General features: G+C 70.7%; 43 protein-coding genes, 1 pseudogene and 2 riboswitches (1 of these 46 only partly in view). Of the genes and pseudogenes, 29 read left to right on the top strand and 15 right to left on the bottom strand.

Features of this window, described 5'->3' with window-relative positions; translation table 11 throughout:
- Positions 1-504 carry the 3' portion of a MerR family transcriptional regulator gene (locus tag OHB44_RS14495; protein ID WP_330440992.1) on the top strand. It extends 411 nt beyond the left edge of the window, so 504 of the gene's 915 nt are visible here — the last part of the coding sequence; its start codon lies beyond the left edge, outside the window; the stop codon is at positions 502-504.
- Positions 505-964: 460 nt separating this feature from the next.
- Here the strand turns inward: OHB44_RS14495 and OHB44_RS14490 are convergent, their stop codons facing one another.
- Together OHB44_RS14490 and OHB44_RS14485 are read right to left on the bottom strand one after the other, a co-directional pair.
- Positions 965-1960 carry a ribonucleotide-diphosphate reductase subunit beta gene (locus OHB44_RS14490; RefSeq protein WP_330441231.1) on the bottom strand — a complete coding sequence of 332 codons (996 nt, stop codon included), beginning with the start codon at positions 1958-1960 and terminating at the stop codon, positions 965-967.
- Between the two features lie 56 nt (positions 1961-2016).
- Positions 2017-4335 carry a ribonucleoside-diphosphate reductase subunit alpha gene (locus OHB44_RS14485; protein WP_330441230.1) on the bottom strand — a complete coding sequence of 773 codons (2319 nt, stop codon included), beginning with the start codon at positions 4333-4335 and terminating at the stop codon, positions 2017-2019.
- 192 nt (positions 4336-4527) lie between these two features.
- Positions 4528-4745: riboswitch (cobalamin riboswitch) on the bottom strand.
- A gap of 432 nt (positions 4746-5177) precedes the next feature.
- Here OHB44_RS14485 and OHB44_RS14480 point away from each other — a divergent pair.
- Positions 5178-6575: an enolase C-terminal domain-like protein gene (locus OHB44_RS14480; protein WP_266302825.1), complete on the top strand. Its 1398-nt coding sequence runs from the start codon at positions 5178-5180 to the stop codon at positions 6573-6575.
- 7 nt (positions 6576-6582) lie between these two features.
- Positions 6583-7305 carry a FadR/GntR family transcriptional regulator gene (locus OHB44_RS14475; protein ID WP_238684936.1) on the top strand — a complete coding sequence of 241 codons (723 nt, stop codon included), beginning with the start codon at positions 6583-6585 and terminating at the stop codon, positions 7303-7305.
- 10 nt (positions 7306-7315) lie between these two features.
- On the opposite strand, the gene OHB44_RS14470 is transcribed toward OHB44_RS14475, so the two are convergent.
- The 5 genes from OHB44_RS14470 to OHB44_RS14450 all read right to left on the bottom strand — a co-directional run bounded on the left by OHB44_RS14470 (position 7316) and on the right by OHB44_RS14450 (position 12452).
- Positions 7316-8335: an aldo/keto reductase gene (locus OHB44_RS14470; RefSeq protein WP_238684937.1), complete on the bottom strand. Its 1020-nt coding sequence runs from the start codon at positions 8333-8335 to the stop codon at positions 7316-7318.
- The gene (locus OHB44_RS14465; RefSeq protein WP_238684938.1) at positions 8332-9150 is read right to left on the bottom strand and encodes an ATP-binding cassette domain-containing protein; all 819 of its coding nucleotides are present in this window, start codon (positions 9148-9150) and stop codon (positions 8332-8334) included. The genes OHB44_RS14470 and OHB44_RS14465 overlap by 4 nt, the downstream gene beginning before the upstream one ends.
- Positions 9150-10202: an ABC transporter substrate-binding protein gene (locus OHB44_RS14460; RefSeq protein ID WP_091406812.1), complete on the bottom strand. Its 1053-nt coding sequence runs from the start codon at positions 10200-10202 to the stop codon at positions 9150-9152. Before OHB44_RS14460 ends, OHB44_RS14465 begins: the two co-directional genes overlap by 1 nt.
- A gap of 40 nt (positions 10203-10242) precedes the next feature.
- The gene (locus OHB44_RS14455; RefSeq protein ID WP_238684939.1) at positions 10243-11250 is read right to left on the bottom strand and encodes an ABC transporter permease; all 1008 of its coding nucleotides are present in this window, start codon (positions 11248-11250) and stop codon (positions 10243-10245) included.
- 323 nt (positions 11251-11573) lie between these two features.
- Complete coding sequence (locus OHB44_RS14450; protein WP_330440991.1) at positions 11574-12452, bottom strand: amidohydrolase family protein; 879 nt, start codon at positions 12450-12452, stop codon at positions 11574-11576.
- 274 nt (positions 12453-12726) lie between these two features.
- A riboswitch (cobalamin riboswitch) is annotated at positions 12727-12872 on the top strand.
- A 35-nt stretch (positions 12873-12907) separates the two neighbouring features.
- Between OHB44_RS14450 and OHB44_RS14445 the strand changes: the two genes are divergently transcribed.
- From OHB44_RS14445 to OHB44_RS14430, 4 genes and pseudogenes are all read left to right on the top strand, one after another.
- On the top strand, positions 12908-13111 hold the full coding sequence (locus OHB44_RS14445) for a CbtB domain-containing protein (protein ID WP_238677442.1): 204 nt from the start codon (positions 12908-12910) through the stop codon (positions 13109-13111).
- Positions 13102-13872, top strand: coding sequence for a CbtA family protein (locus OHB44_RS14440; protein ID WP_330440990.1), 771 nt, complete (start codon positions 13102-13104; stop codon positions 13870-13872). The genes OHB44_RS14445 and OHB44_RS14440 overlap by 10 nt, the downstream gene beginning before the upstream one ends.
- Positions 13869-14465, top strand: coding sequence for a histidine phosphatase family protein (locus OHB44_RS14435; RefSeq protein ID WP_330440989.1), 597 nt, complete (start codon positions 13869-13871; stop codon positions 14463-14465). Before OHB44_RS14440 ends, OHB44_RS14435 begins: the two co-directional genes overlap by 4 nt.
- Before the next feature lie 47 nt (positions 14466-14512).
- Positions 14513-14689, top strand: a pseudogene (locus tag OHB44_RS14430) (TetR family transcriptional regulator); the annotation flags it as partial.
- A 41-nt stretch (positions 14690-14730) separates the two neighbouring features.
- On the opposite strand, the gene OHB44_RS14425 reads toward OHB44_RS14430, so the two are convergent.
- The 3 genes from OHB44_RS14425 to OHB44_RS14415 form a co-directional block, all read right to left on the bottom strand.
- The gene (locus OHB44_RS14425; protein WP_330440988.1) at positions 14731-15390 is read right to left on the bottom strand and encodes a phosphotransferase; all 660 of its coding nucleotides are present in this window, start codon (positions 15388-15390) and stop codon (positions 14731-14733) included.
- Between the two features lie 95 nt (positions 15391-15485).
- Entirely contained in the window at positions 15486-21101 is a 5616-nt protein-coding gene (locus OHB44_RS14420; RefSeq protein ID WP_330440987.1) for a GH92 family glycosyl hydrolase, read from the bottom strand.
- A 266-nt stretch (positions 21102-21367) separates the two neighbouring features.
- Positions 21368-22447 carry a glycoside hydrolase family 19 protein gene (locus tag OHB44_RS14415; RefSeq protein ID WP_238684946.1) on the bottom strand — a complete coding sequence of 360 codons (1080 nt, stop codon included), beginning with the start codon at positions 22445-22447 and terminating at the stop codon, positions 21368-21370.
- 451 nt (positions 22448-22898) lie between these two features.
- Here OHB44_RS14415 and OHB44_RS14410 point away from each other — a divergent pair, with 451 nt between their 5' ends.
- The 3 genes from OHB44_RS14410 (at position 22899) to OHB44_RS14400 (ending at position 25427) form a co-directional block, all read left to right on the top strand.
- On the top strand, positions 22899-23921 hold the full coding sequence (locus OHB44_RS14410; RefSeq protein ID WP_238684947.1) for a polysaccharide deacetylase family protein: 1023 nt from the start codon (positions 22899-22901) through the stop codon (positions 23919-23921).
- Between the two features lie 90 nt (positions 23922-24011).
- Positions 24012-24950 carry an acetamidase/formamidase family protein gene (locus OHB44_RS14405; RefSeq protein ID WP_330440986.1) on the top strand — a complete coding sequence of 313 codons (939 nt, stop codon included), beginning with the start codon at positions 24012-24014 and terminating at the stop codon, positions 24948-24950.
- A gap of 141 nt (positions 24951-25091) precedes the next feature.
- Complete coding sequence (locus OHB44_RS14400) at positions 25092-25427, top strand: hypothetical protein (RefSeq protein ID WP_266302833.1); 336 nt, start codon at positions 25092-25094, stop codon at positions 25425-25427.
- Positions 25428-25442: 15 nt separating this feature from the next.
- Here the strand turns inward: OHB44_RS14400 and OHB44_RS14395 are convergent, their stop codons facing one another.
- Positions 25443-26576: a tyrosine/phenylalanine carboxypeptidase domain-containing protein gene (locus tag OHB44_RS14395; protein WP_330440985.1), complete on the bottom strand. Its 1134-nt coding sequence runs from the start codon at positions 26574-26576 to the stop codon at positions 25443-25445.
- 209 nt (positions 26577-26785) lie between these two features.
- Between OHB44_RS14395 and OHB44_RS14390 the strand changes: the two genes are divergently transcribed.
- The 6 genes from OHB44_RS14390 (at position 26786) to OHB44_RS14365 (ending at position 35480) form a co-directional block, all read left to right on the top strand.
- The gene (locus tag OHB44_RS14390) at positions 26786-28405 is read left to right on the top strand and encodes a hypothetical protein (protein WP_330440984.1); all 1620 of its coding nucleotides are present in this window, start codon (positions 26786-26788) and stop codon (positions 28403-28405) included.
- Positions 28406-28583: 178 nt separating this feature from the next.
- Positions 28584-30002: a WGR domain-containing protein gene (locus OHB44_RS14385; protein WP_266302836.1), complete on the top strand. Its 1419-nt coding sequence runs from the start codon at positions 28584-28586 to the stop codon at positions 30000-30002.
- Positions 30003-30070: 68 nt separating this feature from the next.
- Positions 30071-31174: an endonuclease domain-containing protein gene (locus tag OHB44_RS14380; RefSeq protein ID WP_330440983.1), complete on the top strand. Its 1104-nt coding sequence runs from the start codon at positions 30071-30073 to the stop codon at positions 31172-31174.
- Positions 31171-31905, top strand: coding sequence for a hypothetical protein (locus OHB44_RS14375; protein WP_330440982.1), 735 nt, complete (start codon positions 31171-31173; stop codon positions 31903-31905). Before OHB44_RS14380 ends, OHB44_RS14375 begins: the two co-directional genes overlap by 4 nt.
- Complete coding sequence (locus OHB44_RS14370) at positions 31902-35138, top strand: ATP-binding protein (protein WP_330440981.1); 3237 nt, start codon at positions 31902-31904, stop codon at positions 35136-35138. The genes OHB44_RS14375 and OHB44_RS14370 overlap by 4 nt, the downstream gene beginning before the upstream one ends.
- A gap of 9 nt (positions 35139-35147) precedes the next feature.
- Complete coding sequence (locus tag OHB44_RS14365) at positions 35148-35480, top strand: putative quinol monooxygenase (protein WP_238684956.1); 333 nt, start codon at positions 35148-35150, stop codon at positions 35478-35480.
- Positions 35481-35536: 56 nt separating this feature from the next.
- Here the strand turns inward: OHB44_RS14365 and pdxY are convergent, their stop codons facing one another.
- From pdxY to OHB44_RS14350, 3 genes are all read right to left on the bottom strand, one after another.
- Positions 35537-36388, bottom strand: coding sequence for a pyridoxal kinase PdxY (pdxY, locus tag OHB44_RS14360; RefSeq protein ID WP_330440980.1), 852 nt, complete (start codon positions 36386-36388; stop codon positions 35537-35539).
- Positions 36389-36562: 174 nt separating this feature from the next.
- Positions 36563-37357 (bottom strand): S1 family peptidase, encoded by a 795-nt coding sequence (locus tag OHB44_RS14355; RefSeq protein ID WP_238678438.1) that lies wholly within the window; start codon positions 37355-37357, stop codon positions 36563-36565.
- Positions 37358-37513: 156 nt separating this feature from the next.
- Positions 37514-38530, bottom strand: a complete 1017-nt coding sequence (locus tag OHB44_RS14350; protein ID WP_238684959.1) for a LacI family DNA-binding transcriptional regulator — start codon at positions 38528-38530, stop codon at positions 37514-37516.
- Between the two features lie 255 nt (positions 38531-38785).
- Here OHB44_RS14350 and OHB44_RS14345 point away from each other — a divergent pair, with 255 nt between their 5' ends.
- The 13 genes from OHB44_RS14345 to OHB44_RS14285 all read left to right on the top strand — a co-directional run bounded on the left by OHB44_RS14345 (position 38786) and on the right by OHB44_RS14285 (position 54384).
- The gene (locus OHB44_RS14345) at positions 38786-41140 is read left to right on the top strand and encodes an AbfB domain-containing protein (protein ID WP_330440979.1); all 2355 of its coding nucleotides are present in this window, start codon (positions 38786-38788) and stop codon (positions 41138-41140) included.
- A gap of 482 nt (positions 41141-41622) precedes the next feature.
- Complete coding sequence (locus tag OHB44_RS14340; RefSeq protein ID WP_330440978.1) at positions 41623-42915, top strand: cytochrome P450; 1293 nt, start codon at positions 41623-41625, stop codon at positions 42913-42915.
- A gap of 262 nt (positions 42916-43177) precedes the next feature.
- Positions 43178-43660: a helix-turn-helix transcriptional regulator gene (locus tag OHB44_RS14335; protein WP_238684962.1), complete on the top strand. Its 483-nt coding sequence runs from the start codon at positions 43178-43180 to the stop codon at positions 43658-43660.
- Between the two features lie 253 nt (positions 43661-43913).
- Positions 43914-46313, top strand: coding sequence for a sensor histidine kinase (locus OHB44_RS14330; protein ID WP_330440977.1), 2400 nt, complete (start codon positions 43914-43916; stop codon positions 46311-46313).
- A 16-nt stretch (positions 46314-46329) separates the two neighbouring features.
- A complete protein-coding gene (locus OHB44_RS14325) occupies positions 46330-46734 on the top strand; it encodes a roadblock/LC7 domain-containing protein (RefSeq protein WP_030490280.1) in 405 nt (134 codons plus the stop codon).
- Between the two features lie 53 nt (positions 46735-46787).
- Positions 46788-47981 carry an ABC transporter substrate-binding protein gene (locus OHB44_RS14320; protein ID WP_238684964.1) on the top strand — a complete coding sequence of 398 codons (1194 nt, stop codon included), beginning with the start codon at positions 46788-46790 and terminating at the stop codon, positions 47979-47981.
- A complete protein-coding gene (locus OHB44_RS14315; protein WP_238684965.1) occupies positions 47978-48874 on the top strand; it encodes a branched-chain amino acid ABC transporter permease in 897 nt (298 codons plus the stop codon). Before OHB44_RS14320 ends, OHB44_RS14315 begins: the two co-directional genes overlap by 4 nt.
- A complete protein-coding gene (locus OHB44_RS14310) occupies positions 48871-49890 on the top strand; it encodes a branched-chain amino acid ABC transporter permease (RefSeq protein ID WP_238684966.1) in 1020 nt (339 codons plus the stop codon). Before OHB44_RS14315 ends, OHB44_RS14310 begins: the two co-directional genes overlap by 4 nt.
- On the top strand, positions 49887-50630 hold the full coding sequence (locus tag OHB44_RS14305) for an ABC transporter ATP-binding protein (protein ID WP_266302846.1): 744 nt from the start codon (positions 49887-49889) through the stop codon (positions 50628-50630). Before OHB44_RS14310 ends, OHB44_RS14305 begins: the two co-directional genes overlap by 4 nt.
- Complete coding sequence (locus tag OHB44_RS14300) at positions 50630-51400, top strand: ABC transporter ATP-binding protein (RefSeq protein ID WP_238684968.1); 771 nt, start codon at positions 50630-50632, stop codon at positions 51398-51400. The genes OHB44_RS14305 and OHB44_RS14300 overlap by 1 nt, the downstream gene beginning before the upstream one ends.
- A 51-nt stretch (positions 51401-51451) precedes the next feature.
- Positions 51452-52255 (top strand): methyltransferase domain-containing protein, encoded by an 804-nt coding sequence (locus tag OHB44_RS14295; RefSeq protein WP_266302847.1) that lies wholly within the window; start codon positions 51452-51454, stop codon positions 52253-52255.
- 324 nt (positions 52256-52579) lie between these two features.
- Positions 52580-53560, top strand: coding sequence for an ATP-binding cassette domain-containing protein (locus tag OHB44_RS14290; RefSeq protein WP_330440976.1), 981 nt, complete (start codon positions 52580-52582; stop codon positions 53558-53560).
- Positions 53557-54384 (top strand): ABC transporter permease, encoded by an 828-nt coding sequence (locus OHB44_RS14285; RefSeq protein WP_124822795.1) that lies wholly within the window; start codon positions 53557-53559, stop codon positions 54382-54384. The genes OHB44_RS14290 and OHB44_RS14285 overlap by 4 nt, the downstream gene beginning before the upstream one ends.
- Position 54385: 1 nt before the next feature.
- On the opposite strand, the gene OHB44_RS14280 is transcribed toward OHB44_RS14285, so the two are convergent.
- Entirely contained in the window at positions 54386-57565 is a 3180-nt protein-coding gene (locus OHB44_RS14280) for a BTAD domain-containing putative transcriptional regulator (protein WP_330440975.1), read from the bottom strand.
- Between the last annotated feature and the right edge of the window lie 106 nt (positions 57566-57671).

Here is a 57671-nt window from a genome sequence, read left to right as displayed (position 1 = left end):
CCACCGCTGTCCTTCTACGGCACCGACGGCCGCCCGGTCGATCTCGGCGCGCTCGGGGCCGGGCGCAGCGTCATCTTCGTCTACCCACTGACCGGACGACCGGGTGTGGACCTGCCCAACGGCCTGCTGGAGATCCACGGTGCCCGCGGCAGCACCGAGCAGGCCGCCTGGTTCCGCGACCACCACGCGGAACTCCGCGCGGCCGGCGCCGCCCGGGTGTACGGCCTGTCCGCGCAGTCGACCGGGTACCAGCGGGAACTCGCCCACCGGCTGCGTCTGCCCTACCCGCTGATCCCCGACCCGAGACTGACCCTGGCCGAGGCGCTGCGGCTGCCGACCCGCGCCGCCGGCGACATGACGCTCTACGAGCGGCTGACCTTAATCGTCGCCGGCGGTGCTGTCGAACACGTCTTCCACCCGATCCCGGACCCGGCGTCGCACCCCCTGCACGTGATGCGGTGGCTCACCAAGCGACGCCAGGCCCCCGGATCGGTCGCCGCCTAGAAGTCGTCGTCGAACGCGCCGCACCACTCACCGTCCACAGTTACTTCTGCAACATGATCGATGCGGCGGATCGCCAACGAGATTTCTCAAAGACCGCGAGCTGGTCGAGGGCCATCCAGGCAAAGGTGTCTACGTCGCAGAAGCCCAGAGCTGAGCGCGCCGCTTCCTTGATCGATTGATGAGAAGTAGCCCAGCACCGTCGCGTTTAGACGGACTGGCTGTTCGCCAACCCCGCGCTACCTCGTCGATCATGGAGTTGTGGTGGGCGACAAAGTGCCCGCACAACACCAATCAGGCACCATAACTCCATGATCGACGAGACCGGACCGCCCCTTCCCCCGCGATCTTGCACTTCCTGTCGCGACATAACAGGGCATTGCGCGCATACCGGCGACCGAAACTGCAAGATCGGCGCGGACGGGGCGGTCCTGACGGGCAACGCGTGGGCCGAGGTCGCCGCCTAGAAGTCGTCGTCGAAGGCGACGGTGCCGGTCACCCCGACCTGGTACGCCGACACCCGCCGCTCGAAGAAGTTGGACAGCTCCTGCACGTCCTGCAACTCCATGAAGCCGAACGGGTTGCTCGAACCGTAGTGCGGCGTGATGCCGAGCTGGGCGAGGCGGCGGTCGGCGACGTGCTGGAGGTACTCCCGCATGTCGGCCAACGTCAGACCGGGCACACCGTGGCCCACCAGGTCCTCGGCGAACTGCACCTCACACTCGACCGCCTCGGTGAGCATCCGGCGAACCTGGTCGGCGAGGTCGTCGTCGAACAGGTCCGGCTCCTCGGCGCGGACGGTGTCGACGACGTCGAACGCGAACGCCATGTGCATGGACTCGTCGCGGAACACCCAGTTGGTGCCCGAGGCGAGGCCGTGCAGCAGGCCGCGGGAGCGCAGGAAGTAGACGTACGCGAACGCGCCGTAGAAGAACAGACCCTCGATGCAGGCGGCGAAGCAGATGAGGTTGAGCAGGAACGTGCGCCGGTCCTCGCGGGACCGCAGCTCCCGCAGGTCGGTCAGGGAGTCGATCCACCGGAAGCAGAACTCGGCCTTACGACGGATCGAGGGGATGTTCTCGATGGCCGCGAAGGCCTCGAAGCGTTCGGTCTCGTCGGGCACGTACGTGTCGAGCAGGTTGAGATAGAACTGGACGTGCACGGCCTCCTCGAACAGCTGGCGGGACAGGTAGAGGCGACCCTCCGGGCTGTTGACGTGCTGGTAGAGGTTGAGCACCAGGTTGTTGGCGACGATCGTGTCACCGGTGGCGAAGAACGCCACCAGGCGGCTGACCAGGTGCCGTTCGGCCGGCGACAGCTTGTCCAGGTCGGCGAGGTCGGCGTGCAGGTCGACCTCCTCGACCGTCCAGGTGTTGCGGATCGCGTCGCGGAACCGGTCGAAGAAGTGCGGGTAGCGCATCGGGCGGAGAGTCAGGTCCATCCCGGGGTCGAGCAGCATGTGCGTGGTCCTCGTGTCGGTGGTGCTGGCATCGGTGGTGGCGGCGTCGGCGGGAGTCACTGGCAGGCCTCGCACGACTCGGGGTTCTCCAGCGAGCAGGCCAGCGCCTCCGCGTCGACGACGACGGGTGCGACGGCGCTGACGGTGGCCTGCTGGATCCGCGTCGCGGGGCGCGAGCGCAGGTAGTAGGTGGTCTTCAGCCCGGCCTTCCACGCGTACAGGTACATCGAGGAGAGCTTGCCGATGGTCGGCGCGGCCAGGAACAGGTTCAACGACTGGGACTGGTCGATGAACGGGGCGCGGGCGGCAGCCAGGTCGATCAGCGCCCGCTGCGGCAGCTCCCACGCGGTGCGGAACAACTCCCGTACGCCGGCCGGCAGCTCGGCGATGTCCTGCACCGACCCCTCCGCCCGCTTGATCGCCGAACGAATCCGCTCGGTCCACAGACCGCGGGCCTTCAGCTCGCGTACCAGAGCGGTGTTGACCTGGAGGAACTCCCCCGACAGGGTCTCGCGCTTGAACAGGTTGGACACCTGCGGCTCGATGCACTCGTAGCACCCGGCGATCGAGGCGATGGTCGCGGTCGGTGCGACCGCCACGAGCAGCGAGTTGCGCAGCCCGTACGCCTCGACCCGCTCGCGCAGCGCGTCCCACCGCGCGGTCTGCGTACCCTCGACACCCCACAGGTCGGGCTGGAGCTGGCCTCGCGCGGCCCGGGTCTGCGGGTACGCCGGGTGCGCGCCGAAGTCGCGCGCCAGGTCGGCGGAGGTCTCCAGCGCGGTCAGGTACAGCTCCTCGCTGATCCGGGTGGACAGCTCGCGGGCGGCCGGCGAGTCGAACGGCAGCCGCAGCGCGAAGAACACGTCCTGTAGGCCCATCAGCCCGAGCCCGACCGGCCGCCAGCGGGGGTTGCTCGCCGCCGCCTGCGCGGTCGGGTAGTAGTTGATGTCGATGACCCGGTCGAGGAAGGTCACCGCGGTCCGCACCGTGGCGCGCAGCCGCTCCCAGTCGATGCCGCCGTCGGTGAGGTGTGCGGCGAGGTTCACCGAGCCGAGGTTGCACACGGCGGTCTCGGCGTCACTGGACACCTCGACGATCTCGGTGCAGAGGTTCGACAGGTGCACCACGTTGCCCGGCTCGGCGGTCTGGTTGCAGAGCCGGTTGGCGGCGTCCTTGAAGGTCATCCAGCCGTTGCCGGTCTGGGCGAGGGTCCGCATCATCTTCCCGTACAGCTCCCGTGCCGGAACCTGCCGCACGTAGCGGCCGTGCGCCTCGGCCTCCCGGTACGCGGCGTCGAACCGCTCCCCCCACAGGTCGGGCAGATCGGGCACCTCGTTCGGGTCGAACAGCGACCACAGCTCGTCGGCCTCGACCCGGCGCATGAACTCGTCCGGAACCCAGTTGGCCAGGTTGAGGTTGTGGGTACGCCGGGCGTCCTCGCCGGTGTTGTCCCGCAGTTGCAGGAACTCCTCGATGTCCGGGTGCCACGGCTCCAGGTAGACGCAGGCCGCGCCCTTGCGCCGGCCACCCTGGTTCACCGCGGCGACGCTCGCGTCCAGCGTGCGCAGCCACGGCACGATCCCGTTGGACTGCCCGTTCGTGCCCCGGATCAACGCGCCGCGGGAGCGGACCCGGGAGTACGCGATGCCGATGCCACCGGCGAACTTGGACAGGTTGGCAACCTGGGCGTACCGCTGGTAGATGGAGTCCAGCTCGTCGAGCGGGGAGTCGACCAGGTAGCAGGAGGACATCTGGGTGTGCCGCGTCCCGGAGTTGAACAAGGTCGGTGAGCTGGGCAGGTAGGCCAGGCTGGACATCAGCCGGTAGAAGCCGACCGCCTCGTCCGCCGTCCGGGCCAGGCCGCAGGCCACCCGCAGCAGCCAGTACTGCGGGGTCTCCAGCACCAGCCGGCTGGTGGGGTGGCGCAGCAGGTAGCGGTCGGACACGGTACGCAGGCCGAAGTACTCGAACCGGCGGTCGCCGTCCGGGTCGATGGCGTGGTCGAGCGTCGCGGCGTGTGCGTCGACGAACGCGGCGGTGTCGTCACCGATCAGGCCCTCGGCGTGGCCGGCCCGGATCGCCGCGCTGAACGAGGTGATGCCCTGTCGACGCACCTCCTTGTCGACGTAGCCGGCCAGCAGCCGCGCGGCGAGACGCGAGTACTGCGGCTCCTCACCGATCATCTCGGCAGCGGTCTGGATGGACAGCCGGTCCAGTTCGGCAGTGGTCGCGCCGTCGTAGAGGCCGCTGATGGTGCGGGTGGCCACCCGCATCGGGTCGACGTCGGTCAGATCGTCGGCCCACCGCTCGACCGCCCGGACGATCTTGTTCACGTCCACGGGTTCGGTGCCGCCGTCGCGCTTGCGGACCTGCATCGGCGTCCGCCGCAGGATCGCGTCGCCGCTGGCCGGGACTACCTCGGTGACTGTCACCACTCGCTCCTCGGAGTTCGAGACCTGGTGGTCCGGACGCGAGGAGACAGACACCGGCGGACGCCACGCCGGCACGGCGTGGGTCAGGTGGCGTCGGCCGTCCCACGCGGCCTCGGACCGCCGCGCACCCGGGTGCGGGTACGCGGCGCGCTGGCAGGTCTTCGGACTCGCGGGCACGACCGGACTCCGCCGGTCTCCTACTGGCCGTCGCTTCCCAGGCCGATTGGTGGCCCAGTGCTGATGACGGCGGTCGTTCCCACTCACCGCTGCGGGACAGTCCCGGATTTCCACCGGGTTCCCTGTTGCCTCGACCGCCCCGGATGAGCGGCCGAACCAGCTGCGCTCGACACCATATATAGGGACACAGCCGTTGTCACACCCCACATGTCGGTCTCGGGCGTGTCGGCGACTCACTCGGTGACCACCGTCACCACCCCGGCCGACCACCCCACGCCGACCGAGGCCGGGCACCAGAGACCGGACTCTCCACGCGCGTGTCGACAGTCGACAAAGATTTGATGTATCGAGGCCACGGCACCGTAGAGTGCTCCCATGCGTCGACGTCAATGCCTTGGCGCGAGGGGGAACATCCAATCTCCACAACCCGCCACCCCCGCCACCTTCGCCCGTCTACCGGCACGATGGGCGATAAGGCGGAACGACCCTGCGGCGCAAACATCATACGTCTGTGGGCCTACGGTGATCGACATCGTTGACGGGCTGGAGAAGCCCTCCGTATACTCCCAGTGATCATCTGATCTTTAGCCGAGCCGGGCGAGGAGCGCATGCCGCAGATCACCGCCGTCACCGTCGAAGACGTCCGCTTCCCCACCTCCCTGACCGCTGACGGGTCAGACGCCATGAACAAGGACGGCGACTACTCGGCGGCCTACGTCGTCCTGCACACCGACGGCGTCGACGGCGCGGGCGCGCCACTCGCGGGGCACGGCCTGACCTTCACCATCGGCCGAGGCAACGACATCGTCGCGGCGGCGGCGGTCCACCAGGCACAGCTCCTGGTGGGCCTGGACGTGGCGACGATGGCAGCGGACATGGGCGCTGTCTACCGCCTCCTCACCTCCGACTCGCAACTGCGCTGGCTCGGCCCGGAGAAGGGTGTCGTCCATCTGTCCCTGGCCGCCGTGTTGAACGCGTCGTGGGACCTGGTCGCCCGACTCGCCGACAAGCCGCTGTGGCGGCTGCTCGTCGACATGTCCCCCGAGCAACTCGTCGACATCGCGGACCTGCGCTACCTGTCCGACGCGCTGACCCGCGACGAGGCACTGGCCATCCTGCGGGCCAAGGAGGGCACGAAGGCCGCCCGCCTCGCCGAGCTCGACCGGACCGGCTACCCCGCCTACACCACCTCCGCGGGTTGGCTCGGCTACGGCGACGACAAGCTGCGCCGGCTGTGCCAGGAGGCGGTGGACACCGGCTACGGCTACGTCAAGCTCAAGGTGGGCGCCAACCTCGACGACGACATCCGCCGATGCGCTATCGCACGCGAGATCCTCGGGCCGGATCGCAACCTGATGATCGACGCCAACCAGGTGTGGGACGTCGGTCAGGCCATCGACTGGGTCACCGCCCTCGCGCAGTTCACGCCACTGTGGATCGAGGAGCCGACCAGCCCCGACGACATCCTGGGCCACGCCGCCGTCCGCCGCGCCGTCGCTCCGATCGGCGTCGCCACCGGCGAACACTGCCACAACCGGGTGATGTTCAAGCAGCTGTTCCAGGCCGAGGCCATCGACTTCTGCCAGCTCGACACCGGCCGGTTGGCCAGCATCAACGAGATCGTCGCCGTGCTGCTGCTCGCCGCGAAGTTCGACGTCCCGGTGTGCCCACACGCCGGCGGTGTCGGCCTGTGCGAGATGGTCCAACACGTGTCGGTGCTCGACTACGTCGCGGTCTCGGGAGACCTCACCAACCGGGTCACCGAGTTCGTCGACCACCTGCACGAGCACTTCACCGATCCCTGCATCATCCGGGACACCGGCTCCGGCAGCGGATACGTCCTGCCCAGCCAGCCCGGCTACTCCACCCGGATGCGTCAGGAGTCGGTAGCGCTCTACCGCTTTCCCGACGGCCACTACTGGGCGGCGACAGACCCGACTACCGTGTCATCTCCGGAGGCGGCGTACGTGACTGCGGGTGGGAAGGCCACCCCCGCCGGCCGCTAGGGGGATCATGTCTCGCACTGACGAAGTGGTCAACGGCATCAAGCGGATGATCCTCGAAGGGCAGTTCAGGCCCGGGGACCGGTTGCCCATCGAGAAGGACCTCGCCGAGCAGCTCGGTGTCTCGCGTGGGTCTCTGCGCGAGGGGATGTCGGCCCTGTCGATTCTGGGCATCGTCAACATCCGCCAGGGCGACGGCACCTACGTCACCAACCTCGACGCGCCACAACTGCTGGCGCCGATGGGTTTCGTGGTGGACTTCCAGGGCCAGGGCGACCCCCGGCACATCCACACCGTTCGCCGGCTGCTGGAGTGCGAGGCCGCCTGCCTGGCGGCGACCAGGATCACCGACGAGGCCCTGGCCCAGGCGGGTGACCTGCTCGACGAGGCGGCCCGGTTGATCGGCCAGTCACCGCCGGACCACGAGCGGATCATGGAGATCGACATCGCCTTCCACCGGATCATCTCGGTGCACGCCGAGAATCCGGTGCTCGTCGGCCTGATCGAAGCGTTCGCCGGGCGCACCATCCGTGGCCGGCTCTGGCGGAGTCTGCACGAGGAGGGCGCGGACCTGCGCACCCATCACGAACACGTGGCGATCCTGAAGGCCCTCGTGGCGCGCGACCCGGAGCGGGCGCGCACCCGGATGGCCAACCACCTGATCGGCGTGGAGGAGTCGTTGCAGGGGTTACCCGACGACGCCGACGCGAGCATCGTGACGGCCCGGTCGTGACGGCCGCCCCTCACGGCTGCACGTCGAGCAGCCCTTCGTCGTACAACGCCGTCCAGAGCTGATCTGGGACGTCGACACCGGCTCGACGCAGGGTCTCGGTCACCTGTGCCTCGTCCCGCATGCCGACCACTGTCGAGACGACGGCCGGGTGACGACGGACGAACGCCAACGCCGCCTGAGGCAGCGTGACGCCGTACATCTGACAGACCCGCGCTATCCGGCGGGCCTGGTCGATCACCTCTGCCGGCGCCTGCTGGTAGTCGTAGACGGCGTCGGGCGGCGGCATGTCCCGGGCCAGCAGCCCGGAGTTGTAGACCCCGGCGACCACCACACCGACGTCGTGGGTCTGCGCGACGGGCAGCAGGTCGGTCAACGCGCCCTGCTCCAACAGGGTGTACCGGCCGGCGCACATCACCACGTCCACGTCGGTCTCCGCCACGAAACGGGCCAGCATCGCGGACTGGTTCATCCCCGCCCCGACGGCACCGATGACGCCCTGCTCCCGCAGCTCCACCAACGCCGGGATCGCCTCGCGGGCGGCCTGCTCCCAGTGCTCGTCCGGGTCGTGCAGGTACACCACGTCGATCCGGTCCAGGCCGGTGCGCCGAAGGCTCGCCTCCAGGGAACGGCGTACGCCGTCGCGGCTGAAGTCCCAGACCCGGCGATGGTCGGCGGGGACGTCGAACCCCTCCGGATCCCGCCGGTGTGCCGTCTCCGGGGACGGCACGAGCAGCCGGCCGACCTTCGTCGACACCACGTACTCGCCGCGCGGGCGTAAGCGCAGGGCCGCGCCCAGGCGTCGTTCGGACAGGCCCAGCCCGTAGTGCGGCGCCGTGTCGAAGTATCGGATGCCGCCCGCCCACGCGGTGTCCACGGCGGCGGCGAACTGCTCGTCCGACGTCGCCCGGTAGAGATTGCCGCCCTGCGAGGCGCCGAAGCCCAGTGGGCTCAGCCGCAACGGCGACCCGACGGCGTTCGAGGTCGCCCGACGGCCGGGATCCTGCGCGCCCCGCTGGACGGCAGCCGTCACCGCTCGTCCCGATCCACGCTGGTGCTGCCGGTCATCGCCGCGACCAGATCGTCGGTGGTGACCTCGTCGGCGCGGAGTTGGGCAGCGCGTCGACCGAGGCGCAGGACCTCGACCCGGTCGGCGATCTCGAGCACCTGAGGCATGTTGTGGCTCACCAGCACCACCGACATGCCGGCGTCGCGGGCACGCCGGACGACGTCGAGCACCCGCCCGGTCTGGACCACACCCAGGGCCGCTGTGGGCTCGTCGAGGATGACCACGTTTGTCGCCCAGATGATGGCCCGGGCCACCGCCACGCACTGCCGCTGCCCACCGGAGAGCATCGCGATCGGGGTGGTGACCCGGGGGATCCGTACGCCGAGTTCGTCGAGGGCGGCGGCGGCGCCGTGGCGCATGGCGCGTTTGTCCAACAGTCCGAGCCGGCCGAGTGGTCCGGAGCGGAGGATCTCCCGGCCGAGATACAGGTTGGCGGCCACGCTGAGGTCGTCGGCGACGGCGAGGTCCTGGTAGACGGTCTCCACCCCGGCCCGTCGGGCATCGACCGGGGTGGAGAACTGGACCGGACGGCCGCCGACCCGGATCTCGCCCTCGTCCGGCGGATGCACACCGGACAGGGTCTTGATCAGGGTGCTCTTGCCGGCGCCGTTGTCACCGATCAACGCGACGACCTCACCGCGGCGGACCGTGAAGTCGGCGCCCCGCAACGCCTCGACGTGCCCGAACCGCTTGACGATGCCGCGTGCCTCGAGGACCGGCGGTTCCGTCTCGGTGGGTTGCTGGTCGCTGTCGGCGGTGGCCGTTGGAGTGCCACCCATCACTGCACCGGCGGGTTGGCGCAGCTGGGCTCGAGCACCGCCTTGATCTCCGCCGAGTCGATGTTCTCCTTGGTGACGAACGTGACGCCGGTGTCGGCCGATGCCAGCGGCGCCTTGTCCCGGAGGTGCTTGACCATCTTGTCGACGCCGAAGTAGCCCATCTTGAACGGGTTCTGCACGACGAGCGCCGAGATCTGGCCGTTGCGCACTCCGGCGATCTCGTCCGGGGCGGCGTCCCAGCCGATGATGACCACCTTGCCGGACTTGCCGGCGGCCTGGATGGCCTGCGCGGCACCGAGCACGCTCGGCTCGTTGGCGGCGAAGACGCCGGCGAGCTTGGGGTTGGCGGTGAGGATGTTCTCGGTGACGCGTCGGGCTTCGTTGACGTCACTGCGGCTCGGCTGCTGGCCGACCAGCTTCAGGTTGGGGTACTGGGCGAGACCGGCCTTGAAGCCGTCGACCCGCTCGGTGTTGGTCTGGGATCCGGGCTGGAACTCGACGAGCGCCACCTCGTGGTTGCCGGGGCCGAGTTCGGTGGCGAGCAGCTTCGCCGCCTCGGTCGCCGATGCGCGGTTGTCGGTGGCGAAGAGGGGCACGTTCGACGGCTGCGGGCTGGTGCCGGAGTCGATCATGGCGACCGGGATGTTGGCGCTGAGCGCCTTGTCGGTCGCCGGTGCCAGCGCGCTGGAGTCGGTCGCCGCGTAGACGATGCCGTCGACCTTCTTGGTGACGAAGTTCTGGATCAGGTTGACCTGGCCCTCGACGTCGGTCTCGGTGGTCACCCCGTCCCACTGGACGGTGACGTCCCCGGCGCGCTGCGCGGCGCACTCGGCGCCGGCCTTGACCGTGTTCCAGTAGTCGGCTCCGACCGCCTTGGGTACGACGGCGAGCTTCAACGGGCCGCTCGCGTCCTTGGTCGCGCCGTCGCCGCCGTCCCGGACCTCGACCCCGCCGCAGGCGCTGAGCAGGGCGGTCGCCGCAGCCGCGGCCAGGATCGCCTGCGCGCGCAGGAGTCGTCCTCGCGTCCGCCGGCTGGTGGTGGTGTGTGCCATGGTGTGTGTCCTTCCTCGTTCGGACTCTCGGAATGGCATGTCAACCCCGTGATTCCAGCCGCCGGCGGCGGTACTGGTCGAAGTAGACGGCGGCCCAGATGATCACGCCGACGATCACCTGCTGGTAGTGGATGCTGATGTCGAGCAGGACGGCGCCGTTGCGGACCAGGGCGATGAGGAACGCGCCGATGATGGTTCCGACGATCCGGCCCTGCCCACCGAACAGGCTGGCTCCGCCGATGACGGCGGCGGCGATGACGTCGAGTTCCAGCGAGATCCCGTAGTTGGGCTGGCCGGAGTTGACCCGGGACGCGGCGATCATGCCGCCCAGCCCGACCAGCACGCCGGCCAGCACGTACACCCCGGTGAGGTGCCGCCCGACCCGGATGCCGGAGCGGCGGGCTGCCTCCAGATTGGAGCCCATCGCGTAGGTGTACTGACCGAAGCGGGTCTGGGAGAGCAGAAAGGCGACCCCGACGGCAACCAGGACGGTGATCACCACGGCGAACGGGATGCCGAGGATCTGCCCGTTGCCGAGCAGTTGGAAGGATCGGGGCAGGCCGTAGACGCCGACGGCTCCGGTGATGATGAAGACGAGGCCGCGGCCCACGGACATCGTCCCCAACGTCGCGATGAACGGCGGAATCCGGGCCACCGTGACGAGCAGCCCGTTCAACAGCCCGGCCAACGCGCCGACGCCGATGGCGACAGCCGTGGCCGCCCAGAGCGAGAAGCCGAGGTCGCGCACGACCATCGCGCCCAACACGCCGGCGAGCGCGGCGACCGATCCCACCGACAGGTCGATGCCCTTCGTGATGATGACCATCGTCTGGGCCGTGGCGATGATGGCGATCACCGCCGTCTGGGCCCCGATGTTGAAGAGGTTGTCGGCTGTCAGGAAGTAGGGACTCGCGAAGGACAGGGCGATGAACAGGACGACCAGCGCGGTCGCGGCGGTAAACTCGGAGACGGCGTGGGAGATCCGTTCCCGGAACCAGTCGCTGAGTTCGCCGCGCTGCGTGCCGGCGGTTGCCTCGGCGCTACTCATCGTCGGACCTGACCTCCCCAAGCGTGGCGCCGGCGTCCGACGGGGACCCGCCGACGAGCCGAACGCCTGTGAGCGACCGACCCCGCTCGGACGGCGGTGCGGCTAGGCGCCCGCACACCCCTTGGAGATAGGTCGGATGTTTCCCACGATCAGGCGTTACCTTGCCACGCATTCACGTATGTTGCCAAGGTCTTGCGAGCATGTTTTGCCATCGTTACCTGCGCCATCGAAGCCATACGTCAGACCAAATCGACATCGACTGCCGCCGCTAGCATGTTATCGATAACATGCTATGTCCCCAGGTCGAAAAGGGCGCTGCCGTCTCAGGACGGGGCCAGCCGGTAGACCCGGCCGGCGGTCTGACGCCAGACCGCGGCCCGCTCATCGTCGGAAAGCGGATCCAGCAGATCACCCAGAACGGCGACCCAGCGGGTGTACGAGGTGGCGAGCAGGCACACCGGCCAGTCCGAGCCGAACATCAGCCGATCCGGCCCGAACACGTCGAGGGCGTACTCGACCGCGGGCCGCAGGTCGGACGCCGTCCAGGACCCGCCGTCCACCTCGGTCACCAGGCCGGAGAGCTTCGCCGTGGTGTTGGCCTCGGCCGCGAGCGCCCGCAGGTCGCGCTGCCAGTCACCGAGATCGGCACGCCCGAGCGGGGGCTTGCCGAGGTGGTCCAGGACGAACCGCACCTGGGGCATGTCGCGGACGAGCCGGACGGCCGCCGGCAGCTGACTGTGGCGAACCAGGAGGTCGAAGGCGAGGCCGGCGGCACCGACCGCGGCGATGCCCTGCCGCACGTCGGGACGGTCGAGATAGGTCGGGTCGGGTTCGGACTGGACCAGGTGCCGGATCCCGACCAGTCGTTCGCCGCCGCGCGCCCTGCGGAGTCGGGCAAGGCGGCGGTCGACATCGGCGGCGCTCAGGTCGACCCAGCCGACGACCCCGGCGATGAGCGGGTCGTCGGCCGCGATGCCGAGCAACTCGGGCGTCTCCGACCGGACGGCGACGGACTGAACGACAACGGTCTGGGTGACCCCTGCGGCCCGGGTCGCCGGGGCGAGCTCGAGCGGCGTGAAGTCGTCGTCGATCGCGGCCATGGTGCGCGGATCGATCCAGGGCTGTGGGTGCCGCGCCCGGACCCAGAGGTGATGATGCGCGTCGACGATGCCCGGTCGTCGCGCGACGTCACCGGTCGTCACGGGACCCGCCCTGGCGCGTTCTCGTCCACCCCACACCCCGCCCAGCCGCTGATCGAGCCCTCCGGGTCAACCCGGAGCCACAGAGTCGATCTGGCAGGTTGACCATGTTAGCGGTAACAGTCTGTTGTTGAGTCCCGGAACGCGCGTCACGACCGGCTTCCGGCAGTGTCGCCTTTTGGTCTGACGAATCCACTGGCACCTGCGGCCGATCCGCCTCGTCGGCGTACCGGTATGTGGACGCGTTCGGGGCGCGGGGCCCGGGTTGACCGCCTGAGGCGGCACCGATACCGTCGACCCACTATCTGCGGCGACGCGAGGGAAGCCGGTGTGAATCCGGCGCGGTCGCGCCACTGTGAGCGGTTCCCCAACCACACCTGGGGGCCGCGAGCCAGGACGCTCGGTCGTCCGCAGCCTTGCGATGGGGACGCGTCATCCCTGGGGAGGTTCGTGTATTCATGTCTAGCTCCGCTTCCAGCCAGCCGGTGGTGCACCCCGCTGGCAGTGCCCGTCTGCTGTGGACAGCTCTGGCGACCGTTGCCGCACTCACCCTGCTGGCGTATCTCGTCGCCTTCGACCAGGGCGCGGTGTCGCGCAGCGGGATGTACCTGCACGAGTTGATGCACGACGGCCGGCACCTGCTGGGCGTCCCGTGCCACTGAACACCACCGCCGCTCCCCCGTTCCTCGCCGTCCTCGTCCGCGGGCTGCTGGCTGGCCTGATCGCCGGCCTGCTGGCCGGTGCGTTCGCGTACGTCGCCGGCGAACCGCACGTCGAGGCGGCCATCGCCATCGAGGAGGCGGCGGCGCACGCCGAGCCCGCCGCTGGTGCGCACGATCACGAGGACGCCCTGGTCGGCCGGACGGGTCAGCGCGGCGGGCTGTTCCTGGCCACCGGCCTGTTCGGGGCCGCGATGGGTGGCCTGCTGGCCACGGCGTACGTCCTGCTGTCCCGTCGGCGGCGCGGCGACGACGACGGACGGTCGGGTCTGCTGCTGGCCGGCGCGGCGCTGCTCGGCGCGGTGATCGTGCCGTTCCTCAAGTACCCGGCGAACCCACCGGCGGTCGGCGACCCGGCCACCATCAACCAACGGACCGTCACCTATCTGTTGATGGTGGTGCTAGGGCTGGTGGCCGTGTGGGCCGGGTCGCTGGGCTACCGGTCGGTCGGCGCCCAGGCGCCGACGTGGTTGCGCGCGGCCGCGGCCGTGGGCGGGTTCCTCTTGGTCACGGCAGTGTCGTACGTGGTGATGCCGTCCTTCCAGGAGGTTCCGGCGGACTTCCCGGCGACCCTGCTGTGGAGTTTCCGACTGGCCTCGCTCGGCACCCAGGTCGTGCTCTGGACCGGCATCGGCCTGCTGTTCGCGGCCCTGATGCACCACGAGCGGCGTCGCCGGGCCGGCATCGCACTGCCGAGCACGTGACCGGCACCAGCCTCCGGCTGGTCGCCCACGGTCACACCGTCGCGCTGCGCCGCGCCCGCTTCGGCGGCGTCGACGACGGCCTGGACGAGGGTGGCCTGCGTGCCGCCCTCGCCCAGGCTCAGGCGGGCGCTGACCGGCGTGGGCTCCTCGGCGTGAACGCCACCTGCCTGTCCAGTCCCGCGGTGGCCGCCCGACAGACCGCCGACGCCTTCGGCCTGCTGCCGACGATCGAGACGGCGTTGGCCGACTGTGACTACGGGATCTGGTCCGGACGGACGCTTGAGGAGATCGCTGAATCGCAGCCACAGGCGCTGCACGACTGGCTGTCCGCTCCGGACTCCGCGCCGCACGGCGGTGAGTCCGTCACGGCCGTGCGGGATCGGGTCGGAAGCTGGTTGGACGAGCAGCACCGAGCCGGCGGACGCGTCATAGCGGTCACCCACCCACTGGTGATCCGGGTCGCTGTGGTGCACGCCCTCGGTCTTCCGGTGGCGACGTACCGGCAGGTGGACGTGGAGCCCCTGGCCGTCGTCCGGCTCACCAGTCAGGGCACGCGCTGGCAGCTCCGACTGGGCGCGCCGCGAGCAGGTTGAGGTCGAACCGAACGCCGCGTCGGTGGGCAGCCCTTGCAGAACGCGTCGTGACAGCAGCAGAACCGCCTGTCCTCGCGACCAGCCACACCGCCGGCGAACCGGCCCAGCGTCGCCGTCGGGACGCGGCCGAGACCCGGCAGTTGCTGCTCGACGCCGCTCGCCAGCGCTTCGCCCGGGACGGCTACGCGGCCACCACCGTCCGGGACATCGCCGACGGCGCGGGCGTCAACGTGGCGCTGAGCCCGGCCGGGGGCTCGGCTCTGCCTCAGCCGACGCGGGTGTGGACCAGGGCGGCGGCGCGACCCAGGGCGGCCTTCTCGTCGGCGGACAGCGCGGGGTCGACCCGACGCAGACCCACGGCGTGCCGTAGTTGGCTGGCCCGGGGCGGCTCGGCGCGTCGCTGAAAGGCATCGAGGCCCTCCCGAGCTGGATCGGCGAGCTGCGGGTCCGTGCTGATCGCCACCTCGGCGAGGATGAGAGCGGTCATGGCCACGTCCAGGTCGGCCGGCCCTTCGGTCGCGTTGCGCCAATCGATGACCACCGGCCCGCGTGAGGTCACCATGATGTTCTGTGGATGCAGGTCGAGGTGCAGGACGCGGTCCGCCGGGTCGGCGCTGAACCGGACCGGCATGCTGTGAAGGCGGTCGTGCAGGCCCACGAGCAGGTCGGCGGCCGCGCCGATGCCGGTGCGCCCGGCGAGCGTCGACGCCAGGAGAGTTTCGCCGTCGAGGCGTTCGAGCACCAGGTCGGGTCCCTGGGCGTCGTACACCATGGGCACCGGGTAGCCGGCGGCCGCGACGTACGCCATCAACGCCGCCTCGGGCGCGCTGTCCCCGCCCTGGCGGTAGCGGCGCAGCACCCGAGACGCGTCGAGCGCGTAGACGTCGGCGTCGCGCCCCGAGGCGAGCAGCGCGTGATCGGCCATGGCAGACGACGCTAACAGTGGATTGCACGACGAGCGCGTGGGGCGGGCCGTGATCACGGCCCGCCCCACGCGGCTGTACTGTCCCCGGCTCGGTGCTAGCCGGTGACGGTGAACGGTCGGGACACCTTCGTCGCCGACGTGGCGCCGTTCAGCGTGACGCTGGTCGCGCCCGCCTTCGCCGCACCCGGAACGCTGACCGTCGCGCCAGAGATGACGCCGTCACCGTTCGCGCGCACGGTGCTGACCGCCAGTCCGGTCCCGAAGGCGATCGTGACCACCTCATTCGGCGCGAACCCGGAACCGTCGACCATGATCGACGTGCCGCGCGGGCCCGAGGTGGTCAACAGCGCCACCCGCGGCTGGTAGGTTCGCGCCTCTGGCTCCCCGGTCACCTGGACGGTGGCCGTGGCCGGCGTACGCGAGGACGTGCCCGTCGCGGTGACGGCGTACCGGCCGGGTTGCGCGTCACCGGAGGTCGGCACCGAGGCGCGGACCGTTCCCGTCGCGGAGGCCGCGACCTTCATGATCCGACCCGGGTCGGTGCCGACGCTGACGGTCACCTGCTCGCCGGCGGCGAAGCCGCTGCCGGTGACGGTGATCGCGCCACCGGTGGCGACGGCGCCGGACGCGGACAGGGCGATCGCCGGCTGCGATCCGCCCCGAGCCACTGTCACGGTGAAGGACTCGGTGCTGCTCGACAACGTGTCCCACGCGGTGACGCGCACCGTGTAGGTGCCCTCCCGTGCGTAGGTGTGCTGGCCGCTCATCGCGCCGGACGCGCCGATCGTCACGTCGTCCGGAACCGTGCCGTCACCCCACTGGACGCGGGCGCGGTAGCCCGTCGTACCGGGAACGCCGCCGGTCACCGCACCGAGGTTCGCCGCGAGGGCCTGCCCGGCGGTGGCCGTCTGGTTCTTCGGGGCGGCGGTCGTCAGCGCCGGGGCGGGCGTGCCGTCGTTGGCCACGGCGAACACGTGAATCCGACCCGCCGAGCGAGGGTCACCGGTCTGCGTCGGCAGGGTCACCGACACCAGCGTCTTGCCTGCCGGGATCTGGTACGGCGCGGTGGCGAAGAGGAACGGCTGGGCGCCGTCGCGACTCGTGCCCTGCAATCGGTACGCCGTCCGGGCCACGACGATGTTGCCGTAGGACGGGGTGCCGTTGGCGTTGCCGCCCAGCGTCCAGTCGCTCAACTGGATCGGAATGCTGGCCGTGCTGCCGTCACTGAACGTCGCCGTGCCGGTGGTGTTCTGGTTGCCCTGCGTTCCGGCGCCGATGAACGAGATGCTCTTCGCGTCCTGCGGAAGGTCGAGGACGACTGTCGCCCCGTTGCCGGTGGCGTTGTCCGGCTGCCCGGCCGGAATCACCGGCAGGGTGAACCGCAGCGCCGTTCCGGGGACCTGATGTGCCTGGCCCTGGGTGGCACCACCGGCCGCCAGGGCGGCCCGCGAGTACGCCCACGACTTGGCGTCACAGTCCGCCGCCAGGACCCCTTCGTCACCGACGCAGACGTTGTCGAACGCGGCGGTGAGACCGGAGGCCGGGGCGTACGCCACCTCGACGCCGACAGTCGCGGAGCTCTGGCTCTCGCCGTCGGTCACCGTGACGTTCGCCTGGTGGTAGCCGGGCGTGGCGTAGGTGTGCGACCCGGCGATGCGGTAGACGGCCCGCGAGCTCAACGTCACGGTGCCCGCGGTGACCGGCGTGCCGTCACCCCAGTCGATGGTGGCCTGGTAGCCGCTGGCGTCGCCGCCGGTGACGGTGGCCAGCGGCACCGAGACGGGTACGCCGGTGGTCGCGTGCACGCCGTCCGCGGCGGTGACGATGATGTCGCCGCCACCGAGGTCGAGGTCACCTCCGGCGAGCAGCTCGACCTCGGCGAGGTTGGTCTGCGCGGCGCCGACAGTCTTCGTGACGGCGAGGCGGAACTGGGCGAACCGTCCCGACCTGTCGATCGAGTACGGGCGGGTCTGGTTGCGCCAGGGGAACACCTGGCCGGCGCGGGAGTCAACAGTGGTCCAGGTGAGGCCGTCGTTGGAGCCCTGCAGGCGCCAGTCCGCCGGATCGCCGGCAGCGGCCCCGGACGTGACCGTGTAGTACTTCGGCTTCTGCTTGCCACCACGGAAGGCCCAGGTGATCTGCGGGGTCGCCGAGGTGAAGGTCAGCTGCGTGGTCGACGAGTCGTCGAACAGCTTCGACGCGTCCTGAGCGCCGGTCGCGGTCGCGGTGCCGAGACCGGGGCCGGTGACGTCCTGCAACGGCTTCGGCGCCTCGTCACCCTTTGTCAGCGACGGCGGCGCGTCGTTCCTGCCGGTGCCCCACGACGACGGCTTGGGGCCCATCTGGAAGTCGATGGTGCCGCCCTTGGCGAGCGTCGCGACATCCAGGGAAAGCCCGCGCTGCTTCTTGCCGTTGACCTTCACGTCCTGCACGTAGACGTTCGCCGTGCTGTTGTTCGGCGCGTTGACGACGATGTCGCCGCTGCTGCGGCGCACTGTCATCCTGGTGAACTGCGGCGAGCCGATCGCCCACTCGGACGACCCGGCCTGCAACGGGTAGATGCCCAGCGAGCTGAGGATGTACCAGGACGACATCTCGCCGTTGTCCTCGTCGCCCAGGTAGCCCTGGCCGATCTCACTGCCGACGTAGAGACGCCGCAGGATCTCCCGCACGGTCTCCTGGGTCCTGGCGGGCGCGCCGGCCACGTTGTACATGTACGGGATGTGGTGCGACGGCTGGTTGCTCATGCCGAGTTGACCCATCCGCACCGCGCGCGCTTCGAGCATCTCGTGGATGACGCCGCCGTACCCACCGGGGCGGTCGGCGTTCTCCGGGGTGGTGAAGAACGCGTCGAGCTTGTCCCGCAGCGCCTTCTGCCCGCCGTACAGGTTGATCAGACCCTGGCCGTCCTGCTGAGCGGTGAACGCGAAGTTCCACCCGTTGGTCTCGGTGTAGACGCCGCCCCAGTCCAGCGGGTCACCGGCGAGGAAGTTGCCGGCGGCGTCGCGACCCTGGAAGAGCTTCGTCTTCGGGTCGAAGAGGTGGACGTAGTTGCGGGCCCGCTCCAGGAAGTACCGGGACTCCTCCTTGAGCCGGGCGCGCTCCGACTTGGGCGTGGCCGGGTCCTTGGCGAGCGCCGCACCCATGTTGCCGATGCCGAAGTCGTTGATGTAGCCCTCCAGCGCCCAGGACACCGACTCCCCGGTGGACGTCGGCGTATAGCCGAGGAACAGGGAGCTCTCGATGCCCTTACGCCCGACCGCGCTGCGCCCGGACGCGACGGTCGCGTCCTTGACGGCCGCGTCGTACGCCGCGAGCGGGTCGGGCAGCTTGACCCCGGTGAGGTACGCCTGGGCCAGCGCCACGTTCGCGCTGGTGCCGGTCATCAGGTCGGCGTAGCCGGGGGACGACCAGCGGGCGATCCAGCCGCCGTCGCGGTAGTGCTGGACGAAGCCGTCGGAGATCTTCGCGGCGACGTCCGGGTACAGCAGCGCGTAGGCGGGCCACACGGTGCGGTAGGTGTCCCAGAAGCCGTTGTTGACGTAGATCTGCCCGTCGACGACCTTCGCGCCGGTCCGGGTGGGGGTCGACGCGCCGGTCGGCGCCGAGACCGGGCTCGCGTACTGCCAGCGCGGCGCGGCGGCGGTGCCGGTGTTCTCCGACTGTGAGTTCGGGTAGAGGTTCAGCCGGTACAGGTTCGAGAACATCGTGACCAACTGCGACTCGGTGGCGCCGCGCAGCTCGACCCGGCCGAGCCGGTCCTTCCACGCGGCCGTCGCCTCGGCGTGGATCTGGTCGAAGCTCTTGCCGGTGACCTCCAGATCGAGGTTGCGGCGCGCCTGGTCGACGGAGAGGAACGACGTGGCGAGACGCATCGTCACCTCCCGCGAGCCGGAGATGTCGAAGGTGGCAGAGGTCGCGGCGGACGCCGTCGGCGCCCGGTCGAAGGCGCCGGAGACGAACATCCGGCTACGACCGGCCGACAGGCCGCTTCCGTTGTCGACCCAACCGGTCAACGTGCCGTCCGTGCCGATGGTGAACGTGCCGTTGTGGAAGACGAGGCTTCCGGTCGCCTGCCCGGTGGGGAAGGTGAACCGCATGATCCCGGCGTGGTCGGTGGGCGACATTTCCGCGACCAGGCCGTTCTGGAGCGTGACGCGGTAGAGGTCCGGCTGCGCCGTCTCGTCGTCGTGACTGAAGGCGAGCGCACGACTGGCTGGCTGACCGGTGAGCGGACCGCCACCGACGACCGGCATGACGGACATCTGGTTGCGGTCACCCATCCAGGGGCTGGGCTCGTGGGAGATCGCGAGGCCCTGGAGCATGGGCAGGTTGGCCTCGTTGTTGATCCGGTGGTACTCGTACTCCCACGAGTCGGAGGTCGCGTCGGTCACCGGGGTGAAGAAGTTGAACCCGTTCGGCACTGCGGTGATCGGCAGGTTGTTCCCGCGCGAGAAGCCGCCCGTCGAGTTGGTGCCCCGTCGGGTGTCGACGTAGTTGGTCAGCTTCGAGCCGTCGATGGACGCCGGCGCGGCCGTCAGCTCGATGTCGTCGAGCCAACCCTGGAAGCGGGTAGCCCCGGTGGCCTGCGGATTGTCGTAGGCGAGCAGGATGCGGTCGATCGCCTTGCCGCGCGCGACGGCGCCCAGGTCGGCCTGCACCAGGTTCCACTGGTCGGCGAAGAGCACCTTCGAGGCGCCCTGACCGGCGCCCGTGAGCGGGTAGCCGTGCTGGTCGACGGGCGATCGACCACTGAGGTAACTGCCGTCGGTGAAGTGCAGGTCGACGGCGGCGTAGGTGGACGGGTACCGGCCGTCTCCACTGGTGAACTCGGGGAAGAGCTTGTACGACAGTCGGGTCTCCGGCCCGACCGGGATGGTGACGTCGAAGAGCTTGTTCGTCGCGTACGACCGGCCGTTGCCCTCGGCACCGCCGGAGTAGCGCAGCGCGGCCAGTCCGGTGAACCCGACGTCCGGCTTCGTGGTGTAGCCGCCGTTCGGGCCTGCGGTCGCCTCGCTGACCATGGGGGTGGCCGGCGGGCGGACGTCTGAGCCGTCGCTGATGTTCCAGTCGGCGAGCTGCACGAGCGAGTCACCGGAGTTGGCGGTGATGTTGAGCCGGTAGAAGCCGTAGGCGTTCGGGTTGGTGATGCTGTACGTCTTGGTGGCGAAGCGCCCGCCGAATTTTTCGCCGGCACGCTTGTCCAGGTCGGTCCAGGTGCTGCCGTCGTTCGACCCCTGGATGACGAAGTCCTTCGGGTCCCGGGTCGGTGCGTCGTCGGCCGCGGTCAGCGAGTAGCGCGCCACCGTCGCCGGCTTGGCGAGTTGGTAGGTCACCCAGCCGGTGGACGCGAACACGAGCCACTTGGTCGACGGATCGTCGTCAGTGAGGTTCGCGGCGATCTCTCGCGGCGGGTTCTCGTCGCTCGCGGTCACGGCGCTGACCTGGCCGAGCAGGCTGCCGGGCAGCGTGGCGACAGTGCCGCTCAGGTTGGCCTGGACCGGCTTTCCGTTCGGGCCGACCTCCGCGGTGCTGGTGGCGGGCTGCGGGTCGCCGGACTCGAACGAGGAGGTGAAGTTGCCCGGCTGTGCGGGATTGGGGGCGGCGTTCGCCAGGGGCGCGGCGACGAGCAGGCCCAGCGGTAGCAGGGCGGCTGTCGTCGCCGCGATCAGGCGGGGTGAGAGGGAGCGCGCAAGGGGGGTGTGCGACATGAGGGACGGAGCCTTTCGACTCGAACCGGGTCGAGTACGTCGAACGTCTGGGCAGTGTGGATCGGGTGGCGGGTCGGAGCCCTGACATCGTTGTCATGAGAGTTCGTGAGCAACGGGAGCCAGGACGGGTGGACTGCCGCTGATAGTTCCGGGCGCAGCACGGCCGTGTCAACGGGTTGATCGCGCCGATACGGCCGCCGCCCTCACCGGGCCTCGGCGGCCGAGATGCCGGGCCTCGACGCCGTCCGCCGAGGCCCGGCCACTGTTCAGCAGTAGAGGTTGGCTCCGGCGGACACCCCGAGGATGCCGACGAACTGCTGGTAACGGGTGACGCGACTCTGCACCTGGGCGGGGTTTCCGCCGTTGCACTCGATCGAGCCGTTGATGCTGCGGATCGTCTGGCCGAACCCGGCGCCGTTGACCATCGCATTGTGGGCGGTCATCGTGCCCGGCCCGTTCTGGGTCATCCAGTACCAGATACCGGTCTTCCAGGCCACCGCGGCGTCGGTCTGCACCAGCCACGGGTTGGTCAGCAGCGGCAGGTTGAGGGCGTTGCCCGCGGCGTTGTAGTTGAAGTTCCAACTGAGCTGGATCGGCCCCCGCCCGTAGTAGGCGGCCTGCCCGGCGGGGCAGCCGTACGGCTGGCCGTAGTCGCAGTAGTGCGGGTAGTTCGCGGTGTTCTGCTCGACCACGTGCACGAGCCCGCCGGTCTCGTGGTAGACGTTCGCCAGGAAGGCCGCGGCCTCCTGACGCTGGACCGTGGCACTGCCGGTGCGCGCGAACGCCGGGTAGGCGCTGAGCGCGGCGACGAGCCCGGAGTACGTGTAGAAGGAGTTGCGGCCTGGGAACATCTGGTTGAACTGGGCCTCGGTGACCACGAAGCCGCCCGGGTTGGTGGGCGGCGGGGTGGTCGGTGGCTGACCGCCACAGGTGTAGGGCTCCCAGTACCAGGTGCTCACGATGGGGTCGTACCCCGGATTGTCGTGCTCGGCGATGTAGTAGGAACCGTTCGTGTACCGCACGATCGCCCCGGTGGCGTACCAGGTCCCGGCGGTCCAGTTCGGGTAGCTGCACGTCCCCCCGGTGGGCGGCGTGGTGCCCCCGCCGCACGCGCCGAGATCCTCCCAGACACCGGTCGTTCCCGGCGGCGCCTCGTTCTGGGTCCACCACTTCGCCCGGTAGTTGCGGCCGTTGTGGGAGACCTGGGCGTCTCCCCAGTAGACGGCCGAGGCCTGCCACGAAGCCGAGCAGGCCGCCGCCGAGGCGGCGGTGGCCGGGATGACAGCGACCAGCCCACCGGCGACGATCAGTGCCGCCAGCGCGACCAGCGCGCGCAGTCTCGCCATGTGATCACTCCTTTCTGGGACCTCATCGGCCGAAACCCGAGCGGATATCGACCGGGATGACTGTAACATCTTCTGTTCACAATCTTTACTATTAGGCGCGACGGGCGCGACGGGCGCGACGGTGGACCCGGCGCTCGGCGATCGATAGTTCCGGCCACTTTCCGGATCACGTAACCGGCAGATCCGCCGAATGACGTGATCGAGAGGGCGTCGGAGCTCCAGCGACGACCGGGGCCTTCCTGCACCGACCGCCGCACAGCCTCCTGAGTTGTTCCGAGGATGTTCCGGAACTTGTTGACGCGTTGGAATTCTCGCTGTAATACTCCGATCCACTGAGGTCAATGCGATCGGCTTCGTTGCGGTTTCCGCTCCACCTACCCACTTGTCCACACCTGTCCGGACCGTGCTGCCCGCCCCGGGGCGCGTCCGGGCCTGCGCGAAGGGGCACCAGATGAGCAGGCTCTTCCCCCGCACGGCCTTGTGGTCCAGGCGGTTGCGCGCGGCGCTCGCCGTCCTGGCCACCGCCGTCGCCATGTGCGGCGTCGTCATCGCGGCCACCTCCACCCCGTCGAGCGCCGCCGCCTGCAACGGCTACGTCGGCCTCACCTTCGACGACGGTCCGACCGGCAGCACCAGCTCCCTGCTGAACGTGCTGCGCGCCAACGGCGTACGAGCCACCATGTTCAACGTCGGGCAGAACGTCCAGAACAACCGGTCGGCCGCGCAGGCACAGGTGGCCGCCGGCATGTGGGTGGCCAACCACAGCTGGAACCACGCCCACATGACCTCGATGAGCCAGGCTCAGATGCAGTCGGACCTCTCCCAGACCAGCTCGGCGATCCAGTCGGCCACCGGCAGCCGACCGGTGCTGTTCCGGCCGCCGTACGGCGAGACCAACTCCACGTTGCAGTCCGTCGCGTCGTCACTGGGCATGCGCCAGGTGCTCTGGGACGTGGACTCCCAGGACTGGAACGGCGCCAGCGTCAGCCAGATCGTGGCCAACGCGAGCCGACTCCAAGCCGGTCAGGTCATCCTGATGCACGACGGGATCCAGAACACCCGCGACGCCATCCCCCAGATCATGGCGAACCTGACCAGCCGCAACCTGTGCCCCGGCATGATCTCGCCGTCCACCGGCCGCGCCGTCGCGCCGGACGGCACCACCCCGCCGCCCACCACCACCCCGCCGCCCGCCGGCGGCACCTGCACCGCGACCGCCACGACCCCCAACGTCTGGGGCGACCGGTACAACACGTCGGTGACGGTCAGCGGCGCCAGCACGTGGACGGTGGTCGTTGCCATCACCTCGCCGCAGCGAGTCACCACCATCTGGAACGGCACCGCCACCTGGGACAGCAGCGGGACAGTCATGACCATGCGGTCCAACGGCAGCGGCAACACCTTCGGCTTCACCACGATGACCAACGGCAACAGCAGCGCCCGCCCACAGATCCGCTCCTGCACCTCGGGTTGACATCGCCCAGGTTGAGACGTGCGCGGTGGGTGCGCCCGGCACCCACCGCGCACCTGCCTGCCCGCCGCACCTGGCCACTAGCCTGCACTGATGCGACACACCCTCACGCCCGGGGATGACAGCCTGCACGGCCACTTCTCCCCCGACTTCCCGCCGGTGCTCACCATCGACCCCGGCGACACCGTCACCTATCGCACCCTGGACTGCTGGTGGTCCGCCGGCCCGTACCCGGGCGGGCCGAACCGGGACCGACCCCGGGTCGCGCAGCACCGGCCCGACCACGGCCACGCGTTGATCGGTCCGGTCGCGGTCCGCGGTGCGCGCGCCGGCCAGACCCTCGCGGTACGCGTCGACGCGGTCGTCCCGGGCCGCTGGGGAACCACAGTGGCCGGCGGCTGGCCGAGTGCGTTCAACCAGCGCTACGGCGTGCAGGACCAACAGGTGGTGCACGCCTGGGCGCTGAACCCGGTGACGATGACCGGCCGCAACCAGCACGGCCACACGATCGCGCTGCGGCCCTTCATGGGAGTGCTCGGCATGCCACCCGCGGAGCCGGGGCTTCACTCGACGACTCCTCCGCGCCCCTCGGGCGGCAATCTGGACTGTCGGGACCTCACCGCCGGCAGCACCCTCCTGCTGCCGATCCCGGTGGACGACGCGCTGTTCTCCGTCGGGGACGGGCACGCCGCCCAGGGTGACGGCGAGGTCGGCGGCACCGCGATCGAGTGTCCGATGGACGAGGTGACGTTGACCTTCGACGTACGCGACGACTTTCCGGTCACCGGCCCGGTGGCCCGCACCCCCGACGCATGGCTGACCCTGGGTGTCGGCGACTCCCTCGACGACGCCACGTTCACCGCCCTGAACTCGATGCTGACACTGATGCAGCGACTGCACGGCCTCAGCCGCGCGGACGCGGCGGCGCTGGCCAGCATCGCTGTCGACGTGCGAGTGACGCAGATCGTCAACCAGATCGTCGGCGCGCACGCGGTGCTCCGCGACGACGCGCTGCGCTGGCCAGATCGGTGACCAAGAACGCTACGCCGAACCCCCCAGGGCGGGCGGTCCCCTCACCAGAGGCGAGCGTGTCGGCTAACGGTCAGTGCGGACCATTCTCACGTTATGGCATCTAATCTGGCTCCGGGTTTCCACAACCGATCAGGAGGCACAGTGCCGGTCACGATCGAGTCAAAGGATGACGCCGGTGCCGCGCTGGAGCGGGTGGGCTTTCTGCAGCAACAGGTGGACGCCGGGGAGATCGACCCTGCGGCGGCCGGGCCGGAAATCGTCGAGACCCTCAACGCCGTCGTCAGCTTCTTCGTCCTCATCGGAGCCACCGGGAATCTCTACACAGCGCTCGTCGAACCACTGATGCAGTGGAACATCTACTCTGTATCGCTGAAGTTCCTTCGGGGGCCGGAGAGTCCCGAGACGCGGAGCGCTCGGGAGCTTTTCGAGATGATTTCCGCCTTCTATCACAAGTGGGAGGTCCTCAAGACAGAGTAACGGCGGCCTCACACCTCAACCCTCGGCGACAACTGTCCGAATCAGGTCGACCACCTTGTCGACCCGATGGTGCGGCGGGATCGACGACCGGTCGTCGAGAAGTGTCCGCAACAGCGGCACCTCCGACAGTGGCCACTTGCAGGCCATCAACAGATCGTGATCACCTGGGTTGCGCTCCAGATGATTAGTGACCTCGATGAAGCCGCCAAGGTAGATGTGGTCCTTGATGTAACCGCCAGGCACGGACGTGTCGAGTAGCCCCCGCTTCACGCGGAGCGTGAGATCGAAGGCCTCGTCGGCAGTGGTATGCGGAAGAACAGCATCGAAAACGGTTCGAAAGCCGGCCCGCAGCGCCGTATCACAGGCAATTACCCGCAGCGCGTACCGCCGCATGACACCGGGATCTGTCATCCCCGCCTGCTGCTCGTGCCAGACCGCGAGGCCCTCCTCGGTCCCCAGGTAGCCGGGGATTCCGTGCGCCAGGAGATGCAGTGGCTGCCGCATGCCGTTGGCCGTGCGCAGCACGTGGGTACCGACCTCGTGCACGATCAGTCGCCGTACCGTCGCGGCGGTGAAAGTGACGCCACGCTTGACTCGCACCTGACGCCGCCGGCCGACCACACTCATCCGCGCTGCCATGCGGTCATTGTGATCAATGGTCCAATCGTCCAGGCCCAGCTCGGCCAGGACCCGGCCCATGACGGCTGCCACCCGATCGGAGCTCCACGTCGCTTCGGTGTCGACGGTCGGTGGCTGCTCTGCCAGGCGTCGGCGCGCGCCCGCCACCGCAGCGGCGGCAACGTCGCCGAACTGGCTCTGCGAGTAGCTCGTCATCGCCTCCGGGTCACGAGAACGCAGTGCCGCGAGACCTGCCCGCGCGTATGTCAGCTCTCGGTCCAGGGTCTCTCGCCACGGCCCCGCCCCCGTCGACGCGGCCCGCGCCGCGTCGAGCGCGGCCGCGAGCTGGCCGGGTATCGGCGGGTATTCGAATAGTGGATCCACGGCACGGCCGGCGTTGTACGCGTCCAGAAACTCCGCGCGCACCTGTGCCAGGTTGGTGGGCGTGATGTAGTGGGCGTAGCGAACAGGGTGAACGGCGTCGAGCACCACCCGGGTGGCGTGGTTGACAGCATCCAGGTCGACGCCCATTGTCTGATCCCTTCGCGGCATGACGGCTGCATGAGATGCTCTCACAGAGTCGCGCCGGACGGACGTTCGGCGACAGCAACCGGACGATCAGCCACGGTTGAGGCATTGATGGGTCATTGCCGTCTCATGTCACCGTCACAAGAATGCTGGGAATGGATGTGCCCCAGCCACGTTCCACAAGTGACGGACCGGACGCCGACGTTTCTCCGATGGAGCGGCTGATACTGGCCGTCTGCACAAGCCGCACGCCCGCCGACGCAGGGTCGGTCGCCGATAAAACGGTCCGCGCGGATTTTCTCGAGCGGCTCGTCACCGGTCAGGTCAAGGAATTGGCGGGCGAGATCCGTACGATCCACCTCATCGGAGCGTCCATCGTCGGTGAACTGGTCCTGACCGGCCTCGACATCGGCTACCCGCTGACTTTCGACGAGTGCGAATTCGACCAGGCTCCCCGGCTCTGCGACGCCAACCTGCTGAGCCTGTCCCTCACCGACTCGACGATCCCCGGGCTCGACGCCACCGGATTGAGGGTCCGAGGCTCGGTCAGCATGGTTCGGGTCACCAGTACCGACACGATCGATCTGCGCTACGCCCAGATCGACGGCGTGCTGCACTTTCGGGAGTGCGATCTCCGTAGTTCCTCGCACGCGGTCCGCGCGAGCCAGATGGCCGTCGGAAGTAACGTGTCCTTCGCCAAGACCGCCGTCACCGGTCAGATTCGCATGATCGGCGCCCAGATCGGCGGAGCCGCCATCTTCCGCGGTGCGGAGCTGCACAATCCGGGCAACGTGTGCCTGCAGGCCGAGCGTACGGAAATTGATGAGGGCCTCTGGTTCGACGCGGACGCCACACGACGAGCGGCCACCGTCGAGGGACGGATCATTCTCGACAACGCCAAGGTCGGTGGGTCCATCCTGTTGAGTGGCGTCGCACTGACCCACCCGCATCGGGGGTCGACGCGCAAGCGGCTGAAGGACCGCCCCACCAGCCTGCAGGCGTACGGGCTCAAGGTGACCAGGGACATCAGGTGTGACCAGGCGTTTCGGTCGGACGGGGCGATCGGTCTGTGTTACGCCAGCGTGGAGGGGGCGGTCTCGTTCGACACGGCGGCGTTCGCTCCCGGTGCGGCTGACTCAGCGGCGGACCCGAGCCTGGTCGACCTGTCCGGGACGTCTGCCGGAATGGTCGACCTCGACTTCGCACAACCCCCGGCGACGCTCGACATGACGAACGTGTCTGCCCGGGTGGTGACGGACAACCCGAGCACCTGGCCTGCAGCCATCGTGCTCGACGGGTTCGCGTACGACCGACTGAGCTCGCCCCAACCGGTCACCGTCCACGAGAGGATCAGGTGGCTCACCAGGGGCGACGCCACCTACCGCCCGCAGCCGTACGAACAACTGATCGCGGCGTACCGGCAAGCCGGGCAGGAGCACGAGGCGCGCGTCGTCGGGTACCGGAAGCAACACGCCCGCGCGAAGGAGGTCAGAGGGATCTCAAGAATCTGGTCGGGGATCCTGTGGGCCACCGTGGGCTACGGCTATCGCACGTGGCTCGCGTCGATCTGGCTGATCGGGCTGACGGCTCTGGGGTGGTCCATCTTCACGCCGATCGGTGACAGCGCCATCGCCGCCGTGGAGAAGCCACCGCAGTTCCACTCACTCGTCTACTCGGTGGACCTCCTGATTCCGGTGGTGAGCCTCGGGCAGGACTCGACCTGGCGCTTCGACAGCGGCGCCCGATGGGTGGCCTGGGGCCTGGTCCTGTCGGGATGGGTATTGACCACAGCCGTCGCGACAGCCATCGCGCGCGTCCTGCGCCAGGGCTGACCCGGGGTGGGCTGAGCCCGTCCTCGACGGGGCCCGGCAGGGGTCGCGGACCGGACCGACGCGCCGCTCGGGCCCAGCCGTCAGCGGCAGCCGATCCTGTCGGGGGGCACCGCTACCGTGTGGTCACTGTCGCCGCGCCGGCCGGATCGCGCCGCTCGCTGACCCTCGGAGGCCCCCCATGTCCCAGGAGACGACCTACCTCGAACTGTCCGAAGTGGACGGTGCGCACAAGTTCTACGAGGTCATCGTCGACAACACCACGCTGACGGTGCGCTACGGCCGGATCGGCGACCAGGGGCAGGTGAAGGCGAGTGCCTATCCGGACAACGCCCGGGCCCGGGCCGCCGCGGCGAAGAAGATCGGGGAGAAGGTCCGCAAGGGCTACGCCCCGGCGGTCCCCGGCGTCCGCCAGAAGCGCACCGTGTCGCGGCGGCAGATCGTGAGCACCCGCTCCACCGCCCACACCGCCCCGGTGCTCTGGCGCTACGACTCCGGCGCCCCCGCCTTCGGCATCTTCGTCGACGGGCAGCACTGCATGGTCGGCAACGAGCACGGTGTCATCACCACGCTCGACCACGACGCCCAGGTGCGCAGCCAGGTCCGCCTTCCCGACGGGGTGAAGTGCATCGTCGCCGACGACGCCTGGATCTACGCCGGCTGCGACGACGGCAACGTCTACGACCTGTCCGGCAAGGTGCCCCGCGTGGCGTACGCGATCGCCCCGGAGATCGACATCTACTGGCTGGACATCCACGACGGCGTCCTCGGCGTCTCCGACGCCGACGGCGGGATCACCGCCGTCGACCACGAGGACGAGTTCCTGTGGCGTCGGCCCGGGCGGGGGCGTTCGGCCTGGATGGTGCGGTGCGACGACGATGCCATCTACCACGGCCACTCGCAGGGCGTGACCGGCTACGAGTGGCGGACCGGCAGCGAGCTGTGGCACACCAATACCGGTTCGGTGCTCTTCGGCTGGCAGGAGCACGGCAGTGTGTTCGCCGGCACCAGCAGCCGCGAGGTGGTGCGGCTGTCCAAGTCGGGTCGCCACGAACGCACCTATCTGTGCGACGCCCCGGTCTTCTCCTGCGCCACCGCCGAGGGCGGCGAGTACGTCTTCGCCGGTGACAGCCAGTCCTCGATCTACTGCTTCGACGCGGCGGGCACCCGGCTGTGGAAGCTCGGCACGGGCTGCGGCTCGGCGTACTCCATGCAGTACCACGACGACCGGCTCTACGTCGTCACCACCGGCGGCCATCTGGCCTGCATCGACGCGAGCGAGCCGGCGATCCGCGCGGCGCAGGCCGGCAACGTGCCCCAGGTACGCGACGTCAAGGCCCCCCGCCAGGCGCCCCAGCCGGTGCAGCCGACGATCGTCGAGGTGACCAGCGACTCGGGCGCGGGCGTGGTCGTGCAGTGCCTGGACGATCGGGGGCGGCTGCGGGTTCAGGTGCTCTCCGACGGTTACCGGCGCGACTGGTCGGTGCAGTTCCCCAAGGGGATCCGCGAGCCGGGCGCCCGCTACCTGGTGACCGAGGTGCGCGAATCCAGCCGCGGCGGTTACTACCGCGCGTACGGCGACATCCGCCGGCTGCGCTGAGCGGCGGGCGCTCCGCCTCGCTACCCAGGGGTCCCCGGTCGCGCCCGTCCGTGTCGTAGGGTGCCGCCATGGCGCACCCCGTCCGGGCCAACGGCGACGCCAGCAGGGCCTGGTGGGCTGCCCCGCCGGCACGGCGGGTCAGTCACCTGCCGGGCATCGACCCGGAGCTGCTGCGGGTGGCACTCGACCCGCTGCCACCGGCAGCACCCGCGATCGTGCACTACCGGCCCACTGTGACGCGTCCGCTCGGTGACCTCGTGGACGTGGTGCTCGACCAACTGGACGCCGCGGCCCTCACGATGTTCCCCCGCTGGCTGACGGGGGCCGACCAGTTCGACAGCGAGGGCACTCTCGGCGTCGCGGCGGTACGGGCACTCGCGGCCCGTACCGCCGCCCGCTCCCGGCACTTCGGCCCGTTCCTGGCCGACCTCGCCGAGCGAGGGCTGCGTGGCCCGCGCCGCCCCGGCGGCCGGTCCCGCTTCGCCCCGGGGGTACGCGCCGCCGGGCTCGCCCGGGTGATCGCCGACGCGTACGACCGGGAGAGCTGTGTACTCGTCGTGGCCCTGCCCGACCTGGACGCCGAAGCCGAGCGGACGCTGGTGGCCGCCGCCGAGTGGCTCGTGCGGCACGGCGGCTTCACTGTGTGGTTGGCCGGCGGGCCGCTGCGCCACGCCGACCGGGTGCGCTCGGTGCGCATGCCTCTGCCGGCCCGATTCGCCCAGCTCGCCAGCACGACCGAACGGATTCCGGCCCTCGCCGCCGAGCCGGAGTCGACGGTGCTGGCGTGGCCGCCGATCGCGGGTGTGCCCCGCGGTGACAGCGCCGCCGAGCAGGCGTTGGAACGTGCGCTCGCGCCGCACGACTGGGCGCGGGGCCGGCGGTGGAACCAGACCTACGAGTGGCACGTCCTGGCCACGGCGTACCGTCTGGATCTGTTTTGGCCCACTGAGGGTCTTGCGGTCGAGGTGGACGGCCCGGAGCATCGTGGGCGAATCGCTTTCGCCAACGACCGGCGGAGAGACGTACAGCTGCAACTCCTTGGGCTGGACGTGCTCCGCTTCACCAACGAGCAGGTGCTCACCGACGCGCCGGCGGTGGTCGACGGGATCCGTCGGCTGCTGGCCCGGCGACGCGCGGGCGGCACGCACCCCCACGGAGATGAGACATCATGACGAGCCCGGCGGACGTCCCGCACCTGACGCCGAACCAGATCAACGCCCTCGTGGTGCTGATGGTCGAGGCACGCCGACTCACCAACGTCGAGCTGAAAGAACTCGCCGGTTTCACGCTGACCGGCAAGGACAACACGAAGCTCGTCGACCTGGGCCTGGTGGACACCGATCGGACGCACCGGCCCTTCGCCCACGAGCTGACCGAGCAGGGCTGGCGGGTGGCACGTCAGCTGCACACCGCCGCGCCGCCGAAGCAGGGTGGCTCGACGACCCGGTCCCTGTTCGTCGTCCTGTCCAACCTGCACCGTTCGCTGGACCGGCTCCGGGTCAGCCACGGCGATTTCTTCAAGCAGACCGAGGCTACGGCCGCCCCGGCGACCAGCGAGCCGCTACGGGAAGCACCGGCACCCGCGGCGCCTGCGACGGCGGCGGCACCGGCGGCAGCGGCGGCGGCACCGGTGTCCGCGGTGCAGGTGGAGGCACTGGTTCGCTCGGCGTACCGGGATCTAGCCGCCGCGCCGGGCGCCTGGGTCGGCCTCGCCGACGTCCGCGACCGGCTCGCCGACACCGACCGGGCCACCCTCGACGCGGCGTTGCGGGCGATGGTCGGCCGGGAGGACGTCCGCATCATCCCGGTGGCGAACACCAAGTCACTGACCGCACGGGACCGGGCCGCGGCCGTCCGCATCGGGAACGAGGACAACCACGCCCTGGCGATCGGCCCGGCATGATCTCGGACGACCAGCGGGCCGCGCTGGAAGTGGTCAGCCTCAACCCGGCGGTCACCCCGGACGACGTCTGGCGACCCAGCGCGCACAACGTGCCGGAGCTGCACGAGAAGGTGGCCGCGGAGATCCTGCGCGGGGTGGCGCGGGCCCGCACCGACGACACGAGCATGCCGCTCGGCGTGGCCATGCAGGGCCGCGCGGGTGCCGGCAAGACGCACCTGCTCGGGGCGGTCCGCGAACGGATCCAGGGCGACGGCGGCTACTTCTTCCTTGTCGACATGGTCAGTGGCAAGACGTTCTGGGAAAGCGTGGCCCTGGCCCTGGTGGAGGGAATGGGCCGCCCCCACGTCGGCTGGGGCACCCAGTTGAAGACCTTCCTGCGTCGACTCACCCCCCAGCTCGGCCTGCCGGTGGAGGTCCGCGACGCGGTAGCCGGCGCCCGACCGGTGACCCGTGCGCAGCTCGACACCTTCATCTGGGCGCTGCGCGAGCGCGATCGGGAGGTCGGGCGGGACGCCCAGGACACCGCTCGGGCGCTCGTCCTGCACGGCGCCGTCGACTTCGAGGCACAGGACGTCGGTTACGCCCACCTGATCTCCGAGCCGGGTGACCCGGCCTCGCGGGCGGCGTGGGGTCTGAGCACCGCGATCCGCACCCCCCAGCAGGTCGTGCAGGACATCTCCCGGCTGATGGCCCTGACCCTGGACCCCACCGTCATCGCCGTGGACCAGCTCGACACGTTGTTCGCCCAGACCAGCACCTCACTGCTCAACCAGCATCAGGGTCTGGAGGACGGCCAGGCCAAGGTGCTCGGCCCGATCGCCGACGGCCTGCTCAAGCTCCGCGACATCACCCGCCGCACGCTGGTCGTCGTCTCGTGCCTGCCGGACACCTGGGTGCTGCTGACCCGCACCGCGCCCACCCCGGTCGCTGACCGTTTCCGTACGGCGGCCCTGCCGGACCGGATCCCCACGCCGGAGATCGGGCAGGCGATCGTGGCGAAGCGCCTCTCCGCCGCGTTCGCGGGCATGTACTTCGGGCCACCGCACCCCACCTGGCCGATCGCCCCCGCCGCCTTCGCCGACGCACCCACCCTGACGCCCCGCGCTCTGCTCCGCCGGGTGGACCGCCACATCGCCTGGTGCCGTGACCGCGACGAGGTGGTCGAGCTCGACCGGCTCATCGACGGCACCGACTCGACGCCGACGGCCAGCACCGCCCGTAGCGCTTCCGCCGAGGCGACGACTGACGAGCGCCGCCTGCACGAGTTGGACGCACGGTTCGCGGAACTGGTCGAGGCCGCGGACGTGTCCGCCGCCGTCAACCCGACGGGCGAGGACGAGCACATGCCGCCGCTGCTCGCCGCCGGCCTGGCCGCCTGGATCGCCGAGCAGGCGCCGACCGGCGCCACCTACAAGTACGACCCGCCGCCGGGGCGCAAGCCCGCGCTGCACGGGCGGCTCATCGAGGTGCTCGACGAGGCCACCGAGAACGAGGCGCACTGGTGCTTCCGGGCCGTCGCGCACCCCAATGCCGTCGCCGTCACCGCCCGGGTCAAGGCCGCCTGCACCCTCGCAGGGTTGGACCGGGACCTGCCACAACGGCGGCTGATCCTGCTGCGCAACGGTCCGTGGCCGACCGGGAAGCGTACGACCGAGGTGTTGACGGGCTTCGACGCGGCCGGCGGCCTGCGGTGTGCCGTACCGGAGGCGGACCTGCGGGTCTTCGCTGCGCTGCGGGTGATGGCGGCCGAACCGTCCACGGCCTTGCAGGAGTGGCTGGTGGCCCGCCGTCCGGCCAGCGGCACCGAGCTGTTCCGCGCGGTCCTGCCCGGGCCCGACGGGACGCGCGGCGATGCCCAGCCGCCGACGCCCGACGACGACGAGCCACCGTCGGGTGGTCCCGAATCCGACCCGGCGACCGTGTCGGAGGCCGACGTCCCCGCCGGTGCGGCGGCCGAGCCCGTACCCGCTGACCCGGCGGACCTCGTCGTCGGCGTGGGCGGTCGGGCCGTCGGGCTGGGGCGGACCGTCGACGGTGGTCACCCCTTCACGGTTCCCCTGGAGTCGCTGCGCCGCCACGCGGTCGTGTTCGCCGGGTCCGGCTCGGGCAAGACCGTGCTGATCCGCCGGCTGGTCGAGGAGTGTGCCCGCGAGGGAGTCTCCGCGATCGTGCTCGACCCCAACAACGACCTGGCCCGGCTCGGCGACCCGTGGCCCGACCCGCCGGGCGGCTGGGGCCCCGGCGACGCCGAACGCGCCGCCGACTACCTCGCACACACCGAGGTGGTGGTGTGGACGCCCCGGGTCACCGCCGGTCGGCCGCTGAGCTTCCAGCCGCTGCCCGACTTCACCTCGCTGCGGGACTGGCCCGACGAGTTCGACCAGGCCGTCCGCTCCGCCGTGGAGGCGCTCGCGCCACGGGCGGGCGTGGACCGCTCCAGCCGGCTCGCCCAGCAGGGCAAGGCTGTCCTGACCGAGGCCCTGCAGGCGTACGCGCGCAGCGGGATGGTGGGCCTGCCCGGCTTCACCGATTTCCTCACCGACCTGCCCGAGGGGGTCAGTCGGCTGGCCCGCGCGGGGAAGCTCGCCGAGGAGTTGGCCGAGGCGCTCAAGGCGGCGATGGTCACCGATCCGCTCTTCGGCGGGGTCGGCGCGCCGGCCGACCCGGGGCTGCTGCTGACGCCGTCGGCCGGACGGCGGGCCCGGGTGTCGGTGATCAGCTTCGTCGGCCTCACCTCGGATCAGGAGCGGCAGAGCTTCGTCAACCAGTTGCAGATGGCGCTCTTCGCGTGGATCAAGCGGCACCCCGCCGGTGACCGACCGCTGGGCGGGCTGTTCGTGATGGACGAGGCGCAGACGCTCGCGCCGTCGACCGGCACCACTGCCTGCACCGCCAGCACGATCGCGCTGGCCTCGCAGGCCCGCAAGTACGGGCTCGGGCTGGTCTTCGCCACCCAGGCGCCCAAGGGTCTGCACAACCAGATCTCCGGCAACGCGACGACGCAGTTCTTCGGGCTGCTCAACGCGCCGGCGCAGATCGACGCGGCCCGGCAGCTCGCCGAGGCCAAGGGCGGGCGGCTGCCGGACATCGGTCTGCTGAACAGCGGTGAGTTCTACGCGGCCGGGGAGGGGTTCTCGTTCGTCAAGGTCCGTACCCCGCTGTGCCTGACGCACCACCCGAAGGCGCCGTTGACCCCCGAGGAGGTCGTCGCCCGCGCCCGCCCGGCTGGGTAGCCTGGGGCCATGATCTTCATTACCGCCAAGTTCCGGGTCCTGGCCGAGCACGCCGACCGGTGGCCGCAGATCGCCGCCGAGTTCACCGAGGCGACCCGGGCGGAGCCGGGCTGCCTGTGGTTCGACTGGTCCCGCAGCCTCGACGATCCCACCGAGTACGTGCTGGTCGAGGCGTTCCGCGACGACCAGGCCGGCGGGGCCCACGTCCAGTCCGCGCATTTCCGCACGGCCCAGGAGACCCTGCCGCCGTACCTGGCCGAGACGCCGCGGATCGTGAACGCCACGGTGCCGCAGGAGGACTGGTCGCTGCTCGGCGAAATGGCCGTTCCCGAGGGTCGCTGACCGCCACCGGTCAGCGGACCGCGACCGTCGTCAACGCAGCCGGTCCGCGCCCGCCGTCAACGCAGTCGGCGGGCGGTGAACCGGGCCGGCGGGTCGGCGATCACGTCCTGCGCCGCGATCAGCTGGATCTCCCGGGTGCCCGCCGCGAGAGTGGCCTCGAGCACGGCGTAGACGGAAGCGATGGTGCGTTCCAGCGCGGTCGCGGGTGAGCCGGTCGTCCACAGGTGGGCCAGGTACAGCGCCGCGGTGACGTCGCCCCCACCGTTCGGGTTGATCGGCAGCAGCGGCGTGGTCACCGCCCAGGCGCCCTCGTCGGAGACCGCCACCACCTCCAGCGAGTCCGGCGGCAGGTCGCCGTGGAGCACGCTGGTCACGAGGACGTGCCGTGGCCCGGTCGCGCGCACCACGTCGACCGCGTCGAGCACCTCGGCCAGCGAGTTCGTGGTGCGACCGGCGAGGAAGTCCAGCTCGAAGTGGTTCGGCGTGATGATGTCCGCACGGGGCACGACGGTGTCCCGTAGGTACTCCGGAATTCCGAGCCGGACGAACATGCCCCGGCCGGCGTCGCCCATCACCGGGTCGCAGCAGTACACAGCGGCCGGGTTGGTCGCCTTCACCGTCGCCACCGCGTCCAGGATCACCGCGCCCATCGCCGGGTCGCCCTGGTAGCCGGAGAGCACCGCGTCGGCGCTGCCGAGGACCCCGCGGTCCTCGATGCCCGCGATCACCTCCGCCACGTCCGCCGCCGGGAGCAAGGGTCCCCGCCACGCGCCGTACCCGGTGTGGTTGGAGAAGTGCACAGTCAGGACCGGCCAGACCTCGTGCCCGAGGCGTTGCAACGGAAAGGCCGCCGCCGAGTTGCCCACGTGTCCGTAGGCGACCGACGACTGGATGGACAGGATCTTCACCGGCCCATCATCGCCGCTGCGGCCGGCGGCGCACCGACGGCCCGCCGTTTCTGTCGGGTGCCCCACTCGCCGCCCACCCGGGACGGCACGAACGGGCGACCCGGACCGTGTCGTCCGGGCCGCCCGAGCGGTGGCGGGGCGACCGATGCGCTGGTTGGCCGTCCCGTCGTACGGTCAGCCGCCGAGGCTCGCCGCGGCCGAGGCGATCGACGAGGCGAAGTAGCTCACCTGGGTGTAGACACCCGGGTAGTTGGGCCGGGCGCAGCCGTTGCCCCAACTGACGATGCCGACCTGGATCCAGGCGTTGGAGGCGTCGCGGCGGAACATCGGGCCGCCCGAGTCACCCTGGCAGGTGTCAGTGCCGCCGCTGGCGTAGCCGGCGCAGATCTCCTGGGCGGGGATGAGGTCCCCGCCGTAGTTGGCGTTGCAGGTGGAGTCGCTGACGAACGGCACCGTCGCCTTGAGCAGGTACCGCTGCTGGCCGCCACCTTCACGCGCGGCGCCCCAACCGGCCACGGTGAAGGTGCCGCTGTCGTACGCGGTGGTGCTGGCGATCGGCAGCGTGCTCAGCCCGGTGACGGGGCTGGCCAGCCGGATCAGCGCCCAGTCGCGGCCGGCGCCGTTGTAGCCGGGGGCACGGTAGACGTAGTTGGACCGGACGGTGATCCGGCTGGACGACTGGAGGTCGACCGTCCCGAGCGTCGCGGTGATGCTGGTGTTGGTGCCGGTCGCGCCCACGCAGTGCGCCGCGGTGAGCACCAGCCGTGCGCTGTACAGCGCCCCGCCGCAGCCCATTGAGAGACGGACCATGAACGGGAACTCGCCCTGGGCGGCGCGGGTGCCGCCGACGACGTTCGGCGTCACGGGGCTGTCGGCCGCGGCGGCCGGCGCGGTGAGGGTGAGGCTGGCCGCGGTCACCGCGGCCAACGCGGTGGCCAGCAGGCCAGTGAGGGTACGCCAGCGAACCATGCATTCCTCCGCATCGGGATGGCACGCCTCGTGAGCGCACCGCAGTCGAGATAGCGGTCATCATATTGAGGTTTATGGATCTAGCGGGTCATCCTCTCTGGGTCGTATCACCGGCGGTATGGATCACGCGGCGCGGGGCTTGTCGGCGACCGGTGGTCAGGCGTCCGGTGTGCCGGTGCTCTCGCGGCGGAGAAGCCGGAACGGTGTCTGCACTGTCAGCGGGCCCGCGACCTCCGCGCCCTCGATGCGCGCGACGAGGCGGCGCACCGCGAGACGGCCGATCTCCCTCTTGTCCGGGGCGATCGTGGTGAGGGTCGGGGCGGTGAACCGCCCCTCCTCGATGTCGTCGATCCCGACCACCGCGACGTCCTCGGGCACCCGGTGACCGGCCTCGGCCAGCGCCCGCAGCGCGCCGATGGCGACCAGGTCGTTGTATCCGAAGACCGCGTCCGGCGGTTCACCGAGGGCGAGCAGGTCACACATGGCGCGCATGCCGTCGCGCCGACCGAACGCGTCGGTGGGGGCGACCAACCGTGGTCGGCACGGCAGGCCGGCGGCCGCCAGGGCCTCCCGGTAACCCCGGACTCGAAGGTGGGCCGATTGCCGGTCACCGCCCGGGGTGGCGCCGATGAACGCGATCCGGCGGCGGCCGATGGCCACGAGATGCCGGATCGCCGCGTGGCTGGCGGCGACGTTGTCGATGGCGATGTGGTCGTGTGGCACGTCGTAGACGCCCTCGCCGATCAGCACGAGCGGGCTGCCGGCCGTGCGGGCCAGCACCTCCTCCCGCCCGATGCGCACCGGGCTGAGGATCAGGCCGTCGATGATGCGCTGTCGCGAGCCGTCGAGGAGCGCCAGTTCCGCCTCCCGGTCCGCTGCGGTGTTCTCCATGACGAGCGTGTAGCCGAGCGCGGCGGCCTCGGAGATGGCGATCTCGGCGAGTTCGGCGAAGTACGGGTTGGTCAGTTCCGGGACGGCCAGGGCGATCAGGCCGGTACGGCCCCGACGGAGATGCCGGGCGCCGAGGTTGGGGCTGTAGCCGAGTTCGTCGATCGCCTGCTGCACCCGTTGTCGGGTCCGCTCCCCCACCGGCCGGTACCCATTCACCACATTCGAGACCGTGGCCAGGGAGACACCGGCGCGCTGGGCGATGTCCTTCAGGTTGACGCCCATCCCCCACCTTTCGCGAATTCGACGGGCGGGCCGACCGGACATTGATGAACAAGCATTGACGGGAGGGTCGGCGCGGCTCTATAACGTTATACAGGTGATGATGGATGTCAATATGCCGGTCACCGTTGGCGTGTGGAGATCCCACCGACATCCGTCGCTGACGCCCGTCCCCCGTCAATGACCACCCGATGCCCACCATCCACGCGCTTCGGGCCTGGCTGCACCGCCCGCGGCGACTCGCCCCCCGGAGACGGCATGACACGTCACGTCCCCATCCGCCCCGCACTGCCACTACTGCTCATCATCGCCCTGGTCGCCGGCGTTCTCGCCGCGCCCGCCCCGTCGGCGCACGCCGCACCGGCCAAGACACCACCCCTGGCCACCCCGTGGACCAGCCAGGCCCTGAACGGCACGCCACTGCCCGAGTACCCGCGGCCCCAGATGACGCGGCCGGACTGGCTCAACCTCAACGGCGAGTGGCAGCTACGCCAGTCGACGACCGACGACGCGCCGCAGTTCGGCACCAACCTGCCCGAGCGGGTCAACGTGCCCTTCCCGGTGGAGAGCGCCCTGTCCGGCATCCAGCGGGCCGCCAACGACAACCGCAACTACCTGTTCTACCGACGCACCGTCACCGTCCCGGCGAACTGGTCGGGCCGGCGCACCCTGCTGCACTTCGGCGCAGTCGACTGGCAGAGCACCGTCTGGGTCAACGGTGTGCGGGTCGGCGCGCACACCGGCGGCTACGACGCCTTCACCTTCGACGTGACGCCCCAGCTCACCACCGGGACGAACGAGATCGTGGTCAAGGTCTGGGATCCCACCGACACCCGGCAGAACGGCAGCCTGCCCGCCATCGGCAAGCAGACCAAGACACCCAGTGGGATCTTCTACACCCCCAGCTCCGGCATCTGGCAGACGGTGTGGATGGAGCCGGTGCCCGCCGCCTCGATCAGCAGCGTGGACGTCTACCCGAACCTGAGCAACAACACACTGCGGGTCCGGGTCTTCACCCGGGGCGACGTGAGCGGGCACAGCGTCCTCGCCGAGGCGTTGAACGGTGCCACAGTGGTCGGATCGGCCACCGGCGGCTTCACCGACTTCAGCGTGCCGGTGCCCAACGCCCGCCGCTGGTCACCCGACGACCCGTTCCTCTACAACCTCCGGGTCACCCTGCGCAACGGCTCGACGACCACGGTGGACCGGACCACTCACTACTTCGGCATGCGGGAGATCACCACCGGCCTGGTCAACGGGGTGCTGCGCCCCAAGCTCAACGGCCAGTTCGTGTTCCAGGTCGGCACCCTCGACCAGGGCTACTGGCCGGACGGGCTCTACACCGCGCCGACCGACGCCGCCCTCGCCTTCGATCTGCAGAAGCACAAGGACCTGGGCTTCAACATGGTGCGCAAGCACATCAAGGTCGAGCCGCAGCGCTGGTTCTACCACGCCGACCGGCTCGGCCTACTGGTCTGGCAGGACATCCCGTCGCTGACCGCACAGGACGTCGACCCCACCGACGCCCAGCAGGCGCAGTTCGAGGCCGAGGCACGCGAGATCGTCGACGAGCACCGCAGTTCACCCGCCGTGATCGCGTACACGCCCTACAACGAGGGCTGGGGCGAGCGCTCCCTCGCCGACACCCGGCGGGTCGCGCAGAACATCAAGAACCAGGACCCGACACGTCTGGTCAACCCGCACAGCGGCCACAACTGCTGCCAGTCCCTCGGCAACCCCGGCAACGGCGACATCGACGACTGGCACGTCTACCTCGGTCCGGACTCCCCCGTCCCGTCGAGCAGCCGGATCGCGGTGCTCGGTGAGTTCGGCGGACTTGGTCTGCACACGCCGGGCCACGAGTACAGCCCTAGCGGCAGCTTCTTCGCGTACGAGTGGCAGTCCAGCTCGCTCGCCCTCACCGACCGGTACGTGGGGCTGGTGCAGGGCACCCAGAACCTGATGCTCGGCAAGGGGCTCAGCGCCTCGATCTACACGGAGATCACCGACCTGGAGGGTGAGCTGAACGGGTTCCTCACCTACGACCGACAAGTGATCAAGATGGACCAGGCGCGCGTACGCGCCGCCAACACCGCCCTGGTCAACGCCTCGAAGACCATCGGCAGTTCGGCACCCGTCGCCCTGCCGGCCAACACCCGCCGGTCATTGCAGGTGACCACGCCCGGCTTCACCAACCGTTACCTACGCCACCAGGACAGCCTGGCCTACACGGAGGTGGTCGACGCGGCGAGTTCCAGCCTGCTCAAGGCCGACGCCACGTACACCATCCGGCCCGGTCTGGCCGGTGCCGGTTGCTACTCGTTCGAGTCGGTCAACTTTCCCGGGCAGTACCTGCGCCACCAGAACTCCCGGGTCCGCAACTCGCCGGACGACGGCTCCGCGCTGCTGCGCGCCGACGCCACCTGGTGCGCCCGCACCGGACTGACCGGCACCGGCGTGTCGCTGGAGTCGTACAACTTCCGAGGTAGGTACCTGCGGCATTACAACGCCGAGGTCTGGCTCAGCAACGGCGCCGGCGGCGACGCGTACAACACGCCGACGTCGTGGACCGCCGACAGCACCTGGAACATCGCCGCACCGTGGGCACCCTGACCGCTGCGCGCTGACCGAGCCGCTCCACGAAGAAGACGCGCGGGGGTTCCGGCATGGTCCGGAACCCCCGCGACGCGCGGGCGATGCGGCGGGGCCGGCTCCGCCGCATCGCCCCGGGGCTCGGTCCTTCCGCCAGCGCCGGCGTTTCCGTCGCGGTCGGTGACCGGACCCCGGCGTCACTCGTCGTCTCGGGCGTCGTTTCCCCGGTCATGAGCGAAAGCGGCGAGTTGATCGCACCGTCCGGCTGGGTCGACTTCACGGCAAGGACCGCGCCGCAACTTGCATCTGGCCAGGTTCACTCGGCTGTTGCAACACGCAATTACGCCGACCAATAAATAGACAAGAACCAATCTTGACTTGTACGGCCGGCCAGCGCACCGTAAAGAGCCAGAGGCAGATGCACGCCATTATCGGCCCGGCTGAAGTGGATCGCCAAATGGGGGCGCTGCCGGTTTCGCGCCGCGTGCATCAGGAGGCTTTCCATGCGGTTGAATCCGTTTACCGGGGTCTATCTCACCGATCCGGCGAGCATGTGGCGGCGTATTCTCGACGATCCTGACGGGGTGCACTACGCCGAGGATCTGGGCCTGTGGTTGATCAGCCGGCACGCGGACGTCCGGCGGGCCCTCGCCGACGCCACGACATTCGCCAACGCCCTCACCCTCGCCCCGGTCTACGAGGTGTGCCCACCGGCACTGAACGTCATCATGCAGATCGACGCGCCACCCACGACGGCCGCCGCGGACCCACCGGCGCACCCGCGCACCCGGCGGGCCCTACGGGCGACCTTCGCGAACACCGCCGAGCGGGTCGAGGCCGAGTACGGGGCGATCATCCGACGCCGGGTCGACCAACTGGTGTCCCGTCTCGCCACCCGCCAGGGCGATCAGGTCGATCTGATCCCGGAGTTCGCGACCGAGCTTCCCCTGCTGGTGGTCCTGGACATCCTCGGGGTGCCCGACGCCGACATCGGGCGGATCCGGAGTTGGGCGGACGGGCAGATAGCCCTCATCTGGGGGCAGCCGGACCCGGCCGAGCAGGTACGCCTGGCCCAGGGCCTGCTGGAGTTCTGGCACTACTGCGAGGACCTGGTCCGCCAGCGGGTGGACAGTGGACACCGGGGCGAGGACTTCATCAGCCGTGCCCTGGACTACCGGGACGACGACGACAGCGTGCTGACGGTGCCCGAGGTGGCGAGCCTCGCCTTCAATCTCCTGGTCGCGGGCCACGAGACCACCGCCGGTTTGCTCGCGCACGCCCTCGACCAGGCCCTGTCCGCTCCCCAGCGCTGGTCGGCGATCACCGTGGACCCGGGGCTCGTCCCCGCCTTCGTGGGCGAGACGCTCCGGTTCGCGCCCGCCATCGACGGCTGGCTGCGGGTGACCACCCGGGATGTCACGGTGGGTGCCGTGACGATCCCCGCCGGCGCACGGTGCCTGCTGTTGATCGGAGCGGCGAACCGGGACCCGGCGGCGTTCCATGACCCGGACCGGTTCGACCCACACCGGGCCGATGTGGGCAATCACCTGTCGTTCGGCCACGGTCCACATTTCTGCATCGGTGCGGGATTGGCGCGACTGGAAGCCGGAATCGCCCTCAGCCGGCTCGCCGAAGCCATTCCCGGGCTGAGATTGTCACCGGAGCAACATCGCTCGTACAAACCCAATGTCGCGTTTCGCGCGCACCGCACGCTGCTCGCGATAATCGATGTTCCGGCGCCCGTGGACGTGCCGGCGGGACGGGAGGGCGCGACGGCCGAAGTGCACGCCGCCTGAGCGGGCACTGGCGCCAGCGGTGCTGACCTGCGGGCGGGCCGAGGGTGGGGTGGGCCGGCGTCGACCCGTTCCACCCGGGCACGTCGGTGCCGGCACCGGGTCCGGCGTGCACCTTTCCCGCTTTTCCCGACGATCCATACCGGTGAACGTCTTCACACCCATCGCTTCCTGGGTTAAGAATTGCCCTCTGCGAATGTTCGACTCATCGGCCAATCTCGATCTGGCGTCCGCCGCTGAATGCCCGTTCCACGAAGGTGAGCGCATGGAGCACACGTCCCCGTCGAGCTCGGCTCACTCTGCGGCCAGTCAGCGGTTCCGACGGGAGTTACGCGACTCCCGCGTCCAACAGGGCCTGACCCAACGAGCCCTGGCGGACCTGGTGCGGTTCAGCCGGGAGACGGTCGCGGCGGTCGAGTCAGGTCGCCGGTTCGGCAGCCACGAGTTCGCGCTGCGCTGCGATGACGTGCTCGACACCGGCGGCCGGCTGGCCGCACTGTGGCCGCACGTCGCGGCCGAGCAGTTGGCGGCAGACGGTCGCCGAGGCCCTCGCGCGCCGGAGCCGCCTCGACTGGATCGACAGGTGCCGCGTCAGCGTGGACGGCGTGACGCGCGCGACCCGGGCGCCGTGGTGGACGCGATCGACGAGCTGCGTGAGCTGATCGGTCAGGTGCTCAACGGCCAACCCGAACCGGATGAACCGGGGCGGCGGCACCCGTCGGCCGAACCCCTCGACAACCAGCGCTGACCTGACGGATCCGACCCGACCTCGCGGCGTCACCGGTCGCTGACGTTGGGTACAGATGCTGGTACCGGCAGTTTGTACCACGGCCAGGTCTGGTCTACGAGCGCGGCTTCCGGCCGAATGGGACTTGCATTCGGCAACGTGCGGATAGACCGTCATCGACGAGTCGTGGGAGTCAATCTTGGCGTCGAGCACCCGGTCCCACGCGGCCAGACCCTACCCGACCCGCCGACGCGGTTGGAAGATCGCCGGCCGGATGCGCCTCATCGTCGCGGCCCCGCTCGTCGCAGTGATCGGCTTCGCCGGTCTCGCACTGACCGAGAGCGCACGCCAGACGGCCCGCGCCGGCGACCTGCAGATCCTGGCGCAGGTCGGTGCCGAGGCCGGCGACCTGGCCTACCGCCTGCAACGCGAGCGCATCGCCGCCGCCGACCTGCTCACCTACGCCCGGCCGGAGCAGCAGGACGCCTTCAGCGTGGAGATGGCCGCCACCGATTCCGCCGTCGCCCGCTACCGCGGACAGCGTGACCGACTGTCCACCGACAACGGCACCAGCTCCGCTCTCCTGCGGCGCATCGATGCTGCTCTGGACGGCCTCGCCCCGCTGCGTACCCAGGTGCGCACCGCCACGCACGCGTCGGTGTCGGCGATGACCTTCAGCTACCGCATCGCGATCGCCGACCTCATCAACCTCCGGGAGAACGTCTCACACGGCGTGGTGGACGCCCCACTCGCCGACGGGATCCGGGCCTCGGCTGCGCTGTCGAAGACGGCCGAAGCCATTGGTCAGCAACAGGTGGCCGTGCTGCGTGCCGTCGCGGGCGGGGAACTGACCCCGGCCATGCAGCAGGACATCACCGCGGCCCGCACCAGCTACACCGAGTCGAGCCTGTCGTTCCTGGCCCTGGCCCCACCCGAGTGGAGCATCTGGTGGGAGCAGGCCGGCACCGGCAAGGAGGCGCTGGCCCTGCAACGGATGCAGGACGAGGTGTCCCGGGCCCAGCCGGGGTCGCGGCTGAAACTGGAGACCGACGCCTGGGTGTCCACCACCCAGACCCGCGCCGCCCGGCTGGCCGACCTGCGCGCCCGGGTCGACGACGCGGTCCGCGACGACGTTCGGGCCGCCCACGCCGACCAGCGCCGCCGGGCCGTGGCCGAGGCGGCCAGCGTCCTCCTGGCCCTGATCCTGACCGCGTTGGTGACCTGGGCCGTCGCACGGCAGATCACCCGACGGCTGCGCCGGCTGCGCGACGCTGCCAACGCCGTTGCCTTCGAACAGCTCCCCGCCGTGGTGGCCCAGCTCCAACAGCCCGGCAGCGCCGCCGTCGACCCACAGAAACTGGCCCACCAGCAGTCCAGTGCCGCCCTCGAACCGTCCAGCGACGACGAGATCGGCGAGCTGGGTCAGGCGTTCAGCGCCGTGCACCAGGCCGCCGTGCGGACCGCCGCCGAACAGGCCGTCATGCGCGCCAACACCGCCGACATCTTCATCCACCTCAGCCGCCGCGAACAGCGACTGGTCGACGCCGTCCTGGCCCAGGTCGACCTGGTCGAGCGGGACGAAACCGACCCCGACCGGCTCGACCAGTTGTACACACTGGACAACCTGGCCACCCGGATGGGCCGGATCAACGCCAGCCTGCTGGTGCTCGGCGGTGTCGGCGTGGGTCGCGTACGCCAGCGCGACGTTCCGCTGCAACAGGTGCTCCAGGCGGCGCTGTCCCAGATCGAGCACTACGCACGGGTCCGGCTCGGCATGATCGACGGGGACGTCGCGGTGGCCGCCAAGACCGTCGACGAGGTCGTGCACCTGCTCGCCGAACTCATGGACAACGCCACGACGTACTCGCCGCCGGGCAGCGAGACCTGGGTGAGCGGCCGGAGCCTGGGAGACCGCGTCATCGTCCAGATCAGCGACGAGGGTGTGGGGCTGTCCACGCAGAGGATGCAGCAACTCAACGAGTTGCTGGCCCGTCCGCCGGCGATCGACGTGGCCGCCGTACGGGCGATGGGGCTGGTCGTCGTGGGCCAGCTCGCGGCCCGGCTGGGCGCCACCGTCCAACTACGGCGCGGCCCCCGACGCGGCATCCTCGCCGAGGCGACACTGCCCGCGGCGATCATCCGGTCGCTGCCGCCGGAGGAGTACCTGCTCGCACCCGGCCGGCTGTCGCGGCGGGCGGCGCGGACGCCCAGCCCTCCGCCGCCGTACCAGCCGCGCCCCGAACCCACCGCCGGACGCCAGCCGACCGAACGGACCCTGCCGGCCGCGCCGGTCTTCCGACCGGCTCCCCCGTCCCCGGATCGGGGTGACGCGCCCACCGAGGAGTTGCTCATCTTCGAACAGGTCAACCACTGGTTCCAGAGCGATGTCGTCGACGGCCAGAACGGCCAGAACGGTCAGCAGTGGTCCAGCCCCGCCGACGACGCCTGGCGTACGGCCGCCCAGGCGCACACCCCCGAGGTCGCCACGACCACCAATTCCGGCCTGCCCAAACGACAGCCGCAACGGCACCTCGTGCCCGGCGGTGTGACGGTGCCGCAACAGCAGCAACGGTCCGAGTACCGCGACCCGGCGCAGGTGGCCACGGCGATGGCCGCGTACGCGCGCGGCGTGGCGAACCGACGGCGCACCCCGATCAACCTCGGTAACAAATGACGCGACAGGAGAGCACGTGACCGACCAACAGGATCTCGGCTGGCTGCTGGACAACTTCGCGGCGCGCGCGACCGAGGTCAGCCACGCGATCGCCATTTCCAGCGACGGCCTGATGGTGGCCGCCACCCGCGACCTGCCACCGGATCGGGCCGACCAGTTGGCCGCCACGGGTAGCGGGCTGGTCAGCCTGCTGCGGGGGGCGGCGGCCTTCTTCGACGCCGGCGCGGTGATCTCCAACGTCACCCAGCTCGAGGGTGGATTCATGTTCTCCATGGCCTTCAACGACGGCGCCTCGCTGCTGGTGCTCGCCGCGCCCGAGTGCGACGTGGGCAAGGTCTCCTACGAGATGACCGAGCTGGCCAACCGCATCGGGGACGCGCTGACCCCCGCTGCCCGAGCGGCGCTCGCCCGCAGCCGCTGACCACCCCGGCGCCCCCACGCCGGAGACCCCTTCCCCTTCCTCTGGAGTTAGACATGCCTCTCACCACGCCTTGGCGCAGCCGTGCCCTCACCGCCGCGCTGCTCGCCGCCGTGCTGACCACCAGCACGGCCTGCGGCGACGACGCTCCGGGCACGAGCGCCGGCGGCTCGATAAAGATCGGCCTGCTCGCGTCGCTGTCCGGGACGTACCAGGCGGTCGGTACGGAGATCCGCGACGGCTTCCAGCTCTACCTGGACACCCACGACGGCAAGTTGGGCGGCCGGCAGGTCGACCTCATCGTCGCGGACGAGGGCAACGGCGCCCAGACCGCTGTTCCGGCGGCGACCAAGCTGCTCAAGCAGGACCGGGTGTCCGCGCTGACCGGCATCGTCGGTGGCGGCTCGGTCGCCGGAGTCACCCCCGTGCTCAACGAGACCAAGGTGCCACTGGTCGGCTCCAACGGTCGGCCGGAGCTCAAGGACGTGTCCCGGGTCTGGCACACCTCGTACCTCTCCGACGAGCCCGGGGCGGCGATCGCCCAGCACGTCCGCGACAACGTGAAGGGCTCCGTGTACGCGATCGGCCCGGACTACCAGGGCGGTTGGGACGAGCTGCGCGGCTTCACCGACGCGTTCGGCAAGATCGGCGGGAAGCTCGCGAACGCCGACGGCAAGACGACCTTCACGCCGTTCCCGGCCACCACCAACTTCCTCCCGTACTTCGCCCGCATCAAGGCCTCCGGCGCGGCGGCCGTCTACACCTTCTACGCCGGCAGCGCCGCCGTCGACTTCGTAAAGCAGTACGCGCAGTCGGAGATCAAGGACATCCCGTTGTACGCGGCCGGGTTCCTCACCGAGGGCGGCGTGCTCAACGCTCAGGGCGAGGCCGCCCGGGACATCTACTCGGTGCTCAACTACTCGCCCGACCTCGACAACGCCGAGAACCGCGCCTTCGTGGCCGCGTGGAAGGCGAAGCACGACGGTTCGCCGACGACCTACGCGCTGGCCTCGTACGACGCGGCGGCGGTGCTCGACCGGGCGATCGGCGCCGCCGGCAGCGACCCGACCCCCGAGGCCATCAACACGGCCATCGGCCAACTCGGCCAGATCGCCAGCCCGCGCGGCACCTGGCAGTTCTCCACCACCACGCACTCCCCCGTGCAGAAGTGGTATCTGCGGCAGGTCCGCCAGGACGGCCGGGCGCTGTCCAACACCGTCGTGGGCGACCTCGCGACCGTCGGCCGGTGATAGCGGTGGCGGCCGGCACGAACCGGATCGACCCGTACCTGATCCCGGCGTTGGACGGGGTCGCCTACGGGCTGCTCGTGTTCGTCGCCGCGTCGGGCCTGGTCTTCTGTTTCGGCGTCGCCAACATCCTCAACCTGGCGCACGGCCTGCTCTACGCGATCGGCGGGTACACCGCCGCGGCGGTGCTCGACGGCGGCTGGGCGAGCCTGGCGTTGGCCCTCGCCGTCGGTGTGCTGGCCGCCGCCGCGGCGGGGGTGCTCCTGGCCGGCCTGCTCACACCGGTCGCCACCGGCAATCACCTGAGTCAGGCGCTGCTGACGTTCGGGGTGGCGCTGGCCGGCGGCAGCCTGCTCGTCGCCGGCTTCGGGCCCGACAACCCGCAGGTCCAGGTGCCCGCAGCCCTGGAGGGGTCGGTGATGGTCGCCGGTCACCGCTACGCCGCGTACCGGTTGGTCTTCATCGTCGTCGCGGCGGTGCTCGCCGCCGCCCTCTACCTGGTGGTGCGACGCACCAGGGCCGGCATGCTGGTCCGGGCGGCCGTCGACGACCCGGAGATGGTCGCCTGTCTGGGCGTGAGTCCGGCACGGATCCGGGCTGGTGTGCTCGCCGCCGCCGGTGCGCTGGCCGGCGCGGCCGGTGTCCTGGGCGCGCCCATCATCGGCCCCGGCACGGGCACCGCCGACACGGTGCTGCTGCTGTCCCTGGTGGTGGTCGTCCTCGGTGGCCTCGGGTCGATGGCGGGCACCCTGCTGGCCGCGCTCGCGATCGGCGAGATCCAGACGCTGGGGGTGGCGTTGCTGCCGTCCGCCGCGCCGTTTCTGCTGTTCGCCGCGATGGCGGCCGTGCTGGCCGTGCGGGCGCGTGGCCTGGCCGGCAGGTGGAGGGCGGCATGAGGGGTGAGGTGATCCGGCGCGTTCGGGGCGGCATCGCGGCGCTCGTCCTGGTCGGTCTGGTCGTGGCGCCCTGGGTGGTCGACGACTACACCACGTCGGTCCTCGCCCGGACGCTGGCGCTGGCCCTGGTCGGGGTGAGCGTGGCCCTGCTCACCGGCGTCGCCGGCATGCCCACCCTCGGTCAGACGGCGCCGTACGCGGCCGGCGCCTACGCCTGCGCCGTGGTCGGCAGCCGAGTCTCCGACGTCGGTGTCGTGCAGCTCGTCGTCGCGGCGGCCGCCGGGGCGTTGCTGGCCGCGCTCACCGTGCCGCTCGTCGTGCACGCCCGAGGGGTGATCGTCCTGATGATCACCCTGGCGATCGGTGAACTCGTCGTCATCGTCCTCGGGCGGTGGCGGTCGGTGACCGGTGGCACGGACGGGCTGGCCGGCATCCCCGCGGTCCGCCCGTTCTGGGGGCTCCCGGCGCTGGCCAACGATCAGGCCCGTTACCTGTACGCCCTGGTCGTCGTGGCCACGCTGGTCGGCGCGGTGCTGGTGCTGTTGCGTACCCGGGCCGGGTTGGTGCTGCGTGCCGGCCGCGACGACGAGACGCGGTTGCGGGCCAGCGGTCACCGGGTGGCGCTGCACCTGTCCGGCGCGCACATCGCGGCCGGGGCGATCGCCGGTGCCGCCGGCTCGCTGCTGGTCGTCGCCCAGCAGTACATCTCCCCCGCCGATTTCGGCTTCGACACGTCCGCGCTGCTGCTGCTCGGTGTCGTCATCGGTGGCACCGCCTCGGTGGGTGGCGCCCTGGTGGGTGCGGCGTTGGTCATCGCCGTCCGGGACTGGCTGTTCGGGGTGCTGCCCGGCCACGCGCCGCTGGTGCTGGGCGCGCTGTTCGTGGCGACTGTCTACCTGTTGCCGACCGGCGTCAACCGGGCCCGGGGTCGGCTGCGCCTGCCCGGCGTCCCGGCACGACAGCCGGACCGGCCAGCCGCCCATGATCAGGCCACCGTCGCGGAGTTGCACCGATGACCGGCCTGCTGGAAGCCCAGGAGATCACCGTGCGCTACGGCTCGCTCGCCGCACTCGACGGCGTGGACCTGCGCATCCACGACGGCCAACGGCACGCGCTGATCGGCCCGAACGGGGCCGGCAAGACGACACTGCTCAACGTGCTCGGCGGGTCCACCAGGCCGCAACGCGGCACCGTGCGGTTCGACGGACGGGACGTCGGTCGGCTCGGCCCGGCAGCCCGGGCCCGGCGGGGCATCAACCGCATCCACCAACGACCCGCTGTCTTTCCGACGCTCACCGCGACGGAGAACGTCGTGGTGGCCGCACTGCCACGGGTCATCCCGGGCCACCGGTGGTGGCCGGGCGGACGCCGCCGCGCCGCACGGCAACTGGCCGACCCGTTGCTGGACCAGATGGGGCTCAGCGCCGTCGCAGCGGTGCCCGCCGGGCACCTCGCGCACGGGCAACGACGCCAGTTGGAGATCGCGATGGCCCTGGCCGGTCGCCCCCGCCTGCTGCTCCTCGACGAACCGGCGGCCGGGCTGTCCGCCATCGAGGTCGGCCGGCTGGTGGAGTTGCTCCAGGCGCTGCCCAGGGCGGTCGCCGTGTTGCTTGTCGAACACCGACTGGACCTGGTGTACGCCCTCTCCGACACGGTCACGGTGCTGCGCGACGGTCAGACGTTGGCCGCCGGCACACCGGACGAGATCCGCACCTCGCCGCTGGTGCGGCAGGCCTACGCCGACGGGGTGGCCTGATGCTCACAGTGGATCGCCTCTGCGCCGGCTACGGCGGGGGAATCGTCCTGCACGAGGTCAGCCTGCGGGTGCGCCCGGGCAGCATCCAGGCCGTGGTGGGCCGCAACGGGGCGGGCAAGAGCACGCTCGTGCACACCATCGCCGGGCTGGTGCGGGCGGCCAGCGGTCGCGTCGAGATCGGCGGCGTGCACGTCGCCGGCCGGCAACCACATCGCATCGCCCAGTCCGGCGTCGGTCTCGTCCCGCAGGGCCGACGGGTCTTCTCCCGGTTGACAGTCGCCGAGCACCTGCACCTGGCGGCCGCGCCGTGGCGGGCCCGCACCTCCGGCGGCGAGGGCTGGACGGTCGCCCGGACCCTGGAACTGCTGCCGAGGCTGGCGGTACGGCTGCGACACCGCGGCTGCGAACTCTCCGGGGGCGAGCAGCAGATGCTGGCGATAGCCCGTGCGCTGCTCGGCCAACCCCGGGTGCTGCTGCTCGACGAACCATGCGAGGGGCTCTCGCCCGATCTGGCGGCGCGGGTCCGCGAACTCGTCAACCGTCTCGCCGCCGACGGCCTCACCGTGCTGCTCGTGGAGCAGCAACTCCAGCACGCCATCGAGCTCGCGGACCGGGTGGCGGTGCTGGAGTACGGCCGGGTGGTCTACGACCGGCCGACCGCGGAGGCCCGCCGCGACCCGGCCCCACTGGCGGCGATGTTGAGCGTCGCCGCCGTTGCGCCGCCCCCGGCCAACCGATCGACCCCTCGGCTCTGGGCCGACACCCCGTAGTCACCCGAACATTCTCGAGTCACCCGACCCTTCACGGAGAGGTAGACACCGATGACAACCGCTACGAGCGATGACAGGTACACGTTCGACAACGGCGCACCGGACGCCGTTCCCCAGATGCACGCGCTGGAGTCCTTCCTGGATCCGATCACGACGCGTCGGCTGGCCCGTCCGGTGCTGGAACCGGGTGCGACCTGCTGGGAGGTCGGGGCAGGTGGCGGCTCGATGGCCCGGCGGATGGCCCGCGCGGTCGGCGACGACGGGCACGTGCTGGCCACCGACATCGACCCCACCCACCTGGTGGCCGAGGCCAACCTGCACGTACGCCAGCACGACGTGCGCACCGAACCGCCACCGGGGGACGCGTTCGACCTGATCCACGCCCGGCTGGTGCTGCTGCACCTCCCCGATCGACGACGGGTCCTGCGCACGCTCAGCGGCGCGCTGGCACCCGGCGGGTGGCTGGTGGTCGAGGAGTTCGACTGCACCGCGCCGCAGCGGGTGCTGACCGCCCCAACCGACGACGCCGCGAAGCTCTTCGCGCAGGTGATGGACGCCATGATGGGTGTCCTGGAGGACCACGGCGCCGACCTGGGATGGGCGCAGGACGTACACACCGAGATGGCCCTCGCCGGTCTGACCGACCTGGACACCATCACCCACTCGCAGAGCTGGGCCGGCGGATCGACCGGAACGTCGCTCTACGAGACCAACTCCCGCCAGTTGGAACCGGACCTGCTGGCGGCCGGGCTGTCGCCCCAGCAACTGCACGCCTTCCGGCGGCTGCTCCGCGACCCGGGGTTCGCCGTCATGTCGTACCACTTCGTCTCCACGCGGGGCCGCCGACCGAGCTGAGCAGGTGGACCACCGCGCGGAGCGCGGTCACGCCGTCCGTACCTCTCCCGCCGCAGCCCCTCCCCCCGCTGCGCTCCGGACAGCTCTACGACGGCGTCGACCGCACCGGCCGGGCTCCCCGCGAGGGAGCCCGGCCGGCCCGCGTCCGTGGTGCCTCGCCCAGCCCCGCGATCTTGCACTTACTGTCCCAGCAAAGGGCGCATTTCGCGCGTTTCGGCAACCGAAACTGCAAGATCGGCGCGGACGCGGCGCTCTCGGCACCGGTGTCGGTCGGTGTCGGTGGCGTGTCGGGGCGGTGTCAGCGGGCGCGCGCAGACTGGGAGCATGACAGCTGACCTGGTGATCGAGGCCGAGGGCCTCGTGAAGACGTTTGGGAAGACGAGGGCGCTACAGGGCGTGGACCTCGCCGTGCCCCGTGGGACGGTGCTCGGGGTGCTCGGGCCCAACGGCGCCGGCAAGACCACCGCCGTGCGCATCCTTTCCACACTGCTCACCCCGGACGGCGGGACCGCCCGAATCAGCGGTTTCGACGTGGTACGGGACGCCGAACGCGTTCGGCAGAGTATCGGCCTCACCGGCCAGTACGCCTCGGTCGACGAGGACCTGACCGGGCGGCAGAACCTGGAGCTGTTCGGCACCCTGCTGGAGCTGGGGCGTGCCGGCGCCCGGCGACGGGCCGCCGAACTGCTCGACTGGTTCGACCTGTCCGATGCCGCGAACCGTCAGGCCAAGACCTACTCCGGTGGCATGCGGCGACGGCTGGACCTGGCCGCCAGCCTGGTCGGCTCCCCCGACGTGATCTTCCTGGACGAGCCGACGACCGGGCTCGACCCGGCCAAGCGCGAGGACATGTGGGACGTCGTCCGTTCGCTGGTCAACAACGGTTCGACGGTGCTGCTGACCACCCAGTACCTGGAGGAGGCCGACGCGCTCGCCGACGCGATCACGGTGATCGACCACGGCCGGGTCATCGCGCACGACACCCCCGAAGGGCTCAAGCGGGTCGTCGGCGGTCAGACCCTGGAGGTCCGGCCGTCCGATCCGGCTCAGCTGCCCCGCACCGCGGAGATCCTGACCCAGGTCGGCTCCGGCGCGCAGGCCGACGAGATCCGCAAGGGCGTGCTCGCGGTGCCGGTCACCGACGACGCGGCCCTGACCGAGAGCGTCGCGCGGTTCGCCACGGCCGGCATCGCGGTCACCGAACTCTCCCTGCACCTGCCGAGCCTCGACGAGGTGTTCTTCACCCTCACCGGGCGTACGGCATCTGAGGACGACACCACCCGCCCCACGGAGGTCGCGGCATGAGCACTCTGACCGACACCGCGCCCACGCGAAGCCGCGCACTCTCGACAACGGCGCCGAACCCTCGGCCGTTCCGGCTGGTGCGGCACTCGTTGGCGCTCGCCAAGCGCAGCCTCATCAAGACCTGGCGTACGCCCGAAGCGCTCATCGACGTCACCCTGCAGCCGGTGCTGTTCCTCATCATCTTCGTGTACGTCTTCGGCGGCGCCGTCGCCGGATCGACCCACGACTACCTTCAGTTCCTGCTGCCCGGCATCCTGGCGCAGACGATCGCGACCGGCGCCATCGCGATCGGCGTCAACCTCAACACCGACATCGCCAAGGGCATCTTCGACAGGTTCCGGTCGTTGCCGATCCCCCGTTCCGCACCTCTGGTCGGCGCGGTCCTCGGCGATGTCGTCCGGTACGTCATCGTCACCGTGTCGACCCTCGCGATCGGCTACGTGATGGGTTTCCGGATCGACACCGACCCGTTCCGGGCGATCGCCGGGTGTCTGCTCGCTGTGCTGTTCGCGCTCTGCCTGAGCTGGCTGCCGGTGCTGGTGTCGATGAAGGTGCGGACCGCGGGTGCCGTGCAGGGTGTGATGTTCGCGTTGATCATGCCGCTGAGCTTCGCGTCCAATGTGTTCGTCGGCGCCGACACCCTGCCGGGCTGGATGCAGGCGTTCGTGGACGTCAACCCGATGACCCACCTGGTGGCGTCGGTGCGCGGGCTGTTCCTCGGCACCCCGCTGGGCAACCACGTGTGGTGGACGCTCGCCTGGTGCGCCGGCTTCGTCGCGGTGTTCATGCCGCTGGCGCTGCGGGCGTACCGCAAGAAGATCTGACCTACGCGAGCAGGTCGTCCATCAGCTCGCGGATCCGGCTGACGGCCGCGGCGGGTGGCCGCTCGCGCCACGCGGCAAGCAACGGCTCACGCTGCTCCTCGTTCCCGAGGATGGCGTTGAGCCGTTCGCCGTTTTCGAAGGGGAAGAACATCTCGATCTGGGTGCCGATCCGCTTCGCGAGTACGGCCAGTTCGCGGGCGGCGTCGACGTCACCCCGGTACGCCGCGAACTCCGCGCCGCCCGACGCCCACGCCCCGATCACCGGCAGGTCCCGTGAGGTCAGCGCGTCCTCGCGGGCGAGCGACAGCATCGCGGCCGCCTGGATGGTGGCGTCGGTGCCCGACACCCGCCCAACCTGGGCCACCCGCAGGTAGATGATGGCCGCCGTGGCCCGGAGCATCACGCGCGGCTGTGGCTGCGGCCCGACCCAGCCGGCGAGGACCCGCGTCACCTCGTCGGCGTGGGCGAGTGCCTCGTCGTACCGCTCACGCTGCCAGGCGAGGTGCGCCAGGCCCAGTAGCGCCTGCGCGGCGTCGATCTGCTCGGCCTGGCCCAGCGCGGCCGTCTCACCCAGTCGCCGCTCCGCCTCCGCGTCGCCGGTCAGGGCGAGCTGCACGTCCAGCCGTACCCGGATCGACCTGGCGTCCTGCGTGGCGCCGACCAACTCCATGTGCCGGACGCTGCGGGTCAGCCACTCGGCCGACCGGGCATCCCCGCCCGGAACCAGGAACTGCCCGACCGCACCCGCCGCCATCGCCATGCCCCAGTGGTCGCCGGCGGCCTCGAAGCGGTGGTAAGCCTGCTCGGCGTCGCTGATCGACGCTTCCGGCAGGCCGCCGTTCTCCCGTACCGCCGCGCGCGCGAACAGCCCCAGCCCCTGCACGTACGGGTCCGGGTGCGCGACCATCTCGGTAGCGCTCTTCAGGCTCTGCTCCACGTCGGCGGCGTCGAAACCGGGCAGTGCCGACGTGAGAGCGGTCAACCGGGACGACACCTCGCCGGGACGTTCGATCAGGAGCGTCCGCAGCGCCCGCCGGGCGAGCACGGCGGGCCGCAGGTCCGCGCTGACGCCGGCGTTCACGCTGATCACCACGCAGGTCCAGGCCAGCCGGTCGGCGTTGGGAAGTGGCCGGCCGCTGGCCGCGCCGCGCAGGATCGCCGATCGCAGCCGCCGCTGCGGGTCGTCGATGTGCAACAGCCCGCGCGCCCAGGCGAGGACCTCCAGGTGCAGGCCCCGCACCGACCAGAGGTGGAACAGCGCGGTGGCGACGTCGACGGAGGCGGGCTCGTCGTCCGCTGCCATTGCCCACCGCAGGCCCGCGACCAGGTTGTCCTGCTCGGCGGCGCAACGGTGCAGCGCCTCGACCTGGCCGGGGCCGATGAAGCGGGCGGCCAGCGCCACGGCCTGCTCCCGCGCCCACCTGACCAGGCCGGCCATGGCCTGATCCCGGGCACCGGCCGCGTCCAGCCGGGCCTCGCCGTACTCACGGACCGTTTCGAGCATGCGGTAGCGCGGCGGACCGTCCCCCTCGACCAGCGTCAACAGGGACTGTTCGACGAGGGTCGCCAGGCCGCGACGCACGTCCGGGGCCTGCGCGACGGCGGCGGCGAGGTCCGCTGTGAACGGCGCGGGAATGACCGCGACCCGCTGGAGCAGGTCGCGGTCGGCCTCGGCGAGCAGTTCCCTGCTCCAGTCGACAAGCGCCCACAGGCTCGCGTGCCGCTCAGGCAGGCCGCGCAGGGCGTCGTCGAGCAGCGCGAACCGGTCGGTCAGCCCGGCCAGCACGTCGTCGATCGGCATGTGCCGCAGTCGCGCGGCGGCCAGTTCGAGCGCCAACGGCAGGTTGTCGAGCCGGTGGCACAGGGCGAGCGCCCGCTCGGTGTCCCAGGTCGGTACGGCGCCGCCGGCCCGCGCCCGGGACTCGACCAGCGCGAGCGCGTCGGCGTCCGGCAACGCGGTCAGCCGGTGCACCAACTCGCCGACCAGGCCCAGTGGGGCGCGGCTCGTCGCGAGCACCGCGACCTCCGGCGAGGCAGCCGCGACCAGGTCCGCGACGACGACGGCCACCGCGTCGAGCACGTGCTCGCAGTTGTCCAGCACCACCAACCCGTCGAGGTCCGGCGCCACGGCGCGCAGCCGCTCCTCGGGGCTCAGGACCCGCCGTTCCAGACCCAGGTTGCCGCCGGTCGCCGTGGTGTCCGCGCCGCCGAGCGCGGCGAGCACAGTGGGCAGCACCTCGTCGGGCGAGCGCAGACCAGCGAGTTCGATCACGCGAACCGCGCGCCCACCCGCTGCCGTACGCCTGGCCACCTCGGCGGCGAGCCGGGTCTTGCCCGCCCCGCCGGTCGCCACGATCGTCACGACGGGTGTCTCGGCGAGCGCGTCGGTGACGGCCTTGACGTCCCGCTCCCGCCCGACGAGGCCGGCCATGGGGCGGCGCCACGCGGCGGGCAGCGTGATCCGGGCCTGTTGCCGGGGCGGCGCCGCGACGGGCGGTGCGGTGAGTTCACCGCGCAGCAACGCCAGGTGGACGCTCGTGATCACGGGCGACGGGTCGGTGCCGTAGCGGTCGGCCAGCTCGGCGCGCAGCCGCTCGACCACCTCCAACGCCTCCGCCTCTCGTCCCTGCGCGGCGAGCACCCGGACGAGCAGGGCGGCGGACGGCTCGTCCGGCGGTGTCCGCGCGACGAGTCGGCCCAGGTCGACCTCGTCGAAGGGGCCCACGCCGGCGAGTGCCGCCTGCGCGCGCAGCGCGGCGACCTCCGCGAACAGGCGGCTGTCCTCGGCGCTGACAAACTCCGGCACCACGGGGAACAGGGCCCGTGCCTGATCGGCCAGGTCGCGGGCGGCACGGACATCACCGCACCGGAGCACGGTGCCCGCCTGATCGACGAGCGCGCGCGCCTCGACCGCGTCGACGGTGATCTCCTCGGCGGGCAGCCGGTATCCGCCCGGCACCGCGACCACGGGCAGCCCGAGACGGCGTACCCGGGACACGAGCGCCTGGACGGCGCCTGTCGCGTCGTCCGGTGGCGCGCCGTCCCAGACGGCGTCCACGAGCAGGCTCACGGAGACCGCCCGCCCCCGCGCGTCGACGAGCGCGCGGAGCACCGCCGCGAGCCGTTCACCCCGAACGGGCTGGCCGTCGACGGCGAGTGGGCCGAGGGTCGCGATCTGCACGGACCCAGCATCCCCCACGCGCGCACCGACCCGACGACCACCGCCCGCCAGGCCGGTCGGAGCCCCGAGGCCGGCTTGACAGGCCGTCGTTCGGTTAGGTTAGCCT

The organism is Micromonospora sp. NBC_00821 (genome assembly GCF_036347035.1).
Lineage (GTDB): Bacteria > Actinomycetota > Actinomycetes > Mycobacteriales > Micromonosporaceae > Micromonospora > Micromonospora hortensis.
The sequence above is the reverse complement of the archived record's forward strand: the minus strand, read 5'-3'. Positions and strand labels throughout refer to the sequence as shown.

What these genes read in the sequence shown, in the direction of transcription:
- OHB44_RS14460 (WP_091406812.1), bottom strand. Translation starts at nt 10,202, where the DNA reads ATGGCACACACCACCACCAGCCGGCGGACGCGAGGACGACTCCTGCGC.
- OHB44_RS14465 (WP_238684938.1), bottom strand. Translation starts at nt 9,150, where the DNA reads ATGGGTGGCACTCCAACGGCCACCGCCGACAGCGACCAGCAACCCACC.
- OHB44_RS14290 (WP_330440976.1), top strand. Translation starts at nt 52,580, where the DNA reads ATGACAGCTGACCTGGTGATCGAGGCCGAGGGCCTCGTGAAGACGTTT.
- OHB44_RS14415 (WP_238684946.1), bottom strand. Translation starts at nt 22,447, where the DNA reads ATGGCGAGACTGCGCGCGCTGGTCGCGCTGGCGGCACTGATCGTCGCC.
- OHB44_RS14300 (WP_238684968.1), top strand. Translation starts at nt 50,630, where the DNA reads ATGCTCACAGTGGATCGCCTCTGCGCCGGCTACGGCGGGGGAATCGTC.
- OHB44_RS14385 (WP_266302836.1), top strand. Translation starts at nt 28,584, where the DNA reads ATGTCCCAGGAGACGACCTACCTCGAACTGTCCGAAGTGGACGGTGCG.
- OHB44_RS14345 (WP_330440979.1), top strand. Translation starts at nt 38,786, where the DNA reads ATGACACGTCACGTCCCCATCCGCCCCGCACTGCCACTACTGCTCATC.
- OHB44_RS14405 (WP_330440986.1), top strand. Translation starts at nt 24,012, where the DNA reads ATGCGACACACCCTCACGCCCGGGGATGACAGCCTGCACGGCCACTTC.
- OHB44_RS14445 (WP_238677442.1), top strand. Translation starts at nt 12,908, where the DNA reads ATGTCTAGCTCCGCTTCCAGCCAGCCGGTGGTGCACCCCGCTGGCAGT.
- OHB44_RS14370 (WP_330440981.1), top strand. Translation starts at nt 31,902, where the DNA reads ATGATCTCGGACGACCAGCGGGCCGCGCTGGAAGTGGTCAGCCTCAAC.
- OHB44_RS14490 (WP_330441231.1), bottom strand. Translation starts at nt 1,960, where the DNA reads ATGCTGCTCGACCCCGGGATGGACCTGACTCTCCGCCCGATGCGCTAC.
- OHB44_RS14395 (WP_330440985.1), bottom strand. Translation starts at nt 26,576, where the DNA reads ATGGGCGTCGACCTGGATGCTGTCAACCACGCCACCCGGGTGGTGCTC.
- OHB44_RS14335 (WP_238684962.1), top strand. Translation starts at nt 43,178, where the DNA reads ATGGAGCACACGTCCCCGTCGAGCTCGGCTCACTCTGCGGCCAGTCAG.
- OHB44_RS14480 (WP_266302825.1), top strand. Translation starts at nt 5,178, where the DNA reads ATGCCGCAGATCACCGCCGTCACCGTCGAAGACGTCCGCTTCCCCACC.
- OHB44_RS14365 (WP_238684956.1), top strand. Translation starts at nt 35,148, where the DNA reads ATGATCTTCATTACCGCCAAGTTCCGGGTCCTGGCCGAGCACGCCGAC.
- OHB44_RS14425 (WP_330440988.1), bottom strand. Translation starts at nt 15,390, where the DNA reads ATGGCCGATCACGCGCTGCTCGCCTCGGGGCGCGACGCCGACGTCTAC.
- OHB44_RS14295 (WP_266302847.1), top strand. Translation starts at nt 51,452, where the DNA reads ATGACAACCGCTACGAGCGATGACAGGTACACGTTCGACAACGGCGCA.
- OHB44_RS14330 (WP_330440977.1), top strand. Translation starts at nt 43,914, where the DNA reads ATGCGCCTCATCGTCGCGGCCCCGCTCGTCGCAGTGATCGGCTTCGCC.
- OHB44_RS14340 (WP_330440978.1), top strand. Translation starts at nt 41,623, where the DNA reads ATGCGGTTGAATCCGTTTACCGGGGTCTATCTCACCGATCCGGCGAGC.
- OHB44_RS14380 (WP_330440983.1), top strand. Translation starts at nt 30,071, where the DNA reads ATGGCGCACCCCGTCCGGGCCAACGGCGACGCCAGCAGGGCCTGGTGG.
- OHB44_RS14285 (WP_124822795.1), top strand. Translation starts at nt 53,557, where the DNA reads ATGAGCACTCTGACCGACACCGCGCCCACGCGAAGCCGCGCACTCTCG.
- OHB44_RS14455 (WP_238684939.1), bottom strand. Translation starts at nt 11,250, where the DNA reads ATGAGTAGCGCCGAGGCAACCGCCGGCACGCAGCGCGGCGAACTCAGC.
- OHB44_RS14355 (WP_238678438.1), bottom strand. Translation starts at nt 37,357, where the DNA reads ATGGTTCGCTGGCGTACCCTCACTGGCCTGCTGGCCACCGCGTTGGCC.
- OHB44_RS14375 (WP_330440982.1), top strand. Translation starts at nt 31,171, where the DNA reads ATGACGAGCCCGGCGGACGTCCCGCACCTGACGCCGAACCAGATCAAC.
- OHB44_RS14310 (WP_238684966.1), top strand. Translation starts at nt 48,871, where the DNA reads ATGAGGGGTGAGGTGATCCGGCGCGTTCGGGGCGGCATCGCGGCGCTC.
- OHB44_RS14320 (WP_238684964.1), top strand. Translation starts at nt 46,788, where the DNA reads ATGCCTCTCACCACGCCTTGGCGCAGCCGTGCCCTCACCGCCGCGCTG.
- OHB44_RS14305 (WP_266302846.1), top strand. Translation starts at nt 49,887, where the DNA reads ATGACCGGCCTGCTGGAAGCCCAGGAGATCACCGTGCGCTACGGCTCG.
- OHB44_RS14485 (WP_330441230.1), bottom strand. Translation starts at nt 4,335, where the DNA reads ATGCAGGTCCGCAAGCGCGACGGCGGCACCGAACCCGTGGACGTGAAC.
- OHB44_RS14390 (WP_330440984.1), top strand. Translation starts at nt 26,786, where the DNA reads ATGGAGCGGCTGATACTGGCCGTCTGCACAAGCCGCACGCCCGCCGAC.
- OHB44_RS14420 (WP_330440987.1), bottom strand. Translation starts at nt 21,101, where the DNA reads ATGTCGCACACCCCCCTTGCGCGCTCCCTCTCACCCCGCCTGATCGCG.
- OHB44_RS14350 (WP_238684959.1), bottom strand. Translation starts at nt 38,530, where the DNA reads ATGGGCGTCAACCTGAAGGACATCGCCCAGCGCGCCGGTGTCTCCCTG.
- OHB44_RS14410 (WP_238684947.1), top strand. Translation starts at nt 22,899, where the DNA reads ATGAGCAGGCTCTTCCCCCGCACGGCCTTGTGGTCCAGGCGGTTGCGC.
- OHB44_RS14475 (WP_238684936.1), top strand. Translation starts at nt 6,583, where the DNA reads ATGTCTCGCACTGACGAAGTGGTCAACGGCATCAAGCGGATGATCCTC.